The organism is Streptomyces sp. NBC_00670, from assembly GCF_036226765.1.
Lineage (GTDB): Bacteria > Actinomycetota > Actinomycetes > Streptomycetales > Streptomycetaceae > Streptomyces.
In genome coordinates this window covers 2717969-2772100 of record NZ_CP109017.1, presented here as the reverse complement: position 1 = coordinate 2772100, position 54132 = coordinate 2717969, and the positions used below count along the sequence as shown (strand labels likewise).

Genomic DNA, 54132 nt, shown 5'->3' with positions numbered 1-54132 from the left:
ACGCCGTCGTCGCCGTCGGCGGGGTCGGGACGCTTTCCGGCGCCGCCGCCGGGTCCGGTGCCTGCGCCGCCTCCGGGGTTGCCGGGGCCGCCACCGTGACCGGCGGCGCCGCCTCCGGCCGAGACGGCGCGGAGCTGCATGGTCTCGCCGGCGGGCGCGGCCGCGGCGGCGGAACCGGTTGCGGCCGCGGCCGCGGCGCCGAGGGTGGGGGCGCCGGGGCGACGGCGCCGGGTGCCGGGCCGGCCGCCGGTCTCGCCGGACGGGGACCCGCCGGACGAGGGTCTGGCGGGGGCGCCGGGCCAGTCGTCGGAGGCGGACGGTGTGCCGTCGGCACCGCTGGAGGCGTCGATGGCGCGGAGCTGCATGGTCTCGCCGGCGGGCGGGATGTCGGAGCGTTTCCCGCGACGGGCGGTGCGGTCGGACGATGCCTCGCCGTCACGGGACTCGGTGCCTGCCGCTTTTCGGCTGGAAATCGATTCCTGGGAGCCCTGCGGCGCGTTCGTCGCCGGGCGCCGGGTGGTGTCACCGCCCCGCCCCGGGCTGCCGGAACCGGGGCGCTCGGTTCCGCGTGCGCCGGGGGCGTCGGCGGCCGTGCCCGGGCCCGAGGCCTTCGGGCCGGCGGCCTTCGCGGCGGAGCCGCCCCGGGCGGCCGTACCCGCGCCGGGGGTCCTGTCGGGGCCCGGAGCCTTCGGGCTGCCGGTTCCCGGACGGGCACCCCGAGCACCCGGACCGTCGGCGCCATCGGCACCCGCACCGGAGCCGTCGCCGGTGGCCTTGCCGGCGCCTGCGGCGGGGCCGGATCCGCTACGGGAAGCCGCGCCGGAACCGGCAGCCGCACCCTTGGCGGAGCCGGAAGCCGCGCCGCCACCGGGCGCGGCACCCGCGCCCCTACCGGCACCCGAACCCGCACCCGAACCCGCACCCGGACCCGAACCCGGACCCGAACCCGGACCCGAACCCGCACGCTCGCCGGAGCCGGAGCCGGAGCCGGAGCCGGAGCCGGAGCCGGAGCCGGAGCCGGAGCCGGAGCCGGAGCCGGAGCCGGGGCTTGGCGCTTCCGGCTCGGGGGGCTTCGGCTGGGCCGTCGGCCGTGGGGACGTGGGCCGGTCGGGCCGCTGTGACGTGGGGCCCGGAGCGGGCGGCTCCGGCTTCCCGGGCGGTTCGCCCTGGGCGCTCTGCTGCCGCTGCGACTCGTCGCTCATCTGTGTGCCGGACTCCTGTTTCGCGTCGTACGTTCCCGTACGCCCTCTAACGCCTTCTGCGCCCCCACTCGGTGAAGACTTTCGCACCGGGCGTTCCGTTCCCGTCTCCGGGGGTGCGTTCCCTCACGGGGAACGTGGGCGCCGCGCGTGACCCGGGGCCGGGCTGCCGCTCCGGCCGGGAGTGCGTCTGCCGAGGGAGTATCTCCAAGTATTCCGTGTCCGCGACGGGAGTGGTCACCGACACAGTCGCCGCATTGATCTTGGCACACACCCGAGGGGCCGCGCGGGACGAGCGCCCGCATCCGGGTGGCCGGGAAACAACGGTCGGCGGAGGGATGGGCGGCAGACGGACGGGCGGGGAGCCGGACGGCTGGGGACGGGTGTCAGGGACATTCCCGCCCGTTCCTCGTAGGCTGCGGGCATGACCGATGAACTCCCGGAACTGCGTGCCTCCGACGCCGATCGTGAGCGGGTCGCCGAACGTCTGCGGGACGCGCTCGCGGAGGGCCGGCTCGACATGGCCGAGTTCGAGGAGCGGCTGGACGCCACCTACCAGGCCCGTACCTATGGGGAGTTGGCGCCGATCACCGTCGACCTGCCGGCGCCGGGCGGCCCGGCCGCCGCCGTCGACATGACCAAACGCCCGCTTGGCGACGGCAGTTGGGAAGACCGGATCGTCGGCGGCGAGGACGGCACCTCGCAGTGGGGCGTCGCCGTGATGTCCGGGTTCCAGCGCAAGGGCCGCTGGACCGTCCCCCGGCGGTTCAACTCGTTCGCCTTCTGGGGCGGCGGCGAGATCGACCTCCGCGAGGCCTACTTCGCCGACCGCGAGGTCGTCGTCAACTGCGTGGCGATCATGGGCGGCGTCAACATCGTCGTACCGCCGGGCGTCGAGGTCGTCGTGCGCGGCATCGGAGTGATGGGCGGCTTCGACCACCGCGAGGAGGGCGCCCCGGCGCAGCCCGGCGCCCCGCGCGTGATCGTGACCGGCTTCGCCTTCTGGGGCGGCGTCGGCGTGGAGCGCAAGCTCACCAAGGCGGAGCGGCAGCGGGTGCGGGAGGAGCGGCGGAGGGAACGCCTGGAGCGCCGGGAGGCCAGGCGGGAGCTGCGGAAGGGGGAGTGACCCCCGAGCGGGAGTGACCCCCGAGCGGGAGTGACCCCCGAGCGGGAGTGACCCCCAACTACAGCGACGCCCGTGCCGCGCCCTTCAGGAGCCCGAGGTCGAAGGCCTCGGCCATCCGCCGGTAGCCCGCGTCGCTGGGGTGCAGATGGTCCCCGGAGTCGTACGCGGGCCGCAGCCGCCGCGGCGCTGCCGGGTCCCGCAGGGCCGCGTCGAAGTCGACGTACGCGTCGTAGACCCGTCCCGCCCGCACCTCCGCGTTGACCGACTGCCGTATCGCCTCCCGCGCCGCCGAGTCGCCCCGGTGGCCGCCGAACGGCATCAGCGTCGCCCCGACCACCCTCAGCCCCCGCGCGTGCGCCTGCGCCACCAGTTGCCGCAGTCCCGCGACGATCTCCGTCGCGGTCGTCGGTTCCGGCGCGTGCAGGATGTCGTTGACGCCGAGGTCGACGACGACGGCCTTGACGTTCGTCCGGCCCAGCGCGTCCCGCGCGAACCGGTTCAGCCCGCTGGGGTTCTCGGCGGGCCGGCCGAGCCCGTCCGTCAGCACCCGGTTGCCGCTGATGCCCTCGTTGACGACGCTGTAGCGCGGCACGTCGCGCCCGGCCGCGATCGCCGTGTGCAGCCGCTCGGCGAGGACGTCCGTCCAGCGCCGGTCGGCGCCCACGGTGGAGGTCAGCCCGTCGGTGAGCGAGTCGCCGAGCACGACGACCGTGCCGTCGGACTCGTTGCTCATCACGTCCAGCGCGGTGACGTAGCGCCAGTACGGCGTCTGCTCGGTGTACGCCGTCGCCGCCACGTCCTCCGTACGGTCCCCGTCGGCGGCGTACGAGATCTGCCGGGCGCGGGGGTGGTAGGTGACCGGCCCGGAGGCGGTGGGGGAGTACGTGGTGACCAGCAGGTCGGCGTCGCGCGGCACGGTGAGCCGTACGGCGTCGCTGACCGTCTGCCGGCCGGGCGGAATGACCACGGTGGGGGCGCCGCCGAAGGTGAGCCGGCGCATGGTGCCGGGCCGGGCGGCGGCGCCGTCCGCGGTGCCGGCGACGGCGAGCGTGGCGTGGGTGAGGGTGAGCGGCTCCTGGCCGTAGAGGTTGGAGAGCGTGATGCGGGCGCTCGTGCCGCCGACGGAGGTGTGGATGACGTTGCGGACCGAGCGGCCGGCCAGGCCCGTCGTCTCGGTGCCGGGCTCGCCCCCGGCCGGGGCCGCCGACCAGGCGCCGACCCAGGTCCCGGCGGACGCGGGGGCGGCGGAGTTGTGCGGGGCGGGTCCGTCGGCGACGGTGGTCGTGGGCCGGCCGTCGCCGGGGCCGGTGAGCAGGTGGACGGCCGCCGATACGGCGACGACCGCCGCGACGAGCGCGGCGAGCAGGGCACAACCGTGACGCCTGGTCATGCGGTGCGGGTCTCCTCGGGCGACGGGAGCCCGAGGCTCCGAACGGGATCACCCCATGATGCGTCATGGGTGAGCGGGGCGTCCGGCGGCTCTTGACACGCACCTGTCGCCCGGACAGACAGACGCCGGGAACCGCCGATCCGTTCCCCATGTCGGTCAGGAAGGGACAATTGTGTGAGGGATCACCGCAGGGGTGGCACCGGACGGGCGGAAGTGGTGGAGCGGGTGGAGCAGGAAGCACAGAGGGAAGCGGCGGACGCGCCCCCCGGCCGCGCGGGCCGTGCGACGGGCGCGCCCCCCGGCCGGGCCATGAACGTCTTCAGCGCCGCCGACGAGGAGAAGCGGCGCGGCGTACGGCGGATGAAGGCCAACGCGACCGGGCTGCTGCTGCTCGTCGCACTGGTGTACGTCCTCACCACCTGGGCGGGGCACACGGGCGCCGGCGCCTGGGCCGACTACGTGGCCGCCGCGGCGGAGGCCGGCATGGTGGGCGCGCTCGCCGACTGGTTCGCCGTCACCGCGCTGTTCCGGCACCCGCTCGGCCTGCCGGTCCCGCACACCGCGATCATCCCCACCAAGAAGGACCAGCTCGGCGTCTCGCTGGGCGAGTTCGTGGGGGAGAACTTCCTCTCCGAGGACGTCGTACGGGGCCGGCTGCGCGCCGTCGGCATCGGCAGCCGGCTGGGCGCGTGGCTCGCCGTGCCCGAGCACGCCGACCGGGTCACCGCCGAGCTCGCCACGGCACTGCGCGGGGCGCTGACCGTGCTGCGCGACTCCGACGTGCAGGCGGTGGTGGGGGAGGCGATCACCCGGCGGGCGAACGCGCAGGAGATCGCGCCGGGGATGGGCAAGATGCTGGAGCGGATCGTCGCCGACGGGGGGCACCGGCGCAGCGTCGACGTGATCGTCTCGCGTGCGCACGACTGGCTCGTGCTGCACGGGGACTCCGTGATGGACGCGGTGCAGGGGGGTGCGCCCGGGTGGACGCCGCGGTTCGTGGACCGCAAGGTCGGCGAGCGCGTCTACAAGGAGCTGCTGCGCTTCGTCACCGAGATGCGGGACATGCCGGCGCATCCCGCGCGCGGCGCGCTCGACCGGTTCCTCACGGACTTCGCGTCCGACCTGCAGTCCGACACGGAGACGCGGGCACGGGTGGAGCGGCTGAAGGGGGAGGTGCTGGGGCGGGGCGAGGTGCAGGACCTGATCGCCTCCGCGTGGACGGCGGTACGGGCGATGATCGTCTCGGCGGCGGAGGACGAGCGCAGCGAGCTGCGGTTGCGGGTGCAGGCGTCGTTGCTGTCGCTGGGGGAGCGGATGGCGGGCGAGGCGAAGGTGCGGGAGAAGGTCGACGGGTGGGTGGAGGGGGCGGCGGTGTACGTCGTGACGACGTACCGCCGGGAGATCACCTCGCTGATCACGGACACGGTGGCGGGGTGGGACGCGGAGCACACGACGCGGAAGATCGAGGCCCACATCGGCCGCGATCTGCAGTTCATCCGCATCAACGGCACGGTGGTGGGCTCCCTGGCGGGGCTCCTCATCTTCACGGTGTCGCGAGCCCTTGGGGCATAGCCGCACCGAACCGCGGGCCCGCCCGCGCCGCTGCGCTGCGCTGCGCTGCGGGCCCGCCCGCCCCGCCTCGCTGCGCTGCGGGCAGCCGCGCCGCCCGGCCTCGCTGCGGGCACCCCGCCCCGCCTCACCCCGCCTCGCTGCGGGCAGTCGTGCCGCTGGGCGGCACGGGTGGGCGCAGCGGCACCCGGTTAGCGCCGGGTCGCGAAGCTTCCGTGACGGTTACCCCGGGGTGCGGTGCGTTGTGGGCTGACGGTCACAGTTGCCTCGCCCCCGCCGCCCCTACCCTTCCCGTCCTCCAGGGGCTCCGCCCCTTCGACCCCGGGGCGCGGAGCGCCCAAGAGCTCGGGGGGTGGGGGTTGTGGGGCGGGTGCGGGTGCGTTGGGGCTGGTCGCGCAGTTCCTCGCGCCCCTGATGGGGTGGGGGTACGTTGCTCGCGCCCCCGTGGCGGAGCCGCGCAGACGACACAGCCCCGCGCCCCTGATGGGGTGGGGGTACGTTGCTCGCGCCCTCGCGGCGGAGCCGCGCAGACGACACAGCCCCGCGCCCCTGATGGGGTGGGGGTACGTTGCTCGCGCCCCCGTGGTGGAGCCGCGCAGACGACACAGCCCCGCGCCGCGGAGCCGCGTGAAGGCACAGGTCCGCGCGCCTTACGGGGCGGACCGTGACGTGCGTGTGGCCGCCCACGTTGTCCTCCCCGGAGGGGCACGCGTGGTGCTTCTTCCGCAGGGCACACGGGAAGCGTCAGCCGACGGAGAGGGAGCCATGTCCGGAGAAGAGTCGTCCGCGTCGTCACCGTCCTCCGTGCCCGCCACCACCGGCACCGTCACCACGTCCGTCCCGTCCCGCCTGGACCGCCTCCCCTGGTCCCGCTGGCACTGGATGATCGTGATCGGCCTGGGCACCGTATGGATCCTGGACGGCCTCGAGGTCACGATCGTCGGCAACATCGCGAGCCGCCTCTCCGAGGACGGCAGCGGTCTCGACATCAGCTCCTCCCAGGTCACCGGCCTCGCCGCCGCGCTCTACGTGGCCGGCGCCTGCGTCGGCGCCCTCGTCTTCGGCTGGCTCACCGACCGCTTCGGCCGCAAGAAACTGTTCATGGTGACGCTCGTCGTCTACCTCGCCGCCACCGCGCTCACCGCGATCTCGTTCAGCCCCTGGTGGTTCTTCGTCTTCCGCTTCCTCACCGGCTTCGGCATCGGCGGCGAGTACGCCGCCATCAACAGCGCGATCGACGAGCTGATCCCCTCCAAGTACCGCGGCCGCGTGGACCTCATCATCAACGGCAGCTACTGGGTCGGCGCGATCGGCGGCGCCCTGCTCTCCATCGTCGCGCTGGACACGTCGATCTTCGCCAAGGACGTCGGCTGGCGGCTCACCTTCGCCCTCGGCGTCGTCCTCGGCCTGGTCATCCTGCTGGTGCGCCGGCACGTGCCGGAGAGCCCCCGGTGGCAGTTCATCCACGGCCACGGCGAGGAGGCCGAGGAGCTCGTCACCGACGTCGAGCACCAGGTCGAGGCGGAGAAGGGCGAGCAACTCCCGCCTCCGCGGAGCGAGATCACCATCCACCAGCGCAAGAGCATCGGCTTCGCCACCATCGCCAAGACCGTCTTCGGCCGCTACCCCCGCCGCGCCACCCTCGGCCTCGCCCTCTTCATCGGCCAGGCGTTCCTCTACAACGCCATCACCTTCGGCTTCGGGGCCATCCTCACCACGTTCTTCGACGTGCCCTCCGGCAGCACCGGCTACTACTTCGCCGTCATCGCGGCCGGCAACTTCCTCGGCCCGCTGCTGCTCGGCAAGCTGTTCGACACGGTCGGCCGGCGCATCATGATCTCCTCGACGTACCTCCTCTCCGGCCTCCTCCTCTTCGGCACCGCCTGGCTGTTCGACAGCGGCTCGCTCAGCGCGACGACCCTGACGGCCTGCTGGTGCGTCGTCCTGTTCTTCGCCTCGGCCGGCGCCTCCAGCGCGTATCTGACGGTCTCCGAGATCTTCCCGATGGAGACGCGGGCGATGGCGATCGCCTTCTTCTACGCCGTCGGAACGGCCGCCGGCGGCATCACCGGACCGCTCGTCTTCGCCGACCTCACCGAGTCGGGACACGTCGGCGACACGGTCCTCGCCTTCCAGATCGGCGCGTCCCTGATGTGCGCCGCGGGACTCGTCGCCGCGTTCCTCGCGGTCAAGGCGGAGGGCCGCTCCCTGGAGGACATCGCCACCCCGCTGTCGGCGGCGTCGCCCGACGCCGGCTGAGTAGCCGTACCCCTACGGCACCGCCCACCTGAGTACCCGTACTCTGTCGGCCCCCGCGCCCCCGCGGGCACTCTCGTACGCATGACCGAGAAGCCGCTGACCGAGAAGCTGCTGTCCCCGCTGCGGAACCGCCCCGCGCCCGAGCGCCTGCTGACCCGGCTGCTGGGGGCCGGCGTCGCCGCGGCGGCCTATCTGCTCTGCCTGCCCTGGGACCTGCGCAACCGCGCGGAGTCCCCGGGCTCGATCACGGAGACGACCCCGGTGACCGTCGCCGGGGTCGCCGCCCTCGTCGTCGTCCTGGCCGCGCTCGCCGCGTACTTCGGCCGCAGGGACGGCCTCGGCTGGACCGTACCCGTGGTGGCGGCCCCGCCCGCCGCCCTGATGCTCGTCTCGTTCCTCACCCACCCCGAGCCCGACGCCTCCGCATGGCCGCTGGCCTGGGGGTTCTTCACGGTGCTCGGCGTGGTGGGCACCCTGGTGACCGGGGCGGTGGCACGCAGCTTTCGCCCCGAGCGACCGGAGGAGTGGCTGCTGAGCGCCCGCTGACCGGGGTCAGGCGCCCGTGGTGGACCCGGGCCGCACGATCATCAGCACGGTCACCGCGGCCCACAGCAGATTGAAGACCCCGGTGACCATCGCGAGCCGCACGGCCGCCCGCTCGGCCACGGTGCCGGCGCCGTCGAACCCGTCGAGGATCGCCTCCTGCCGAGGCAGCACCAGCGCACCGAGCACACCGGCCGCGACCACCGTCAGCACGATCGACACGATCAGCCACGTGTCCCCGAGCACCCCCATGCCGCTCGCCGTGGCGATCCCGAACACGGGCACGGCCACGGCGACCACCGCGTACACCCGACAGATCCGATGCAACAACCGCAGGGTGCCCACCTCACCCCCCGCCCCGGCGAGCGCACGACGGACAACGGGCGGAAACATGCTCGCGGCAACGGTGATGGGCCCAATGGCCACGATCGCCACGATCACATGCACGGCAAGCAGAAACTTGTTCACCCGCAGAAGCCAAGCGGGTATGTGGATCATGCAACAGCGGCAAGATTGCCACACCTCAACGGATTCCAGCCGGGGCGAGGCGCCGCGCTTTCAAGGGGCGCGGGGAACTGCGCGACCAGCCCCCACCCACCCGCACCCGAAATCGAACCCACGGGGTTCAAGGGGCAAAGCCCCTTGAAGGGACGGGAAGGGTAGGGGCGGCGGGGGCGAAAAACCCCACCCGCACCCACCCCCTGGCGAGAATGACCCCCCCCACCCACATCCGGCCACACCCCCGCTACCCTCCCCCCATGCACACCCTCGCCGTCCTCGCCCTGGACCAGGTGATCCCCTTCGACCTCGCCTCCCCCCTGGAGGTCTTCACCCGCACCCGCCTCCCCTCCACCCACCCCGCCTACCGCGTCAAGGTCTGCGCCCCCACCCCCGAGGTGAACGCCGGCGCGTTCACCCTCCGCGCCCACCACGGCCTGGAGGCCCTCGCCGACGCCGACACGATCCTGCTCCCCGGCCAGGCCGACCCCACCCTCCCCCTCCCGCCCGCCGTCCGCGAAGCGCTCCGCACCGCAGCCGCCCACGGCACCCGCATCGCCTCCTTCTGCGTCGGCGCCTTCGTCCTCGCGGCGACCGGCCTCCTCGACGGCCGCCGCGCCACCACGCACTGGGCCGCCGCCGCGGCCCTCGCCGAACGCCACCCGGCCGTCACCGTCGACCCGGACGTCCTCTACGTCGACGAGGGCCAGTTCCTCACCTCCGCCGGCGCGGCCGCCGCCCTCGACCTCTGCCTGCACATGATCCGCAAGGACTACGGCTCGGCCGTCGCCGCCGATGCCGCCCGCCTCTCCGTCATGCCGCTCGAACGCGAGGGCGGCCAGGCCCAGTTCATCGTCCACCCCCGCCCCCCGGTCCCGGCCGGGGCGATGATGGAGCCGCTGCTGACCTGGCTGGAGGAGCACGCCGACCAGGACCTCACCCTGGACGACATCGCCGCCAGGGCAGGCACCAGCACCCGTACGCTCAACCGGCGCTTCCGGGAGCAGACGGGCACGACACCGCTCCAGTGGCTGCACCGGGCGCGCATCCGCCGCGCCCAGTACCTGCTGGAGAACACCACCCACCCGGTCGAACGCATCGCCCACCAGGCGGGCTTCGGAAGCCCGACGGCGTTCCGCGACCGCTTCAAGCGGGTCGTCGGCACCAGCCCGTACGCCTACCGCAGAGCGTTCCAGGGCGGCACCCCGCACGACCCGGCGCGGGACACGCACAACGCGACGCCCCCGCCCGTCCCGGCCGGAAGCGCCGCGCACTGAAATCCGCCGGAGGCGGCCCACCTGTCCGCCGAGGGCGGCCCCGCTCAGGCCGCCTTGCGGTCGGCCACCGCCCACGACGCCAGCGCGACCGCACCCGCGACCCCGAAGACGGCCGGCCAGGCGCCGACCTTCTTCGCCAGTGGATGCGACCCGGCGAACGCGGCGACGTACGCGGCGCTCAACGCGCCCGCCGCCCTGCCCCCGGCCTGCCGCCGCCACTGCTCCGCCGCCGCGGCCCCCGCGACGGCGAGCACGGCCCCGCCGAGCGGCCGCTTCTTCGTCCACCGCGCCACGGCGTACCCACCGACGAGCCCGCTCGCGGCAACCGCCGCGGCCGGAACCTTCACCACCACTGCCTCCCAAGTCCGTCAACCCCCTGAGGCTAACCCCCGACACGGACGCGCCACCGGGCGGCCCCGGACGTCCCCCGGACGTTCCCGGAACGTTTTCGGACGCCCTCGAAAAGGCAGGTGAGCGCGTAGCCATGACGCAAGTTGAGCCGGAGGTTGTCAAACTTCCTCCTCTCCGCTATATAAGAAGTCGTAGGGCATCGCACCCAGGAAGCTGAGAAAAGGAGTGACCCGTGATGCTCATGCGCACCGACCCCTTCCGTGACTTCGACCGCCTCGCGGAGCAGGTCTTCGGCACCGCAGGACGTCCCGCGGGAATGCGGATGGACGCCTACCGGACCGGTCACGACGTGATCGTCCACTTCGACCTGCCGGGCATCGACCCCGAGACCGTCGAGCTGGACATCGAACGCAACGTCCTGAGCGTCCGTGCCGAGCGCCGGTCCCCCGCGCCGAAGGACGCCGAGGTCATCGCCGCCGAGCGGCCCACCGGCACCTTCACCCGGCAGCTCTTCCTCGGCGACACCCTCGACACCGAGCGCATCGACGCCTCGTACGACAGCGGCGTCCTCACGCTCCGCATCCCGATCGCCGAGCAGGCCAAGCCCCGCCGGATCCAGATCGCGGGCGGCCCGCGCAAGCAGCTCGACGCCTGAGAGCGCCCCCGGCCCGCGGCCCGACCCCCTGGGGCCGCGGGCCGTGGGCCGCCCCACGTCACATCCGGCCGCACTCATGTCCGAGCGAGACCGGGGCACAAGTGCACCGACAACCGAACACGGAGGAGAACCCGCAGCATGACCACGCCGACCACGCTGACCACCGTCCCCGCGCAGCCCGCCGTCCGCCCGGAGCCCGCCCCGTCGGCCCCCGCCCGGACGACGGCGGACCGCACCTGGGAGCAACTGATCGACGCGGTACGGGAGTCCGGCCAGTACGCCACCGCGAAGGAGGCGGAGCGGATCACCCGCACCGTGCTCTCCGCGTTCGGCGGCCATGTGACCGGTGAGGAGAGGGTCGTCCTCGCCCGGAGCCTCCCCGAGCGGGCGGCCCGGCTGATCGCCGCGCAGATCCCGGTGACCCGTCCGCTGACGGCCGCCGAGTTCGTGGACTACGTCGCGGCCCGCCTCGAGGGCGCGACCCCGGCCACGGCCCGCTGGGACGTCAGCTCCGTCCTGGGCGTCCTGCCGCAGGTGGTGGGCGAGGAGATCGTCGATGACGTCCTGGCCGGGCTTCCCTCGGGCTACGCGCTGCTGTTCGGCCGCCCCCAGCTGCTGCGGGCGGCCTGAACCAACCACCGGCCGGAGGCGTCCGTACGGGCATGTACGAGCGGACCAACCCTGCCGACGACACCGACACCGACACCGACACCGACACCGACACCGGCGTGTACGCAGACGCAGACACCGGGCAGGCCGGGCGGGCCGGACGGGCCGGGCCGGACGCCTCCGGCTCGGCCACCGGCCCCGACACCGACACCGGACCCGACTTCGCCGGCTGCGTGCTCGCGTTGGCCGCCGGCGCCACCGGCTTCTTCACCTGGCTCCACGGTGCCGGTCCCGGCGTGAGCGGTGCCTTCGAAGGGGAGCGGGATCTCAGCCTGCTCTACCTGGAGCTGCCGCTGCTCCTCTTCGGCTTCCCCGTGGTCGCGCTCGCCGCCTGGGGCGCCACCCGGGCCGTACTGCGCCGCACCGGCGGTACCGGGAAACGGGCCGTGCGGAACGCCGTGCCGGTCCTGGCCGCGACGGTCACCCTCGCGCTGCTGACCTGGGCGGCCCTGCTCTGGCTGGACTCCCGGGTCGCCCCCTTCGTACACCCCCACTGGTGACGCACCGGGGGTCCGCCGTACGGGCGTGGTACGGCCTGCTGTACCCGCACTCCGGGCCCGCGCGGGAGTGATCCGGAAGGGCGCCGCTGGTGTGCTTGAGGCATCGCCCCAGCCACCCCCGAAGGGACCTCGCGGTGACCACCTCAGCCCCCCACCACAGCCCAGGCACCCACGCGGCACGGACCCCCCAGCCCCGCGGCCCCCACCAGCCCCGCGAGCCCCAAGGCCTCCGCGGCCTCCGCGGCCTCCGCGGCAGCATCCGCCGCCGCCCCATGACCTGGTTCTTCACCCTCGCGTTCGCACTGAGCTGGGTGGCCTGGACGCCGTACATCCTCTCCGAGAACGGCCTCGGCGTCTGGCACTACTCGTTCCCGTCCGCCCTCGGCACCACCCAGCTCCTGGGCGTCCTGCCGGGCGCCTACCTCGGCCCCATCCTGTCGGCGTTCGTCGTCACCGCGGTCGCGGACGGCCGGCCCGGACTGCGCCTCTGGCTGGGCCGGTTCGCCAAGTGGCGGATGAGCCGGCGCTGGTACGCGGGGATCATCGTGGCCGTCCCGGCCGCGCTGACCGTCACCTCCGCCGCCCTCGGCGACCGGGGCCCCGTCATGCCGTCCGCCACGGTCCTGGCCGCGTACCTCCCCGGCCTTATCCTGCAGATGGTCACCACCGGCCTCGCCGAGGAGCCCGGCTGGCGCGACTTCGCCACCCCTCGCCTGCAACGCCGGCACGGTCCGCTGGTCGGCACCCTGATCCTCGGCCCGCTGTGGGGCGCCTGGCACCTGCCGCTGTTCCTGAGCGACTGGGGCGGCTGGCCGGACGTGACCTGGACCGAACCGCTGGAGTTCATGGTCACCACGCTCACCTTCAGCATCGTGATGACCTGGGTCTTCAACCGCACCCACGAGAGCCTGCCGCTGGCGATGCTGCTGCACACCGGCGTCAACAACTACTTCTCGATCGCCTGGTCCGACATGTTCCCGCGGCTGCACTCCACGACCCACGTGTTCCTCATCGCCTCGACCGTCGTCGCGGTCGTCCTGCTGGCCGCGACGAGGGGCCGCCTGGGCTACGACCCGAAGCGCGCGGAACCCGCCGCGGCACTGCGAACCTGACCGCCTCCACCGCCGCCACGGGCCCCGCCCGCACGGCTAGTACGAGCCCTCCGCACCACCGCCGATACGAGCCCCCGCACCACCGACCCGCACCCGCGGGTCGCCCGCCCGCAGCGTCACCGTCAGCTCGCCGGGCCGGCCAAGGTCCTCGCCCTGCCGCAGGGTGAGGACCGCGTCGTCCGGCACCAGGCCGAACTCACGCGCGTACGCCCCGAACGCGGCCGCCGCGGCCCCGGTCGCCGGGTCCTCGACGACGCCGCCGACGGGGAACGGATCGCGGACGTGGAAGACGGTGGCCGACTCCCGCCACACCAACTGGACGGTGGTCAGGTCGAGTCGGTGCATCAGCGTTTCGAGGCGCGCGAAGTCGTAGTCGAGGTCGGCCAGACGCGCCCGGGTCGCCGCCGCGAGCACGAGGTGACGGGCACCGGCGAACGCGATGCGAGGCGGGAAGGCCGGGTCGAGATCACCGGCCGGCCAGTCCAGCGCGGCCAGCGCCTCGGCGAGATCGGCCCCGTCGACCTCCTCGACGTACGGCTCGACGCTGGTGAGCGTGGCCCTGACCTCCCCGTCCGCCCCGGCCGCCCGCACCTCCACCGGTACGTCACCGGCGGGCGTCGCGAACACCACCTCGCCGGGGCCGATCCGCTCGGCGAGCGCGAGGGCCGCCGCCACGGTGGCGTGCCCGCAGAACGACACCTCGGCCTTCGGACTGAAGTACCGGATACGGTAAGCCCGTTCGCCCTGCCCCGGGGTCAGGAACGCCGACTCCGAGTACCCGAGCCGCGCGGCGACGGCGAGCATGGCCTCGTCGTCCATCCCGCCGGCATCGAGCACGACACCGGCGGGATTCCCCCCGCCGGGATCACTGGAGAACGCGGTATACCGCAACACCTCGGGCCCCACCGCACGCGTCGTCATGCGAGCACCAACACGGGGCCGGGGCGCGGCTATTCCTGGCCGCCTTGCGTCGGCACCGGCACGGCACACGCCGACGACCGGTCCGACTACGGCCGTCCGGGCCGAGCCCTTCGAGGTAGAAGGGTTCGGCGGCGGCGAGTCACCGCGAGGGCCGGGCAAGCCGGACACGGACGGTGTGGTCGATCAGGTCGTCGACGTTTCCAGGACAGAGCGCCAGACGGGGCTGTCGACGTAGTGGTTGTCGAACCGTTCCGCCGATTCGGCGATCTCCTTCGCGTCCGACTCGCCGCGCATCACCCGGCCGAGCAGGCGCAGGTAGTCGAACCGGCCCAGGCCCGGAGTGAAGACGAACAGGACGTCGGCTTCACAGCCGAGTGCCGCGGTGAAGGCGTGCGGGGTGTGCGGGGGCACTGCCAGGAAGTCACCCGCTTCCAGGACGGTGACCTCCTCGCCCACCAGTACTTGCAGGGTTCCGCTGATGACGAAGAACAGCTCGGTCGCCTTGGTGTGGAAGTGCGCGGGTGCCCCCATGGCTCCCTTGGCGAAAGTGGACCGGTAGCTGGTGAAGCCGTCGGCCGTGGCGTCCGAGTCGGCGAGCAGCGTCATCACACTGCTGGGGTCGGCGCAGGTCTCGGCTTCCGCGTGGCGCGTCAACAGCGGTGGGAACGGCGCGGCGGGCGGCGCCTCGGCAGGCATGTGGTCGACGTGCAGGTCCCCGGTGGGCGCCTCGGACGCGCCGGCCATTGCTTCGGACGGGCCATGGCCGCTGTGCGGGTCCACGGCGGCGGGGCGGGCGTGCGGCTGCGTCCGGTGCCCGGCCGCCGTCGGTGGCCGGCCGGTTCCGCGGCCGGTGCGGCCCGTTCCGCCGATGTCGGAGTGCTTCATGTCGTGTCCTTCTTCCGTGGTGCTGCGGGGCCGGTGTTCGTGTGCTGTGGGGCCGGTGTTCATGTGCTGTGGGGCCGTGTCCCGCACGGGTCGGGACGCCGGCGACCTGCTGCGGTCAGGCGCCGAAGATCGCGAGCGGGTCGCCGGTGAGCCAGGTGTTCGCGATGTGCAGCCGGCGGATGAGCCACCGGCCGTCGTCGCGGACCAGGTCGACGGTGTAGGGGTTCTTCAGCAGCGCGTGTGTGTCCGGGGCGCCGATGAGCACGTGCTGGGCCTCGACCAGCGCGGTGAGGCGGGCGGCGTCCCCATCGATGCTGACGCGCACGTTGGTGACCTGGTGAGTGGTGTCCACCCTTCCCGTGAACATGGCCAGGATCGTGCTGACGATGGTGTCCCGGCCGCTCATCACGGGCGGCTTGCCACCCCAACGCGCCGCGGCCGGGCGGAAGTCCAGCTCCGCGTCGGCGGTGAACGCCGAGGCGAACAGGTCTCTGTCCTTCAGGTCCTGCCCCGCAGCGAACCGGTGGAGAGCATCAGCGATCTCGGCGCGGTCGCGCAGTTCGGCGACAACGGCGGCGGTGTCGCCAAGGGGTGCGGCCAGAGCGAAGGTGGTACCGGCGTCCATGTCATCCTCCACTTGCCGGGCGACGTCGTGTTCGACGTCACCCACTCTGCTGCCGCGGCGGCCGGCAACCAACGCCCGTCTGCGCAATGATCGTGAACTCAGGCTTAACGATGGAGGAGTGCGTGATCGAGCGGCACGAGGTGGAAGCGTTCCTGACACTCGCGGAGGAGCTGCACTTCGGCCGCACCGCCGCGAAGTTGCGCATATCCACCGCCCGCGTCAGCCAGACCGTCCGGAAGCTGGAGCGGAGGGTGGGCGTACCGCTGTTCCACCGAACCAGCCGTCGTGTCTCGCTCACCACGGTGGGGCGGCAGCTGTACGACGAGCTCCTGCCCGCCTGGGACGGCTTGAGGGCCGCGGTGCAGCGCGCGATCGAGACGGGGCGCGGCCTGTCAGGAGCCCTGCATGTCGCCTTCGCCAGTGCCGCCGCCGCGCAGCTCCTGACCGGCGTGACGCAGATTTTCCGCGAGCGGGCGCCCGACTGCGAGGTGCGCATCCGGGAACTGCAGGCCGACCAGATGCTGAGACGGATCCGCTCGGGAGAGGTGGACCTCGGGCTGACCACCCTGCCCGTCGACGATCCCGACCTGACCCACGGTCCGGTCCTGGTACGGGAGGCGCAAGTGCTCGCGGTGCCCGTCGGCCACCCCTTCGCCCGCCGCGAGAGCGTCCTGGCCGCCGACTTGACGCGTGTTCCCTTGGTACGACTTCCGGGTCACACCGCGATTCCGCCCCGGCCGGCCGACGCCCCTCCTGCCCGCGCAGATCCGACGGCCGGGACGTTCCAGGAGGCACTCACCCTCGTGGGCGCCGGACAGGGCACCCTCCCCGCCGGCGCCCACGCCCGCCGCTACTACGCGCGCCCCGACATCATCTACCTCCCCATCAGCGACGCACCCGCCCTGGAATGGGTCCTGGTCTGGCCGACTGACCGTCACACCGCGCGCGTCCGCGCCTTCGCGGAGGCAGCCGACACGTTGATCCACGGCCGTGGGACAACACGGCAGCCGCCGCGGTGAATGCCGGATTCAGTACGCCGGCAGCGTTCCGTGTCCTGAGCTGCGTTCTCGGTAGTGGCAGCGGCGGGTGACGGCCTGGCGGTGTCGGCATGATCCGCTGCTGGAGTACTAAGCCGGCCAACCGCCGTAGGGCACGGTGATGAGCTCCATGGCGTGCCCCGCCGGATCCATGAAGTACACCCCGCGCCCACCGTCGTTGCGGTTGATCGCGCCGGGCTGCCGCCGGTGCGGATCGGCGTAGTGCTCGATGCCACGCTCCCTGATCTGCGCGTAGGCCAGGTCGAACTCCTCCTCGGAGACGAGGAACGCGTAGTGCTGGGGTGCGATGTCGTCCCCGGGAACGGTGGCGAAGTCCAGGGTGACACCGTTGCTCAACGCGACGGCGACGAACGGCCCCCACTCACCACTGATTTCGAGCCCCAGCAGCCCCGCGAAGAACTCGGCGGACTCCCGGTTGTCCCGGGCGTGAACGATCGTGTGATTCAACTCGACGGCCAAAGAATGCCTCCACAGGCATCTCCCGGCACCTCCATGCCTCACCCGACCGATGACCGGCACGCGATGCCACGCCCCATCGTAGTGACTCGAGGGCGCGGGACGACGAGCGATCCGGGGGCTCGGTCACGGCGCCACGGAAAAAATCCCCAGCCACCCCGAACGCACGTAGTGGATCACCCGTCTTACCTCCCGCAGACCTCACAGGAGCCGGTGACCGGCGGCCGGTTCGGTGCCGTTCGGTGCGGCACCGTTCGTAAGGGAGAGACGTATGAAGTCGTGGCGATCCCGTATCGCTGCCGCCGCCATGGTGGTCGGTGCCGCCGCAGCCGTTGTACCGCTGAGCGCCGGCTCGGCGGCCGCCGACTCGCCGCCCGCCAACTGGGGTTACTACGTGGTCGGGGGGACCACGGACTACCGCGAGTGCGAGAGGGACGGACTGGAGTACCTCGCGAACGGCTACCAGAACTACTTCTGCTGGTACAACGACGGGTTATGGGAGCTGTGGGTCCTCGACATCAAGGACCAGGCACCCACGCACCCGTAACCGGCACGGTTCGGCACAGTCCGGTCCGGCGCCCGCCGTCGGATGCCTGACGCCGGACATCACCGAGGGCCGCACCCCCCGCAGCGGAGGTGCGGCCCTCGGCGCGCGTGGACCCTACTTCGTGGTGTGGGTGGGGTAGAGCTTGACGTTGGTGTAGGCGCCGACGTTGATCCGGCCCTCGGTCCCGTCGGGCGAGGCGTTCGCGGCGCTGATGGCCAGGTTCGCCGTCTTCATGGTGTCCCCCTGGACGAGTGCTGAGCGGTGCTGCGCTGAGCGCGGTGCGTGCGGTGCGTGCGGTGCGTGCGGTCTGCGACATTTCTATCTCCGGCCGGGTCACAGCCGATCCCTCACGAGGTCTTGGTCCTGTCACAGCCGTCCGGAGCCTTTGGGGAAAACCCGTTGGCGCCCCCGCGCCGCCCCCTGCTAGCTTCTCCGCCGAGGCCGTGCCGAAGAACGAGGAGGTGGTACCCGTGAACGTTTCGACATGGGTGCTCCCCTCCGGGGTCACGGTCGGGCGATAGGTCGTCGCCCGGGAGCGCCGTACACGCGCACTCCCGAAAGGGCACGACCATGCACTTCACCTCCGAACGCCGCCTCGACGACGGCAACAGCCACGGAAACGGCGACAGCAACGGCAGCGCCACCGACGTCCTCGAGCGCGAGTTCACCCTCGACGGCATCCCCGGCATCCTGTGGACGCCCGCCGCCGCAACCGCCTCCGCACCGGTCCCGCTGATCCTGCTCGGCCACCCCACCCTCGGACTGAACCGGATGTACCCCCGCCTGGCGGCCCGGGCCCGGCACGCCGCGGCGGACGGCTTCGCCTCGGCCACCATCGAACTCCCCGGCTGCGGCGAGCGGCCCCGTTGGCCCGCCGCCGAGCAGGCCCGCGCCGAGCTGCGCCGGGTCATGCAGGCCGGTGAGCCGGTCGCCGACGAGATCATCGACGCGCTCGTCCTCCCGCTCGTCGAGAAGGCCGTCCCGGAATGGCAGGCCCTGCTGGACGCCGCGCTGTCGCTGCCCGGGATCGGCGGCCCGGTCGGCTACTCGGGCGGAGTGATCTCCCTCGGGATCCGGCTGGCGGTGGTCGAGCCGCGCATCGTGGCCGCCGGCCTCTTCGCCGGAAGCCTCGTGCCGCGCGTCATGTTCGACGAGGCGCGGCGGGTCACCATCCCGCTGCACGTCCTGCTCCAGTGGGACGACGAGGGCAACGACCGCCAGGCCGCCCTGGACCTCTTCGACGCCTTCGGCTCCAAGGAGAAGTCACTGCACGCCAACATGGGCGGCCACACGGGCGTCCCGCAGTTCGCGGGGGAGGGGGCGGCCCACTTCTTCACCCGCCACCTGAAGTAGTCCGAACCCGCCATCTGAAGTAGCCCAAGGACCCGTCCCCCGGCCTGCCGGATCCGGGGGACGGGACCCGTCTCAGATGCCCACGTAGTTCTCGGCGAAATGATCCTGGTGGCTGCGCCGGTCCCGCAGGCTCAGCAGCCGCGCACGCTGGAGCCGGCGCAGGAAGACGGCGTCCTCGCCGTCCCCCGCCGGACCGTGCAGCAGGTCGATCATCCAGTGCGAGAACTCCTGTGCGTGCCAGATGCGCGGCAGACACGCGTCGGAGTACCCGACGAGCCCGCGCTCGTCGTCCCTGGTCAGCGCGTCGGTCAGGGCCGCGGCCAGCGTCCGCGCCGTCATGATGGCGAGGTTGGCGCCCTTGGCGGCCGACGGGCTGATCAGTCCGGCGGAGTCACCCGCCAGGAACAGCCGCCCGTACTGCATGGGGACGCTGACCGCCGAACTCAGGTCCACGGTCGTCCGTTCCAGGATCGGCCCCTCGCGCAGTGGCCCGTACTCCTCGGTGCGCATCCTGGTCCCCAGCTCGTCCCAGATCCGCGCGTCGCTCCACTCCCCGGGGTCCTCCCCGCGGGGCACCTGGAGGTAGAACCGGGTGACCGTGGCGGTGCGCGCCATGTGGCCCGCGAACCCGCGGTCGTGCACCGCGTAGGTCACCGCCTCCATGCTCGGCGGCGCCTGCGCCAGCAGCGCCAGCCACGTCACGCCGTGATAGCGGCGGAAGGACCGGGCCGCCCCGTCCGGCAACGCCCGCAGCGCGGCCCCGCGTTGGCCGTCGCACCCGGCCACGTACGCCCCGGAGAGCCGGTACGCGTCCCCGTCGGGGCCCAGGCAGTCGACGGACGGGCTGTCGCCGTCGAGGCCGTGCATCCCGGTGACCGTCGTGCCGAACCGGATGTCCCCGCCCCGGTCCAGGAACTCGGCGATCAGGTCGGTCACCAGGAACTGCTGCGGGTACACGGTGTGGACCTCCCGCTGCCCCAGCTCGCCGTAGTTCAGCTCGAACTGCCCGTGCTCGCCGCGGAACGCGCACGTCCCGTGGGACTGCCCCTTCGCGAGCAGCCCGCCGGCCAGCCCGTGCTCGTCGAGGACACGGACGCCGGCCGGTGCGAGGAACCCCGCCCGGCCGCGCTGCTCCACGTGGACGCGGGCCTGCCGCTCCAGGATCACGCAGCCGACGTCCGCGGCCCGCAACACGTTCCCGAGCACCAGACCGGCCGGCCCGGCTCCGACGATCACTACCTGAGTCCGCTGGGACCGCTGGGACAGCTGGGATAACGGCACCGTGAATCCCCCCCCATACGCAAAAGGTCATACCAATCACTGTCACCGTAGCCGCGGTGCGGCGAGGGTCAAGCAGGAACGGGACAACCGCTGCGGATATGTGAAACGTCTGACGGCGTCGTCACACGAGGGCGCTCTCGACCAGGGCGACGGCCGCGCGGGGGTCGTCGACCTGGAGCACGAGGCGCGCGTACCGCTCGTCGGCGAGTTCGATCACGACGGCCTTCGCCGGGTCCCTGACGTCCCAGAAGACCTTCTCGCCGTCCTGGTGGAACGTGCCGGCGGTGATCACCCCGGGCAGGTGGGAGCCCGGGGCGCGGAGTCCCTTGGGCTCGGTGGCGATACCGGGATCGGCGGTCGCCCCGCGGACGTTGGCCAGCGGGATGGTCAGACTGCTCTTGAAGGACCAGAGCTTGTCGAGACCCTCGATCATGACGATCAGGTCGTCGCCGTCGATGCGTATCAGTGCCATGTCGTTGTCCCTCTCAGGGGAGTGGGTCGAGGTGCCGGGTCAGTGCGGTGACGGCGCTGTCGGGGTTGCCGCGCAGGAGGATGCCCAGCGCGGCGGCGGTGAGGGCGGCGGCCAGGTCGGCGGGGATGCCGAGGGCGTCGGCGATCGCCCGGTCGACGGCGGCCAGCGCGGCCGTCACCTCGGCGGCGACCTCCTCGTCGACCGGTGCGCGTTCGACCGCCGCGAGCAGCAGCAGCCGGAGGTCGGCCGACGTGACGAGCCGCAGCGCGCCCGCGGCGTCCGACGCACCGGCAAGAGCGTCGACCAACGGCCTTACGTCATCGGCGAGATGACGCCGCAACGCGATCAGATACAGACCGCGCTTGCTGCCGAACGTCTTGTACAGGCTGTTGCGGTGCACGCCGAGGTGGGTGACGAGATCGTCGACGGACACACCGTCATACGCACGCCCACCGAAAAGCCCCACGGCGGCACGCACGGCCTCATCCTCGTCAAACGCTCTCGGCCTGCCCATGCCACCACGGTAGCCAGTTAAGGAACGATCAGTCAAGAACAATCGTTCCTCAATCCCGGGCCCTCCACCGGGAACGGCCCCGCACCGACCGGAACCCACCCCCGGCGAACCCCGTTGTAGCCCCCGAACCCCCGCCCCTAAAGTCCCCCTCATGTCCCTACGCCTCCGTATGCGCCAGGCCCTCCCCGAAGCGATGCGCGCCCGCGACAAGGCCGCGGTGAGCGCCCTCCGGTCGACACTCGCCGCACTGGACAACGCGGAAGCGGTCCTCGTGGACGCAACCGCCACCCACGGCCCGGCCATCGAACAGTCCCCGACCGGCGCCGGCGCCACCGAGGCACCACGCCGCGAACTGACCGAGGACGAGACGGCGCGCATCGTCCGGTCCGAAGCCACCGAACGCCTCGAAGCCGCCGCCCAACTCACGTCCCCCACCCACACCGACCGAGCGACCCGCCTCCGCACGGAGGCGGAGGTGCTGCTCCGCCTCCTGCAAGAGCAGAACGCCACCAAGCCCCACTGACCGACACCCTCGCACCCGGCGACGATGAAGGGCCACGCACCCACAGCCCCGCCACCCCACACCCCCGCACCCGGCAACGGCGAGCACCACCCGCGAGGCATCCCCGCCGCCTCCCTTCGGGCCGCCCGGCCATACGGCTCTCCGCGGTGGAGGGGCGAGAGTCAAGAGTGCAGCGCAGCGAAATCGGCGCAGCCGACGCCCGAAGGGCGCTCTTGACGCTCGTCCCGCAACCGCCATCATCCAAGCCCCGGGCGGCCCCGGTGCCCTGTAACCCGGCGCTCAGTGCACGCACGGCACGGAGCCGCAACCCACGAAAGCCCGCCACGACGCCGGGTGCGCCGAACGACCACCCGCCACGTGTGCCTCGCTCAGCCCCGGACCGGCATCAGCCACGCCATCTCGTAGACGACGAGCACCCCGCACGACCGGGGAGCTGATCACGGCGGCCCGCCAGATGCCCCAGGGGCAGAGGTACGGCGGGCCCCTTTGCTTATCAAGACGGAGGACGGCGGCCGGCCCTCTGACGTGCGAGAACGCGGCGCCGTCGATACGCATCCGCATAATCTCATTCATAACTGAATGAATGCGCTACTCTATCCAGCACTGGATCGAAAACGTCAGCGCTGGCACATCTCAGTCAGCGCTGCATGCTCCTCATTCACCCTTGGGGGTACCCTGTGCGGGCGGCGCGGCGAATGACCCGGATCGAGACCGTGAACAAGAAGACGGGTGAGGTGAACGACTTCACCGTTCACTCGTCGGTCTCAGCCGCGCACACCCTCTGGTTCAGGGGAGGAGGCTTCACCACGATGGGATACGCCGCACACAACGCCCTCGCCGACGCCGATCTCAGCGCCAGCGCGTACCGGCTGTTCCACAAGATGTGCGCCCTGCAGAACCGCAAGGACCACGGCCTCGTCCTCGTCGAGAGCCAGACGAAGTTCGCGGAGCAGGTGGGCATGTCGCAGGCGTCGGTCTCGCGCAGCCTGAAGCAGCTCGCCTCGCAGGGCTTCATCTACCCCGAGGGCCGGAACTGGCGCATCCGCCCCGACTTCGTCTTCAACGGCAACGGGGCGGCGCAGGGTCAGGCCGTCCAGAACATCCCCGCCGGCACGCCGGACCCGTACGCCGGTCCGCGCACGGACCTGACGGTCATCGACGGCGGGAACGACGAGAAGGCCGACGAGGCTGACGGGTCCGACGACGGGGCCTGAGACCCGGGAGGACCCCGCCGAATCCCGGGCTCAGACGCTGCGCCGTCGTCCGCGCGAAGGGCTTCGGCGCTTACAGATCGCTGACACTTGCCAGCTTGCTTCCGGAGATTGATGCCAAGAAGTTGGCCCAAGCCTTCTGCTGGACCCCGATGACAAGCTCGTCTCCAACTTTCGAGTCGCGTATACGCATGCCGTCGTTGGCGGGCGCACACTCCACGCACTCCGTGGTGTTGCCGCCGCTGTACGACGACTTGAACCATGTGAGTTCGTGAGGGGCGGGAGAAGGGCCGGGCATCTACAACTCCTTGCGCGCGCGGTGGATCAGGGCGGAGGAGGCCTCCATGTCCAACGCTTGTGCGCGGAGGTACTCGAACGCAAGTCTGTATCGCTCCAGTTCCTCGTCCGTCTCCATGAAGAGCGAGCCGGTGTGGAAGTCGACGTAGACGACATCGAGGGTTGGCTCGGTGCCGCCGAGGGTTACGAAGCTGCCGAGGGCGGCGGAGTGGGCTCCCTTGGCGAACGGCAGTACCTGGAGCGTGATGTGAGGGGACTCGTTCGCTTCGAGGAGCCGGTCGAGCTGTTCCCTCATCGTCTCCGGTGATCCGACGACCCGGCGGATCACGGACTCATCGAGGATCGCCCACAGGCGAGGCGGCTTTGGCCGGGTAAGGATTTCCTGCCGTTTCATGCGGATGTCCACCAGCCGTTCGATCTCGGCCGGCTCCAGCGGGACCTCGTTCGCCTTCTGAAGGGCGGTACTGTACGCGCGGGTCTGGAGCAGGCCGGGAACGTAGACACAGGAGAAGTGATCCTCGCGGACTGCCTCGTCCTCCAGTGTGAGCAGCGCGTTCATGCTCTCCGGGATCGAGTCGGCGAACGAACTCCACCACCCCTGCTGCTTGGCGTCCTTGGCCATGCGCACAACCGCCTCACGTTCGGCGTCCGTCGCCCCGTACTCACGGCACAGCGCATCGACGACGATCCACTTCACCGGCCCCGCCTGCGTCTCGTACCGGCTGACCGTCGCCTTCGACACCCCGACCAGCGCGCCGGCTTCTTCGAGCGTCATGCCCTTGCGGGCACGCAACTTGCGCAGCACCGCTCCGAGTTGACGACGACGTGTGGTGGTCCTTACGGACATGAGGCTCCTCCAGCGCATAACCCGGGCAGCCGCTCGGGGCCTGAACAGGCTAGGCAGCGCGGCAGCCCGCTCACTACGGGATTCACTCGATAGAGGCTCGTGAGAAGTTACACAGCGAGACTTCTCTGTGTCATTCTCCTTGGCAGGCAGCTACGCAACGCAGCCGTATGGATACGGCGGGCGCAGCGGGTGCGTGGCGCGGGAGGGAGAGTCGTTCATGCCCGGTATCGACACCAGGGACCGTCAGCACCGCTGTGTTCTGCCCTTCGAGGCCCTGCCGGAACAGGTGAGCCTGCTGCGGCACGCCGCCTCCGCACAGCTCGGGCAGTGGGGTGTGCCGTCGGGAGGTGACGAGACACAGCTCGTCGTCACGGAATTGGCAACGAACGTCATCAAGCACGTCGGAGAGGGAACGCCGGCCACCCTGATCCTGGAGTGGAAGCGCGAGAGGCTGCGCGTCGAGATGCACGACAAGAGCCAGTCGTTGCCCGCTCTGCGTACCGCGGACTGCAACGCGGAGTGCGGTCGAGGTCTGCACATGCTCGCCGCGATGGCGGTGGACTGGGGGACCGTTGTCACGGCTCTCGGCAAGGCGGTGTGGTGCGAAATCGAGCTGGGCTCCGAGACCGCGTGCCTGCGCGTGAAGCGCGCCGTCGAGGCGCTGGAGTCCTATCAGGAACGCATCGGGGCCACGCTGCTCGGGCGACGGGGCGAAGTGGTCCTGGAGGAGTCAGCCGTGGAGCTGATCGCCGACCTGTTGCACTGGACATCCGCACGCGGCCTGGACCCGGATGACGTGCTGGACCGGGCCCAGATGCATTACGAGGCCGAGACGGAGGCAGCCTGATCGGGGATGACGGCATCACCGCCTCCCGCTGGCCGGCCGTGTGCCCGCCAGACAGCGAGTGTCCCGTCGGCTCAGTGGAACTCGTGCACCAACTGGATCTCACCCACGATGTGAGCGTTGAACTCCGCAAGCTCCTCAGCAGGTACCCACAGCTCAAGGATGGTCTTCCCGCCTGCCTGCTGGACTGGGTACCTGCGCAGGAAGTCGGACTCGACGTCGAACCGGGTGACGAAGCCGGCACCGTCGTGCTTGACGTTCCAGTCTCGCGCGATCTTCACGGCGTAGTCCTCGTTGAGAACTGGGTAGAAAATCGGCTGCTCGGGGAGCCGGGGCGGCCAAGCGCGCCAGTTCAGCTCGCGCACCAGCTGCAGCTCCTTGGGGCCCGTGGGACGCCACAGTGTCGTTGTCGCTTGCTGACTGGTCACGGGATCGCTCTCTAGACGCGACGGCCGCCGGTGCGGCCATCCGATTGACCGACCGTACCGGCGGCCTGCGCACGGTGACCATCGTGATTCGTCCTTGGCCTCGCTGCCGGCGTTCAGTCCAGTGCCGCGTGCAGTACCGCGCCGGCGTCGTCAGGCGCCCCCTGCTCGTGCAGGGAGAGCGCCACGTTCAGTACGTCTTCGCGGCCCTGGTCGCGACCATAGACGTGGATCAAGTTCTCGGCGAGGTCGTTGTGCTGCTGCTGGCGAAGCAGCAGCAGCAGTCCCGCTGTCTCCAGGGGATTGAGGACCTCATCGGCGGAGCGGCGTAGCAGCCTGAGCGCGGCTTCCGCCCGGCCGCCCGCGTCGAGCTCTGCGGCCCGGACGGCAAGGTTGCGTACGGCGGCAATGTCCCGCCGCATCCGCTGCCGGTCCCCCCTGCGGCGGGGGACCGGCAGCGGACCCGGCGCCGTCTGCGCCGCCAGACGCGCTCGCAAGCCGGCTTCGCTGGCCTTGAGTTCCTCAACCGCCGTCTTCAGCCCCGCTACCTCCTTGCGGAGAGCCGTGCGCTCGGCGTCCACTGCCTTGAGCTGTTCGGCCATGGCATCGACCTCGGCGGCCAGTTCTTCATCTCCGAGACGGTGCCGTTCCGCTTCCGCTTCCTTGTGCAGCAGTGTCAGCGCATCGAGGGTCGTCTCCACGCGGTGCTCCCCGCCAGCATCGCGACTGGCTTCCAGGTAGAGCTTCTCGATTATCTGCAGGTGTGGCATGGATTGTCCGCTCAGATACCTGGACAAAGAACTCTCGCAGCAGTGGATGCGTTCGGCGGCTTTCGCTTGAGTGAGCCGCCGACCGGTGCGCTTTCCTGTGCCGGACTGACGTGCAACCAGGTGTCGACAGAGCAGTTGCAAGGCCTCGGCGAGGTTCCGCATGTGCGGGCGCACGTCGCTGCGGAACGTCTTGTCTGCCCAGGTAACCCGGCCTGCCGTGGATCCGCTGCGCGCCATGCTGCTCCCCGTTTCGGCTGCCGATGCACCGTCAGCCTGCTTGTGTGATGCCGCCATTGTGCCCGTGGTTGCGGGCGCTGTTCTTGCTAATTCCAGAGCAAGCGTTCTAGGGCTGGACGCGCATTCGGGTCGTAGTGGAAGACTGGAGATCGTTGGAACCGCCAGCCAGTGGGGGGCGTATTCCACTTGCATGCCGTTTGTTCTTGATGTGCGCATTCAAGGCGGTATGCGATGCGAGCGATCTGGAGGGCGCTAATGACGCTGCCGTCGTGGCAGAAGAAGACGGATGGGAACCGGAAGGTGGGAAGCATGGTGCGTGCAGCACTGTGGCTCCTCACCGAGGTGAAGGAAGACGGCATCTTCACGAAGGCCGATCTGCGCACCGCCTTCCCGGACGTTGCACAGATCGACCGGCGGATCAGGGATCTGCGCGACCGCGGCTGGCGTATCGACACGAGCCGTGACGACCCGTCGCTCAAGCAGGATGAGCAGCGGTTCGTCTCCCGTGGTGCGGAAGTCTGGATCCCCGGCCAGGCGAAGGGGCCTAAGCACAAGAACGGCCTTACGGCGGCGCAGCGGCAGAAGACGTTCGAGGGCGACAGCTACCTCTGCCGGTCCTGCGGCATCGCGGCCGGTGAGGCGTACGGGGACGACGACCTCACGCAGGCCGTACTCAACATCGCCCGCCGCAAGGTGCTGTTGGCCGACGGGTCGGAGGAGTATCAGCTCGTCACCGAGTGCAAGCGCTGTGGTTCGGGCAGCACCGACCGTGAGGTGGACCTGGGGGCGCTGCTTGAGCTCGTAGAGGACCTGTCCTCGATGGAGCGGCGGATCCTGGCCGGCTGGATCGCGGCTGACCAGCGGACGCCGGAGCCGATCGACAAGCTGTGGGGCCTTTACCGGACCCTGCCTGAAGAAGCCCGCAAGGCCGTCGCCGGTGCGCTCGACGATGCCGATGCACCCAGTGACGCGGACAGCTGAGCAGAAACAGCGAAGACGAACGACCAACACGAACGCAGAGGGACGGGGAAGTAATGCTGCGGGAGTTCCCGCCGCCGCCGCGCGCGGCCGAGTTCAGCGAAACGATCAAGAAGAAGGTCGAGGAGGCCAAGGCCGCCGGCGGGACGAGGGAGACCGTCAGGGTCGACTGGAACGGGCAAAACGCCAACGTGGAAGTGATCGACCTTCCGCTTGATGGGCTGTACCTCAACCCGGGGACGCACCGGATCCGCGCTCAGCGCAGTCACAACGCGGACTCCGACGAGGCGCTCGACAAGGACCCCTGGAGCAGGGACAGCCAGGACTACCTCACGTTTCTCCTTCAGGCGTCGCCCACCGATCCCAACCTGCGTGACCCTGACTTCGACAAGCTCAAGGACAGCCTGGAGCAGTTCGGGCAGAACGATCCGGGCCTCGTCACGCACCAGGGCGTGCTGGTGAACGGCAACACGCGTGCCGTCGCGCTGCGGGAGCTCCGCGAGCAGACGATGCGCGTGGGTGTGCTCCCCGAGTCGTTCACCTGGGCGGAAATCAACGCGGTCGAGTTGTCGCTCCAGCTGCGTATGGATCACCGCCGCGACTACACCTACATCAACCGGCTGCTCGCCATGGAGGAGCAGGCGTCGCTGGGCAGGACGCCTGAGCAGATCGCCAAGGCATTCCGGATCCAGGTGAAGACGTATCACCAGGAGCGGTGGATCCTCAGCACGATCAAGGAGCTGATCGACCGCAGCAAGAGCGGCGGGGGCGTAGCGCTGAGGCTGGTCGACTGGGAGGGAGCGCAGGAGCGGCTGAAGGAGCTTCACCGGCTGTACGTGAAGCTGGAGAGCGTCGACCGGGACCAGGCGGACGTTCTCAAGGAATGGCGGCTGGCGGCGATCCTTCTCGATTTCTCCAAGACGGACGTCCGGCACATCGACGAGGACTTCCTGAAGGAGGACTACCTGGCTCACACGCTCCCTGCCCCGCTCAGGACTGAGGCGTCCGGCACGGGGGTCGAGGACGCCGTGTCCATTCCCGGGCTGGGACTGACGGTCCCGGGTGCCTCCTCGGCCGTCTCGGCGGCCCGGGCGCTCAACGATCAGCTTCTGAGGGCTGCCGCTGCCGTGCGCAGTAAGGGAGGGGGTCTGGCCGACAGTGACAAGGAGAAGGAGCAGACCGTCCTCGATGACGCCAAGAAGGCGTTCGACGAGGCGATCGAGTCCGCAGGGCGCAGCGCACGGCTGCGCAAGCGCAAGCAGCTCGCGCCGGCGCGCCTTGCGGAGGCGAGCGCGAGCATCGACCAGTGCGTGATGGACCTGGTGCAGGCCCGTACCTCCCGGAGCCTGGATGAAGAGGCCTTCGACGAAGCGGTGCTGAAGCTGCGGGCGAGCATGCGCAAGCTCGCGCAGCAGGCCGGCCGGGGGCTGCCCAGCCCCGGTGACGGGGTGACCTGGCTGCTCAGGGCAGTGTCCTCGGAGGACTCGCAGTGACGGACTCGACCGGAACCTCCCTGCGTCTCGGATTCGACGAGACGCGGACCCAGGTCATCCTGAGGACCACTGACGAATACAGTCAGGACCTCGTCCAGTTGGCCGCCCGGTTCCGCACGGGTGGCCAACTGGGCCCCCTCAGTGTCTCGGTCGCTCTCGATGAGCTGCTGGCCAACCTGGGGGCTCTCAGCGCATGGCCGCATCACTCCGGAGTCGAATGGGCACCGGAACTGCGCGACCTCGTGGCCGGCGTCGTCCAGGACGCCAACACCGTCAAGGCGCGGCTCGCCGGTGCCGACTCGCACGGGGAGGTGGCTCCGGAGCAGGTGCCGCATCTGCTGGGGGACACCTGGCAGGCAGAACTCAGCGAGTTCCAGCGACGTGACATCGCCAAGCTCCTTTCGCTCCAGCACGGAGCGAACTTCAGCGTGCCGGGCGCGGGGAAGACCCGAGTGGGTCTGGCGGTGTACGCGGCCCAGAAGGAACAGGGCAAGGTGAGCCGCCTCCTGGTGGTCTGCCCGAAGTCAGCCTACGAGTCCTGGCGTTACGAGACGGCGGTGTGCCTCCGATACCCGCTGCGCACGCACGTCCTCGATGGGTCGATGGACCAGTGGGCCGAGGTGCTGATCGTCAACTACGAGCGGCTGGACCGTTCGCTTCCCAGGCTTGCCAACTGGCTGAAGGCCGCACCTTCCATGATCCTCCTCGATGAGGCGCACAGGATGAAGCTCGGCGCCCGGGGCACGTACGGTGCCGCCTGCATGGCACTGGGGCCCCTCGCGACACGGCGGATGATTCTTACCGGAACGCCGGCCCCGAACGGTTCCAAGGACCTGGAGAACCTGCTGGGCTTCGTGTGGCCCGGTCACGGGCAGCGCACGGTGGTCCAGGCCGTGGCCGGAGGGGACCTGGCTTATGCCAGTTCCGTGCTGCGTCCATTGTTCACGAGGACCACCAAGCAGGAGCTGGGCCTGCCGCCCATGCAACTGCGGATGCGTTACGTCGACCTGCCGCCACTGCACAAGGAGATCTACGCCTCACTGGTCGGCGGTATGAACAACGGCACGGCGAGGGACGACCTCAGTGCGCTTGGAAAGACGGCGCTCCGGCTGTTGATGGCGGCCACGAGTCCGGCCCTGCTCCTTGAGGGTGGCAGCCGGTATGAGCCCCTGGCGTACCAGCTCCCGCCGCTCGATATCCCGCAGGGCAGCTCCCTGTACTCGCTGATGCAGGACCTGCCGGATTACGAGCTGTCGCCGAAGTACAAAGAGGCGGTGACGATCGTTGCCGAGAACGCTGCCCAGGGCCGCAAGACGCTGGTTTGGACGACGTTCGTCCGAAGCCTGACGACCTTGGAACGGATGCTGGAGAAGTACGGTCCTGCCGTCGTCTACGGGGGCACGGTGGACCGTGAGGAGCAGCTGCGCCGCTTCCGCGAGGATCCGAGCTGCATGGTGCTGATCTCCAACCCCGCCACGCTCGGCGAGGGGATCAGCCTCCATCACGTCTGTCACGATGCCGTCTACGTTGATCGCGACTTCATGGCAGGGCGCTTCCTGCAGAGTTTGGACCGGATTCATCGCCTTGGCCTGGCACCGGGCACGGACACGAGGGTGACGGTTCTCGCGGCGCGGGACACCGTGGACCAGGTGGTGGAGGTACGTCTCGACCAGAAGCTAGAGTTCATGGGCCGCATCCTGGACGACCCCACTGTGCAGCAGCTTGCCGATCTTGAAGAGGAACCGTCTGTCGCTGCGGGGCTGGCACCGAGCGACATCGAGGTCTTGCTCCGGCACATGGGCACTAGGTAGGTTCTGTGTTTTGGTCTCCCGGCTCAGCTTGATCTGGCTGGGCCGGGTTTCGGCTGGGCCCGCTCACCGTTGCCGCCGCGACGATGCGGAAATGGGAGACTCTTGGTGTCAAGAGACCGCTGACTACCTACGGTCGCTTGATGGAACCACACCGTGAGTGATACCAGGAGGAGCGCCATGCGCGCCAACGGCCGGAAGCGCCCGCAGTTCGCCTCGCCACTGACCTCGATCGAGATCTGCGCGGGGGCCGGCGGGCAAGCCGTTGGGCTCCACAACGCCGGCTTTGACCACCTCTCCCTCGTTGAGTGGGAGCCAAGCGCTGTTGAGACGTTGAGCGCGAATGTGGCTGGATGGCCCGGCTGGAATGCCAGGCGCGCCAACGATCTTCGCCCGATGGATGTCAAGGAATTCCTGAAATCGGACGAGTATCGGAATCTGAAGTTGAACCCGGGTGATCTCGATCTGCTCGCGGGGGGCGTTCCGTGCCCTCCGTTCTCCTTGGCGGGTAAGCAACTCGGAAAAGACGATGAGCGTGACCTCTTCCCTGCCGCCCTGGAAATCATCAGGGAACTCCGCCCCAAGGCGGTGATGATTGAGAACGTGCGAGGAATCCTGGAGCCTCCAGAGGTTTTCATCAAATACCGCGAGGAGATTCTGGAGGGCCTGAGGGAACTTGGTTACTCTGTTCCTCAGATGAGGCCGGGGTGGACGCCTGCGCGTCAGGATGTGGAGATGCGGAAGGTCTGGCGCCGGCTGGATGCCAAAGACTTCGGCGTTCCGCAACTGCGTCCCAGGGCGATTCTTGTAGCGATTCATGAAGACTACCTTTCCGGTGACGGTTCGGAATTCTCATGGCCTGTCCGCCTGGATGAAGAAGAGGCCACTGTGGCGCGGGTGCTTGAGAAGACCATGAAGGAGCGCTGCCGGGACTTCTGGGACAAGAACAAGTGGGGCGAGCCCGCCGGGCCGGGGGACCGGACCGGCAAGAACGTCTTCGATGACTGGCTGGAGGACGCGGAGAAGGCAGCAGCAGCTGGGCGGGGAGTCGCGCCGACCTTGGTAGGCGGCTCACGGAAGCATGGCGGAGCTGACCTCGGACCTACGCGGGCCAAGCGGGCGTGGGGGGCTTTGGGCGTCAACGCTATGGGGGTCGCCAACGACCGGGGAGAGTGCGATCCGGAACGGGATCTCTTCCGGGATGCCGGACCGATGCTGACCGTCGAGCAGGCCGCCATCATTCAGGGATTCCCGCGCGGCTGGAAATTCCAGGGCAAGAAGACCGCGCGCTACCGGCAGGTGGGAAACGCGTTCCCGCCGCCGGTAGCCGAGGCCGTTGGCCGGGCGATCGCGGCCATTCTGCGCCCTGAGCACCGTGAGGAACTTTTGAAGGACTACATCATGGATTCTGACCTGGGGGCCCCGCAGCTTGACTCAGTCGGACAGTTGGAAATTCCCGTTTCGCGGAGCGGCCAGGCTGGCACGCCGCGAAAGAACGGTGTCAGCGATCTTCTGAGCGCATGAGTCAGACGGCTCGTGCTCCCAGAAACGGAGCACGAGCCAACCGGCCTCGGCCAGTTTGCGGTCGGTGTCCCGGTCGCGCTCGACATTGCGCAGAACCTTGTCCGACCAGTAACCGGAGTTCGTCTTCGGGGGCACGTAATGCTCCGGGCATCCGTGCCAGTAGCAGCCGTCTATGAAGACGGCGACCTTTGTCGGACGGAAAACTAGGTCCGCCGTCCGACGCAGATCTCCGAGAGGGCGGGCAGCGACGCGGTAACGCAGACCCTTGGCGTGCACCAGGCGCCGGATCAGCCGCTCGGGCTTCGTGTCCCGGCTGCGGATCGCCTGCATGTTGCGGCGCCGGGCCGCGGATGAGGCCCAGGACCCCTCTGGCGCTTCCCACGCGAGATCTTCTGGCACACCGCAGAGGGTAGTCCTGCGGTTGGCTGGCAGGCACATGCTTGGGAAGCCGACTAGCTCACTCCTTGCCCGCCGAGGAGCGCTGCCTAGCACGCGCTGCGTGAGGTCATTCCATATCCCCAGTACGCTCCGTGCTCGTTCTCACATCGCGAATGCTCTACCGTCGGCTCTCGCTTCCGCGCAACGACGACAGCACCAGCCGCCCGTACCGCGTAGTCAGCACGCCAGCCGTCGCAGCAACTGACAGGGCCAGGGCTGCCAGAAGGTGGGACATCGAGTGGTCGTCCAGGACTTGGAGGATGCCCAGGGCTGTGCCCAGGGGAAGGCCCAGGATGGTCAGGACGCCCAGGGCGCCACTGATCTGCTGGCTCTCCTGGGTCTGGACCAGGCGGCTGTAGTCGGCGGCCTCGGCGAGGATCTCTGTGAAGCGGGCCGGCAGGCGGTGCTGGTTCTGGAAGGCGAGAAGGAGCTCGTTCGCGGGGCCGTGCGCGGTGAGGTGCTGGCGCCAGTAGCCGCTGCGGAAGAGCGCGATGTTGCGTTCCATCGCGGCGACGCGGCGGGCCAGGCGGCGTGGAGAGGTGAACACGTCCGAGAGTTCGTCGGTGAGTTCGTCGATGTGGTCGCGCTGAAGGGATCCCAGTAGCAGCGCGTCGAGGTAGACCGTGCGGGAGTGCAGTGCGCCGAACTCATAGAAGTCGCCCTCGCCGGTGTCGGGGCGATGGCCGAGGAAGGCGGCGCCCTGCCGTAGCACCAGAGCGCTCCAGTCGGCAGAGATCCTCAGGGCATCCCTGAGTTGGACAGCGGCGGTCTCCGGGGCCAGGGGAAAGTCTTGAGGGGTGGAGCGGGAAGCCAGTTGCCACAGCCAGTTGTCGGCCGTGGCAGGCAGCTCTCCTTGGAGGCCGTCGCGCAAGGTGGACGTGTGTTCCGCCGTCGGCGTCAGGAAGGCGATGGTGTACGGGTGAGTGAGGGCGAAGGGCGGGGTGGGGTCTTGGACGTCGGCGATACCGGCGAGCAGCTCGGCGGGGTCGAAGGGGCCGGTCAGCCCGGGTGGTGGAACGGCTTCGTGGACCGGCCGCCGTTCACCTATGGCACGCAGTACCGGCAGGAGTGGCCGCTCCACAGTGAAGTGCAGGACGGCCAGAGCGTGTCTGGGGTCCCGAGCGGTGGCTGCGCGGAGCAGCTCAAGACCCAGTAGGCGCAGCCCGTCGTGTTTGACGTCGAGCGGCAGATGCCAGCGGCGAGGCTGCCCGGGCGCGCCGTAGAGGACACGTGCGGAGGCGGGTGCGAAGTAGGTGGACCTGGTTGATGCGTTCGTACGGCGGTTCCCGAGTTCGAACGGGAACGGGCCCTCGGGCCAGTCGGGAGCATGGAGCAGCCGGGCGGGCAGCACGACAGTCAGTTCCTGCCGAGCGCCCGTCACGTCGATGAGGGGCGGTGCTGGGTCGGGTCCGGTCACCGGTAGAACTCGGCCGGGTCGGGCTGGTCGAGACGGATGACGAACTCGGCCCGGTCGGGACTCTGCGCGCTGATGTGGAAGCGGACGCGTTCGCCGGTACGGATAGTGCGGAATCCCTCGGTCACGATCTGCCGGTAGTCGAAGCTGTAGTACCGCTCTTCCTCGGCGTCCCGGACCACGTAGGTACCGAGCGCGCCGCTCGTTCCGCCGCCGCTCGGCCGCCGGTCAACGATGGTCCCGTGGCGCGGTCCGCTGCCGAAGCCGGGGCCGCCACTGTTGTCGTTGTTCATGCTGTCGTCCCCTCCGCGAGGGCGGTAGCGGTCCCTGCCCGTGCCGTAGTGGACGCGTCCGCCGGGTCGATGTCCTGCACACAGCGGAATCCCACCGCGTTGCTTCCACCGCGCTTGCGGTAGACGCCCTTGGTGCTGGTCTGCACCGCGCGCATCGGATTGTCGTAGCTGCCACCGCAGATCACCGCCTCCGCGGAGTCGTCCAGGGTGGTGGAGCTCCACTCCCAGCAATTCCCCACCATGTCCAGGACACCGAACGGGGAGCGGTTGCCGGGGCGTTCATCGGCCGGTGTGGCGCCGGCTCGCCGGACGGCGTCGCCTGCGAAGTCCTCGTACCACGCCTGATATGTCACAACGGGATGGCCGACCCATGCGTCGGCACAGTTGATGCGGCCGCTGTCCGGGACATCGCCCCAGGGGAAGAGCCGCCCGTCGGCGCCGCGTGCGGCCGCCTCCCATTCGAGGGAGGTCGGCAGCCGCTTCCCCTCGAACGCGGCGAAGGCGTAGGCGCTCCACCAGTTGACGCAGACCGCGGGATGGTCGTCGTAAAACGGGTTCTCGTAGTAATCGGGATGGCGAAGCCGGTCCGTCCAAGGGCGGTGAGTGACATTGGCCGGCTGGTCCGGGTGGTCCCACCGGGAGGTGCCGTCCGCCTCCAGCGCGTTCAGGAAGCGCCGGTAGCGGGCGACGGTCACTGCTCGGCGGTCGAAACGGACGGGACGCTCGATGCGGCGGATCAGCAGCCGCTCGGCCGGACCGACAAGGTACGCGCCAGTGGGCAGTACGCAGTCGTCACGCACCAAGCCGCCGTCCTCGTCGTCGTCTCTTCCGGCGCCGGATGGGCTGGCGAGGAAGGCGCGTACTTGCTCTGTCAGGAAGACGTCGTCGGAGAGATTCGCCGTAGCGGCAAGGTGGGCTGGGTCGGAGAGATACCGGGCGGCCAGCAACTCCTGGTACGCGCTGTGCACGAACGCGACGTGGTCCGGTCCCGCTGGGCGCAGCAGCGGAGCGAGGACACAGGCTGCCGGGTCCAGGCGCCCCTCGGTGAAGGCCTCCGCGCCCAGCTCGCGGTGGAGGTCGAGCAGGGAGAAGACGGTGCGGTCCGCGAGGAACGCCCGCCCGAGTGTGGCGGGAAGCTGCTGCTCCAGCTCCGGACGCCCCTGTTCGGTCAGTGTGCGCGTGAGGTGGGTGCCGAGGATGTCTGCAAGGGGTTGCCCCGGCGGCAGACCGAGTTCCGCGGTGAGGCGCCTTTCCAGCGGGGTGGCGGCGGGCTCGGCGAGGCGTACGACGTGGAAGTGCGGCACACGGGACGGATCCACGCCGTTCGCGTACATCTGCTCGACGAGCTGTTCGGAACGGCCGGCGCCGCTGTCGAGAAGCTGCCGTACCTGAGGAGAGTCCGCCAGGAAGGAGACCCGGGAACTCATGACCACTGCTGACTCCGCCGACAGCACGGCCGAGAGATCGGTGAACAGGCGCAGGAAGCCCGTAGGGCTCGGTTCCGGCACGCCCTCGTCGACTGCGTCCAGCACGCAAAGCGCGGTTCCGGAGCGGATCAGATACAGGAAGAGGTCGTATGCGCGGGAGCGGTCCGATGCCATTGCTGGTGCCAGGAGACGGGCCGCGTACTCGGAGAAGGGTTCGTCCTTCGGCTTGAGTCCAAGGTCGAAGTAGAACCGGAAGCGGCGGATAGCTGGGTCGGCGGCCAAGGCCCACAGCAGCGTGCTCTTTCCGCTGCCTGGTCGGCCGGTGACCAGGACGTTGGCGCTACCGCGTGCCAGGTCGGCCACTAATCCCGCCGCGTCACCGGAGTCCGTGACAGCAGCTTCACCGGTATGAGGGTCAGTGGTGAGGACAGTCGCGACAACGGGTGTGCGCGGCGCGGGTGTCGTGTCTGGGGCGGTGCTGTCGGCGAGCCCGGCGAGATGGGTGTCGAGGTTGACGATGGTGTCGAGGAAGCCGTCGTAGCGCACGATCCTGAAGTCTGTGCCCAGCAGTTGATGCAAGGCACCAGGGGTGCCCCCGTCGTCGTCCACCACGACGAACCGGGTGAGCTTGGGCAACCTCGTGCGCAGCAGTTCACCGCCGTGAGAGGTGAGGACGGTCCCGAGGTCGTCGGCGTCACGCGAAAGCATCAGCTCCACGTACTCCAGCCGCATCCCCGACTCGCGGCAGAACAAGAGGTAGACGGTGTCCGGGCTGAGTACGAAGCGTTTGGCCTGACGGTAGCCGAGGGTGACATGGAGTCCGGCAAGGAATTCGCAGCGGCCCGCCACCTCGGGGGCTACGTCGGGTTCGCCCCCGAGTAGCGCTGCGCTTCCTGTGTCGGTGAACCAGACCAGTACGTCGACGAGTCGGCGGACCGCGAGCAGTCCGTCCTCGTCACTGATGTCATAACCGTCGTGTGTGGAGCGGTTGCGCAGACGCCGGATGTCGTCGAGCGCATCCAGCACTGTGCTGCTGCGGATGTACGGGCGACAGCGCTTTACCAGGTCGTTCAGTGCTTTGGTGGAGGGATCGCCCTCCACACCATGGTGCCGCCACAGCTCCTTGAGCAGCTTCTCGGTCAGCTTCCCCACCAGCGCGACCGCGTTCTCGGGGTAACCGTCATTCAGGGACCGTAACGGGCGTTCCAGGTCCAGTCCGAGTCGATCGGCGATCCGGGTGTGATCATCGAGTTCCCGCCTCAGACGCTTCAGCCGTTCATCGACGACAGTGCTCATGCGCTCGCCTCCACTCGTCGGCCCAGGACGAATGCGAAGCGGTCGGGGAAGACCAGGACGGGCTCTGGATGGGCGGCTCGCATCTCTTCGATGCCTTCCTCGATCTCGCGGTCACTGAAAGTGGAGAGCAGGGACATGTAGCGGGCGCGGACCATGCCGAGGTACCTCTCCCGGTCGATGCGGAGTTCGTGCTCGACGTGATCGAGCCGGGTGACGAGTCCGGCCCGATGAAGGTGTTCCTGGATGTCGGCCGGGTCCGGCTGCAGTTCCTCAAAGCGGTCGAGGGCCGCCTTGAACAAGGGGTACTGAATGGTGGCCGGGAGCATGACCACGAGCAGCCGACCGCCGGGAGCGAGCCGGTCGGCGAGGCCACGCAGGGTGCGCGCCTGGTCGGCCACATGGTGCACCGACTCCTTCAGCCACATGGCGTCGAGTGCCTCGTACGGCAGCCGAATACGGCCTTCGGTGATGTCCTCGGCAGAGGCGACGACTGGTGTCAGTTCTGGTGGCGGAGGTGTGCCAAGTCCTTCGAGCATTGCTTCGGAGGGCTCGACGCACAGGACGGGGTGTTGAGGCCGTAGCTGCCGCGCCAACTCCCTGGCGAACAGGCCCGTGCCGGAGCCGATGTCGGCGATCAGGTCGGCAGGCTTGAGCTGCAATGCCTTGGCGATCTGGCCGGACATCCATGGGACGTATTCCGGGCCGTAAACCCAGTGTTCGTCGTACTCGGCTGCGAGCTGGTCGTAGTGCCTTTGTACGTCGCGCCGTCCCACGGTCCCCCTCGCACATCGCCTCACTGTGCCGCCAACGGCCCTCACCACCATGCAGGTTATCGCGCGTACCAGAGTGGCGACACCGTGTTACGAGACAAGCGGCATGGGGTCTGGGGCGAGGGCGAGCCGGTGACGTATTCGTGTATGAAGTCGCTGCGGGCGCCGCCGGGTTGCGAGGCACCGGGGCCGCCCGGGGTTTGCAGGGTGGCGGTTGCGGGGTGAGCGTCAAGAGCGCCCTTCGGGCGTCGGCTGCGCCGATTTCGCTGCGCTGCACTCTTGACTCTCGCCCCTCCACCGCGAGGAGCCGTATGGCCGGGCGGCCCTCAAGCGGGGCGGCCGGGGGACGTGTCTCGGTGGGGCTCGCCGTTGCCGGGTGCGGGTGGGGTGCCTTCGGACGGCAACGGGCGGTTTTGGTGGGGGTGTTGACGGCGTTCGTATGGTGGAAGGGAAACGCATCCATGCCCGTACCCGGTTGTGAGTCGGGTGGGCTGAGTGGGGGAAGAAAGGTGCGTGCCCGATGTGGGTCGGGCTCCTCTCCACGATTGCTGCCGTGTTCTACGGGTGCACGGTTTCTGTTCTTGCTCTGACTGCGACCTTCGCTCGGCGCCGCACGCTGCGGCGTGAAGCGCGCAGCACTCTTGCCGTGATGATGCCGGGCAGGGGAGTGGGGGTGCGGCAGGTAGATCGTGAGCAGTAGGTCCCCGAGTGTGGCGGCGGGCGTGTGTTTCTTGGCGCTCGCCGTTGCCGGGGGGCGGGTGCGTGGGCAGGCCACTTGAACGGGGGCAACGCAACTTCGACAGGGGCTCTGGAGGCGGCTACCTTCGGCTCGCCGTTGGCCGCCCGGGAGGAACGTATGCCTCAGCTTGCTCTGTACACATTCGGTGTTCTGAAGTTGCCGCTCGCCGATTGCGGGGCTCTCACGCGGGAGTTCTATGAGGTGGGTGAGGGCGTTTATCGGGAGATCAGCGGGCGGCCCGGGTACGTCGGTCATGCCGAGGCGGTGGGCGGGGGGCGGGGGTCGCACTTCGACGTGGATTGGGGTGTGTGGGGGGAGTTCGTCGTGCCGGGGTGGTACGGGAAGGGGCGGGCGGCGGAGAGCGTGGCCCTGGCCGCGACGCTCTCGGTCTGGAGTGGGGTGCGTTCTGCTTTTGACGCCGTCTACTCCGGGCTGCACCGGGCGGCGTTGAGCAGGCGGCACGACTGGTTCGAGAGGTCGGGGGAGCCGAGTCATGTGTGTTGGTGGGTGTCGGATGGGGCGATACCCACCTGGCGGGACGGGGTGGCCAGGTTGGAGCGCCTTGATGCGTGTGGTGCCGCGCCGTGCGCCTTCACCTTTTACGACTCGTTCGGGCCGGACGGGCTCAGGGGATGAGGACGAGTGTGCCCGGGGCGTGGCCCGTGAGGCCGGTGGTGTGGGCCTTCGCGGCCTCGGTGAGGGGGAAGACGGTGTCGACGCCGACGCGCAGGGTGCCGGCGGCCGCCCGGGGGGCGGGCACATCGGTGGCGGTGAGGACGTCGGAGCTGCCGTAGGTGGTCGGGCGTACAGGTCGCCGCCGACTCCGAGCTGGGCCGTCCGGCCGCTCACCTCGCGGTGACGGGGGCGGGGTGGTTGGTGTGTGGGGCTTCGCGGAGTGGTGAAGCGGGCGAGGGCTGTCCGACGGGCGTGACGGGTGGCAAGATCGCACAGGTGAGCGAACAGGTGGAGTTGGTGTTGCGGTGGGAAGGCACGGCCGCGCGCTGGTGGACCGCGGGGACGCTGCTGTTCGCGGTCGTGGCGGGGTGCGCGGCGGGATGGGGCGTCGAGCCGGTCCTGGACTGGGCGGTCCTTGCCGTGCTGGCGGGCGGGGCGGCCCTCGGTTGCGCCGCCGGACTGCTCAGGCGGCGGCTGGAGGCCGGTCCGGACGGGCTGCGGTTCCGCATGGTGGTGCGGTGGCGGCGGCTGGGGTGGGGTGAGATCGTCCGCTTCGAGGATCTGCGGGTGTCCTCCGCCCACGCCCGCGTCAGGACCCCGGCCATGCGGGTCGCGGCCCTGTTGCGGGACGGCTCCCTGGTGATGCTGCCGGTGCCGCTGACCGGCGCCGCCGACGCGCACGTCTTCGAGAAGCAGCTGTCCCGGCTGCGTGCCCTGCACGCCCGCCACCGGTCCGGCGCGTTGGGGGCGTGAGCGGGGCGGCGGTCCGCTGCCCTCACTCGATCCAACGGGCGGCGGCCTCGTAGGTGTTGGCCGGCGTGCTGTTGAACGCGATGGCCGCGTCGGGGGCGTGCCGCCGGATCAGGTTGATCACCTGCTCGAGGAGTTCGAGCTGATCGTCCGAGTGCCGCAGGCCACCGCCGACGGTGACGCACTCCCACGGATGGGCGCGCAGCGCGTTCCCGACGACCGCTTCCACGTCGTCACTCCCGTCAAGACCGATGAGGCAGGTCTCGACGCCCACCCCATGTTCGGCGAACTCGACCAGCCCCGCCTCGATCGCCCTGGCCACCGGCTCGGGGTCCCACGGCCCGGGCACCCGGTACGGATCGAGCCCGATGACGAGGACGCGGGGCGACGCGGCGGTGTCCATGTGCGGACGATACGCGTGTTCGGGCGATACGCGTCGGACTAGAAGAGGCGGGCGCGGGTGTCCGGCGTGAGGTTGTCCAGGGCTGCGAGCAGCCAGGGGCTGCGGGCTGCCGGCAGGCGGGTGACGGTGCGTTCGAAGACTTCCCAGTCGGGGCGGAACAGGTGGCCGGGGTGTGGTGGGGGTGGGTCGTCGCGGCGGACTTCGGCGGGGAGGACGCCTGACGCCGGGGTGGGCAGGTGTGGCCGGGGGGAGGCCAGCCACCGCCAGATTCCGAACGGCAGGGGTACCAGGTGGGTTGTTGAGGGGGCTGGGGTGGTGGGGGCCCAGGGGGCGCCTGTTTGGGGGTGGGTCGGTACCAGGAGGATGCCGGCGGTCGGGGCGGGGGCCGGGTGGGCCGGTCCTGCCAGGGTGGCGTGCCGGGGTGGTGGGCCCGGGGGCAGCAGGGTGTCGAGGGCGCGTCGGAAGAGGTGCGCGGTCAGGCCGTCGGGGACGGTTGTCGGGTGGCCCTCCGAGGCCGCCAGCAGGTGGGCGAGTGCCTGGCCGACCGCCGCTTCCCACTGCGGGCTCCATGACCAGTAGTGGTCGAGCCCACGCCCACCGCCCCATGTGGCGATCGGCTGGAGCGGGGGCGTGCTCTCTTTCCGCGCCGTCAGTTCCGCCCAGGTGAGCGGTACGGCGTCGGTGTCGTCGACGGGGTGACGGTGTACGGCGTCCGGGGTGAGCCGTACCGCCTGCCAGTGCGAGCAGTCGTCGACTCTGGTCGCGACGCGCAGGCCGCAGGTCGCGCAGGCCGTGTTGGGGCCGTCGGCTCCGGTGAGGCCGCAGCACGCGTTCCCGCTCCGCTCCGGGACCAGTACGGTGCCGCGGGTATCGGCGGGGGCGATGACGATCGTGCCGGGTGCGCCGCAGGAGACGGAGTGGACCGGTGCGTAGACGCCGTGGGCCGCCGCCTCCTTCGGGCCGATCTCCTCCCACCTCCGCCACGGCGGCCCCCACGGGTCCGGGTCCACGGCGAACGTTCCCCGCTCCATGAGTGCGGGGAGCTGCGTGGCGTTCCCGTGTCTCTGGTGGGCGTGGGGCGGCAGGGCGACCTGGGACAGCGGGGTGGTCAGGCCGGCGCCGCAGCCTGCGCATACGAAAACGAACAAGCGTCCTCCGGTGGGGAAACGCAGGCATCGTCGCAGGTCGGGGGCGGGCGGCCAACCGGATATGCACGTCCGGCGGGGGCGTTGGGCCTGGCCCGTCAGTCGCGGGCCGTCAGGCCGGTGAGGAGGAGGGTGCAGACGGACTGGAGGGCGGGTTCTGTTTCGGGGGACTGCCAGTCGGGGGCGTGGGCGGGGTGGTGGTAGGCCATGGTGGCGTTGAAGAGGGTTCTGGCCGTTGCTGTGGGGTCGGTGGGGGCGAAGTCGCCGGTGCGGATGCCGTCGGTGATGATGCCGCTCAGTTGTCCGAGGAGGTCGGCCACGTGGTCGGTGGCGGCCGTTCTGTGTTCGGCCACCAGGATGCTGTAGGTGGCGAAGAGTTCCGGGTCCTCGTACGTCATGTTCCGTTTGCACGTGAAGAGTGCGGTGAGCCAGGCGCGCAGGCGGTCGGGGGGTGCCAGGCGGGTGTCCCCGGCCAGGGGGCCCAGGCTCTCGTGGGCGCGGGCGATGAAGCGCCGGGTGACGGCCTCCCGCAGCGCGGCCTTCGACGGGAAGTGCCGGTAGACGCTGGCGTGGCTGACACCGAGGGCCCGGGCGACGTCCCGCACCGTGGCCTTTTCGGGGCCGTGGCGGCGCAGCACGGCCTCGGTGGCGGTCAGGATGGCCTCGGCGTCCAGTGGCCGTGCGGTGGTCATCGGTGCTCGCCGCCGCCGTCCGGGGGGATGTTCGACGTCCTCATGAGGTTCAGATTCTCATGGTGTCCGGTCCGGTCCGGACGCCGAGGCCGGACGCCGAGGCCGGGGGTCGAGGCCGGGGGGCGAGGGTGCGGTGCGGTGCTCAGAAGACCGCGAGCGGGTTCACCGGGACGCCGGTCAGGCCGTGGACGCGGGGCGGGGCGACCGTGAGGAGGAAGGCGTAGCGGTTCAACTCCGCGCAGGTGGAGGCGAGTTCGTCGACCCTGGCGGCGTCGATCAGCGGCATGCCCAGCAGGGGCAGGCCGACTCCGTGCAGCGGGGCGGGGCAGGCGGGGTCGAGCGGGGGGTGCGCGTCGCCCATGTCGCCGACGTAGAGGGAGGCTCCGCGGGCGTGCATCCACCGCACGGCGTCCAGGCTCATGCCCGGCATCGGGCGGGTGGGGTCGGGGGTCATGGGCCAGCCGAGGCGCACCACCAGGGCGTCGCCCGACTCCAGCCTGACGCCCTCGCGCTCCTCGGCCGCCTCCAGATCGCGGGCGGTGACGGCGTGGCCGCTGGGCAGCGGGCCGTCGACGGCCAGGTCGAGCAGGACGCCACGGGTGGCGAACCCGTCGGCGAACGCGGTCGTGGAGCCGTGCCGGGCACCGGCCGGCGTCACGCTCTCGTCCAGGGGACGGCCGGGGTAGACCTGCCCCTCGCGCGGCATGTGCGCCAGGGCGTCGAGGTGCGTGGAGCGCGGGTGGTGGTTGGTGACGATCATGACTTCGGCCGTCGCGATCGCCGGGGAGCCGGTGTACACCAGCACCTGCTGGACCGGTGAGGTGTCCTGGGTGGTGGGGGCGAAGGGGCCGCTGAGGAGCGGCGTCGGCTCGATCGGCAGCGCGAGCGAGACCGTGCGGCCCGAGCGGACCTCGGCGGCGCCCCTGGCCCGGGCTTCGTCGGTGATCAGATTGAGGGTGCCGCGCTCGTCGTCCTCGCCCCAGCGGCCCCGGTTGCTGGGCAGTTCGTGGGCGTCGCCGGTCGCGGGTGCCTTCGTGTCTCGTGTGTCCACGCCGACGACCGTATGGGGTGCGGGGTACGGATCACATAAAGCGTAACCCGTCAGTGGGTGTGGCGTGTTCCGTCGTGGAGGGGCGTGGCCGGTGGCGAGATCGCACAGGTGAGCGAAAGCGGGGACTCGATGTCAGTGGGCGGGCCTAGGGTGTGCGCGTGATCTTCAAGAGGAAGTCGAAGGACTCGGATCTCGGTGCCGTCCTGTCCGAGCTGGAGCAGGCGGTCGAGGCGCGGGACGGCGGGCGGACCGAGCGGGCGTTCGGGACCGTGCTGAACGGACTGCCGCAGGCGTCGGAGGCCGAGCGGGTCATGGCGGGGCCCCGGCTGGCCGCGCTGATACCGGGGTTCCCGCCCACCGGACCGCGGGTGCTGCTGGCGACGGCGGCCGGGTTCTGCGTCGAGGGCGGCGCGGATCCGGTGCGGTGTGCGGAGCCGATACTCGCCGGGGTGCGGCAGGATCTCGCGGACGCGATGGAGTTCGTGCGGCGGTGGCGTGCGGGTGGGGGCGCCGGGGAGGAACTGCCGGAGGCCGACGGGAAGATCATCGACGACGCGTTGCTGACCCGCCTCGGCGATGACGAGTACGAGGCGACGCGGCTGGCGCTGGCCTGGTGCACGGTGGCGGAGTGGCAGCCGCCCGCGCTCGCGGTGTTGTGCCGGAGCGCGGAGGTGCGGCGCGGGTACGGGGACGGACTCCTGCCCGCCTGCCGCGAACTGGCGGCGCTGGAGCGGCACGACCTCAAGTGTCTGGAGTACGCGCTGGCGATCCTGGACGACGAGCCCCTGGTGGTCCTGCACCGGCCCACCGGCCGCGGGTTCGAGGTGCGTATCGGCGGCATCGGGGACAACTTCCAGCTGCACACGCTCCTCGCCCACGTCCTCGTCGGCAGCGGCCACGTGCCCGGTACGGCCCCCACGGCCGAGAGCGTCCGGCTGGCCACGGACCCGGAGCCGGCGCGCGGGCGCAGTGACGCCGTGGCCGTCGGCACGTTCGAACTCCTCGCCCCGGACGGCGAGCGGATCTGGAACGAGGGGCTGCCCGACGACATACCCGTGGTGGAGGGCCGCCGTCTGCTCGTCCTGGACGAACCGCTGTACCCGCGCAGTTGGAACGCCGACCGCTTCTTCCCCCACCTCCCGGGCACGGCCGAACTGCTGCGTGCGCTGCCGGAGGAGGAGACACGAACCTGGTTCGCCCGTACGTCGTTGCCGGTCACGGAAGCCTGACCGGGTTACCTGCACCGTTACTCGCTGGGGCGCGTGTGGCAGCCGGGCGTGGGCCGCCCGTCCCACTCACTTCCGGCTGGCCGCGGCCTGTTGGTCCTCGCAGTGCGGTTTCGCTCGTGCAATGTGGTTCCTGCTTCTTCCTGTTGGTTTCCCCGCGTCGTAACCTTTGGGCCTGTCGCGCCGCGAATCGGTGTATGCCGGGCCGCTTCTGCTGCGGCTTCTGACGTGAGCTGTGCTCGCGGCACCGGGGAAACCGGGGGGTCATGCGCAATCTGTTCAGACTGCTCTTCGTCGGCGCCGTCTTCTTCGTTTACTGGAAGTTCGAGAACACGACCTTTGCGCAAGGCAGCTTCGTGGTTGCTGTCGCCGGTCTCCTCGTCGAGCACTGGGTCACGGAACAGTTCCTGCGCAGAACACCCCGGCGGCGGCAGGCTGTCCCTCCGGTCCCCGGCGGGCGACCGGAGGCCGGCCGGGGCGCGGGGACGCCGGGTGTCGTCGGAGACACGGTGACCGCCGTTCTCGTGGCACTGGCCCTGGCTGTCATGGCCGATGCCTTCTTCTTCACGACGTGGCTCGAACTGCCCGACGCATCGGGAGCTTCGGGGTCCGAGGGCCTGGCGGCGGCGATCAAGGGAGTCGCATCGGTGCTGGCTCTTGTCGTCGCATTCCTCGCTCCTGTGGTAGTGGGCGTTTTCGTCTACATCTGCTGCACCGAACTGCTGGATTCCCGGTCCACCGAACAAGGAACCTCCGGCGGATGCGTATCCCTTCTTCCTGCGGCTGCCGCGGTTTTCGTCTTCTACGGACACTTCTACGTCGCTTACCGTTTTTACGAGTCGATCGGGGCCCTGCGTCCGCGCTGAAGGTCCCGGGGTCCCCCTCGCCGGGGCGGACCGCGAGGTACTGACGATCAGAACCGCTGCGCCGACCATGCGCGTTTCTGTCAGGCGGTGCCCAGGACCGCTCGTAGGAGTACGAGTGTTCCCGCGGCCGCCCCGAAGGCCGTGAACGTCGCGCACCACACCAGGTTCGTCGTGGGGGAGTACGCCTTCGCCGTGCGGACGACCACCGCGCGGGCGGGGTCTCGTGGGTCGTAGCGGAGGTGTACGGGGGTGCCGCGGTGCAGGGCGTGGGGGGAGTCGTGGTTGAGGGGGACCTCGCGGTAGGTGTGGGTGGCGGGGGCGTGTGGGCGTCCCGATGGTGGTGCCTGGTAGCGGATTTGGGGCGCGTGGTACGACGACCCCACCCGGCGGGCGGCGTTGGCCACCTCGCCCTGCGTGCGGACGCCGGGAACGCCCAGCAGTCGCAGGGAGCGGCGGGCGCGCAGGGCCGCTCGGGTGCCGTGTGCGCCGATCGTCGTCCACAGTGCGGTGGCGAGGAGGACGACGGGGAACCAGGGGTGATTCATGTCAGGTTCTGTCCACACCGAGACGGGAGGGGTGGTGAGCGTCGTGCGGCTGACCATGCGGCAGGCGGACGCGCCGCCCCAGCACAGTCACAGCCGGGAGGACGAGAGCTGGGTGATCCTCTCCGGCCGGGTCCGGTTCTGGGTCGGCTCGGCCTCGCTCGACGCGTGCGACGTCCACGACGCCGAGGCGGGCGCCTACGTCTTCGGCCCCCGGCTCGTTCCGCACACCTTCCAGCCGCTCACCGAGACGGCGGAGGTGCTGGTCATCAACAACCCCGGAGCCGTCGAGGAGTACTTCCGCGCGGTCGGTGCCGCCGCCGACGGGCGTCATGACGACGATCATGCGGACCTGCTGACCCGGTACGGGATGACGTTGCTGGACGGGCCGCCGCGCGGGCGGAGCGGCGACCGGCTCTGAGGCTGCTCGGAGGCTCCTTGTCGTCCTCGCTCACGCCTCCGTTCCGTGGCACGTCTCGTACGGGGTGCCCGACGTGCACCAGCAGGCCGTGCCGCGCTGCGGGGGCCACGGGGTGGCGCGGCCGCGGGCCGCCAGGGTGGTGGCGTACTGGGGGAGGAGGGCCGGGTCCGACGGGGACGTCGCCTCGGAGGCGGCGAAGGCCTCGTAGGACGGGACCGTGCCGGTGACGATGCCCAGGTTGGGGGTGCCGGAGGCGGACAGTTCGCGCAGCGAGCGTTCCGTCGTCGCCAGGTGTTCCTCGTGCGAGGGGTACTCCGTCTCCAGCGTCGGGTACGCCGCCAGCAGTTCCGTCAGCTCCTCCTTCGGCCAGTGCAGCACCGCCACCGGGAACGGGCGGGACAGCTCCTGGCGGTACGCGCCCAGCTCCGCGCGCAGGCGGGAGATCTCCGCCTCCAGCTCCGCCGGGTTGTCCGAGCCGAGGGACCAGATCCGCTTGGGGTCGTGCAGCTCGTCCAGGGAGACGGGGAGGTCGTGCAGGGTGTCGGCCAGCAGGTCCCACTCGTCGTGCGCCGCGCCCAGCATGCGGCGCACCCGGTGACGGCCGAAGAGGAGCGGGTGCGCGGACCGCGGCGGCTCCGCCTCCCCGGCGATCAGCAGCGTGGCGCCCTCGGTGAACGTCTCCTGCGCCGCCTGGAGTTCGTCGTGCTGCTCCAGGGACTCCGCGACGATCACCCACGGTGCCGGGTCGCGCGGGGCGGCCGCGCGGACGCCGTCGATGATCGCGCGGGCCTCGGCCTCGTGGCCGTACTCCCACAGGTTCGACGCCTTCAGGGCGCGGACGAGGTGGGGGTTCTCCAAGGGGTGGGAGGAGGCGAGCAGGCGGTCGTAGAGCGCGGTGGCGGCGGGGCGGTCGCCGGACAGTTCGCGGTGGGCGGCGGCCTGGAGGAGCAGGGCCTCGGCGTCCTCCGGGTAGAGGCCGGCGGTCCGCTCCAGGCGGGCCGCCTCCGTGGGGTGGTCGACGTTTTCGGCAGGCGTGTCGGGGCGCATGGGCACACGGTACGCCCGGGGGGTGACATTGGTGAGGGGGGTGGGGTGCCCCCTCTCCTTGTCGTACAGGGGGCTCCGCCCCTTCGACCCCGGTGTCCTTCGGGCGGGGGCGCCTTCCAGGTCGGGGGGTTGTTGTTCGTGGGGGGCGCCCCCCTACGCGCGCCCCCACGTGCGCCCTACTTCAGCGTCGCCACGGTTGCCGCGCCCGCGCCCGCCAGGGCCACCGACACCAGCATCGCCACGTTCGCGCCGTGGGAGAGGGAGCCGGAGGAGGTGACCAGGGCTATCGTCAGGGCGACGCCCGCGCAGGAGCCGATGTAGCGGAAGGTCTGCTGGGCGCCGGAGCCCATGGCCGCGCGGTCCGGGGGGACCGAGTCGACCGAGACCAGGGGGAGCGCGGCGTTGAGCAGGCCGCTGCCCACGCCGCTCACCACCAGGCCGGGCAGTAGCCGGGTCCATGAACCCGCGCCGAACGCGCCCAGCATGGTCAGGACGCCCACCGCGTGCAGGACGAAGCCCAGGGCCAGCTGGTGGCGCGCCGCGACCCGGCCCGCGAGCCGCTTCGCCTGGAGCGCGACCGCGAACGACAGCCCGGACCAGAGCAGGATCAGCCACGCCGAGTCCAGCACCGTCAGACCCATGCCCCGCTGGAGCAGCGCGGGCAGATAGCTGAACATGCCGATCACCGCGAGGCCCGTGAACAGTCCGGCCGCCGACGAGCCGAGGAAGCGCGGCCGGCGCAGCAGGGAGAGGTCGATCATCGGCGTGCGGGAGCGGTGTTCGACCAGTCCGAAGACGGCGAGCAGGACGACGGTCGCCGCCAGCAGCAGCCACACCGGGGTGCGCAGCCAGCCGTCGCGGCCCAGGGTGAGCGCGGCGACCAGGGAGACCAGGGCGAGGCTGAAGACGGCGGCGCCGGGCAGGTCGGGGCGGCCGCCGCGCGGGGCGCGGGACTCCGTGAGCGTCCGGGCGGAGAGCGCGGCGATCACCAGCGCGGCGGCGCCGAGGACGCCGTAGACGAGCCGCCAGCCGGGCAGGGCGCCGGCGAGCATCGGGCCGACCGCGATGCCGCCGCTGACGAACGCGCCCCACACGCCGGTCGCGTGCAGCCGTTCGCGCGGGGTCGGGAAGGCGTGGACGAGGAGGCCGAGGCTGCTGGCGAGCAGGGCCGCGCTCGCCGCGCCCTGGGCGACGCGGGCCAGCGTGAACAGCCAGGTGGAGCCGGCGAGGGCGCCCAGCGCGGTGGTGATGCCGAGGGCGAGGGTGCCGGCCAGGAAGACGCGGCGGCGGCCGTAGTCGTCGGCCAGGCTGCCCGCGACCAGCAGCAGTGCGGCGAGGCCGAGCGGGGTGCCGTTGAGCAGCCAGGCCTGGGCCGACAGGGAGGTGTGCAGGGCGGCGGCGGTGTCGGGCAGCGTCACCAGCGGCACGGTGTACGTCATCAGCGCGGTGGCGGTGGCGGCGCTGGTCAGGGCGAGGGTGGCGGCCGGGCGCGGGGTGGCGGGCGCGGTGGGGGAAGGGGGCGCGGCGGGGGTGGACGCCGGGTCCACCGTGCCGGACGCGGGGCGGTCCAACTGGGGCATGACGGCCTGTCCTTCGGTTGCGGGGCGGGCGTCGGGCGTCGGGCCCGAGGCGAGTGAGTTCAATGAACGAACCTTGGATGTCCGTGACCCTAGCACGGGTAGGTTCGGTCATCGAACCAAGGAGGGGAGAAGTGGTTACAGTAGAGGCATGGCACTGGGCAAGGACTACGCGTCGCAGGAGTGCTCGCTCGCCACGGCGCTCGAGGTCATCGGTGAGCGGTGGACGCTGCTCGTCGTGCGCGACGCGCTCTACGGCGTGCGGCGGTACAACGACTTCCTCACCCACCTCGGCATCCCGCGCGCCGTCCTCGCCACGCGGCTGCAGACGCTGATCGCCCACGGGATCCTCGAGAAGCGGCGGTACCAGCAGTCGCCGCCGCGCGACGAGTACGTGCTCACCGCGCGCGGCCTCGCACTGTGGCCCACGGTGCGGGCGCTGGGCCTGTGGGGGCGGCAGCACCTCGCGGGGCCGCAGCTCCGCGTCTTCCGGCACGCCACGTGCGGCACGGACCAGGAGCTCGGCCCGTACGGCGAATGCCCCGCCTGCGGCACGGTCGTGCCGGTCGAGGACATCGAGATGCTCCCCGGCCCGGGCCTCGACCCCCACCCCACCGACCCCATCGGCCGCGCCCTGCTCCACCCGAGGCGCCTATTGCAACCGTTCACGACGGAGCCTGAGGCGGCCGGTGGCCGTTGATCAGCGGTCGGCCGTGCCTGCCGGGGTCACCCAGCGGGTGCGCTGTCCGGTGATCGACGCGATGGTGTCGTAGTCACCGTCGTAGTGAAGGACGGTGACCTTGTGTCGTTCGGCCGTGGCGGCGATCAGCAGATCGGCCATCGACAGCGAGCGGTGGACGCCGCGGGCGAGCGCCTCGCGCTGGACGGCGAGCGCACGGTCCCAGACCTCGTCCGTGGTGGGCAGCAGATCGAAGCCGTACAGCAGGAGTCGGATCCGTTCGCCCTCGGCCTTGTTACGCGCGCTGCAGGTCAGCTCCCACTCGATCGGCGCGGAGATGGCAAGGAGGCCGCGCTCGTCGAGATCGTCCAGCACCGCGCCCACCACCGGCTGGTTCCAGCGGGCCAGAGCCGACTTGTCCGCCAGGAACCGCTCGGTCACGCGGCGGCTCCCGGCCCCGTGCGGTGAGTGGGGCCGGCGGAGTCGTCCGTCCCGGCGGCGTCGCGGGTCCCGGTGGCGGCCACGATCTCGCCGAAGTCCAGCTCTCCGCTGCGTACCGCCTCGGCGAACTCCCGGCGCAGATGACGCTTGACCGCATCCTCCATCGCCATCCGGACGGCCTTCGCCTTTATGGTCGTCCCGTAGATGCGCATGGCTTCGGAGACCATCTGATCGTCGAGATCAATCACGGTGCGCGACATGCCGGAACCTCCTGGACGACGATGTACACGATGAACGATATCGGATTGGGGTGGGGAAACGATATCTGTTCTCGGGGGAGCGATGGTGGCTACAGCCGGACCGTGATTTTCTCGTGGGCCGAGCGGTGGGCGGCCTCCAGGACGTCCAGGGCGGCGGCGGCCTGTAGGGCGGTGACCGGATTTTCGGCGGTGCCGCGGAGGGCGGCGCCGATCGCGGCGTAGTACGCCGGGTAGTCGCCGGGAAGCGTCGGCTCGGGACGGCCGCCGCCGGTCGCGGGGGACTCTCCGCTGCCGACGCGGCCCCACGCCTCCTCCGGTTCCGTGCCCCAGGGCTCGTCCGTCGCGCCGGGGCGGGCGCCCTCGCGCAGGGCCGCCTCCTGCGGGTCCAGGCCGTACTTGACGTAGCCCGCCTTCGAGCCGAGGACGCGGAAGCGGGGGCCGAGCTGGGGGGTGGTCGCCGAGACGTACAGGTGGGAGCGGACGCCGCTGGTGTGCGTGAGCGCGATGAACGTGTCGTCGTCCGCCTGCGCGCCCTCGCGGCGGACGTCCGACTCCGCGTAGACGGTCGCGGCGGGGCCGAAGAGTTGCAGCGCCTGGTCGACGACGTGGCTGCCGAGGTCGTACAGCAGGCCGCCGATCTCCGCGGGGTCGCCGGACTCGCGCCAGCCGCCCTTGAGCCGGGGGCGCCAGCGTTCGAAGCGGGACTCGAAGCGGGTGATGTCGCCGAGGGTGCCGTCGGCGAGGAGCTTGGTGAGGGTGAGGAAGTCGTTGTCCCAGCGGCGGTTCTGGAAGACGGAGAGGAGGAGGCCGCGGGTCTCCGCGAGGGCGGCGAGCGTGCGGGCTTCCGCGGCCGTGGCCGCGAGTGGTTTGTCCACCACTACGGGGAGGCCGGCCTCCAGGGCGGCTGTGGCGAGGGGGATGTGGGTGCGGTTGGGGGAGGCGATGACGACGAGGTCGAGCTCGTGGGCACGGGGCCAGAGGGTGTCGGGGGTGGGGGTGAGGTGGAGGTGGGGGCCGTGTTCGGTGCGGGCCTGGGCCTGGCGGTCGGGGTTGCCGGTGACCACCGTGTCGAGGGTGAGGCCTTCCGTGGCGGTGATGAGGGGGGCGTGGAAGACGGAGCCGGCGAGGCCGTAGCCGATGAGGGCGGTGCGGAGGGGTTCGTGGGTGTTGCGGGTCATGGGGTCACCTTGGCAGATGGGGGGCGGTGGGGTGTCTGTGGGTGCTCGTGGGGGGATTTCGCCCCCGCCGCCCCTACCCTTCCCGTCCTTTCAAGGGGCTCCGCCCCTTGGACCCCGTGGGCTCGTTGTCGGCTGAGCGCCGGTGGGGCTTCTCGCGCAGTTCCCCGCGCCCCTGCGGGGCGCTGCCCTCAACGGAGGGGGAATAGGTGATCGATACGCTGGGGGGACACGGTTGGGCTTATGGCGGGAGATGTGGACATGGCAGAGCGCAAGGCCATTGAGTCGTGGCTCACCGATATGGACGGGGTGCTCATTCATGAGGGGGTGCCGATTCCCGGGGCCGATGCCTTCGTGAAGAAGCTGCGGGAGTCCGGGCGGCCCTTCCTCGTGCTGACCAACAACTCCATCTACACCCCCCGTGACCTGCACGCCCGCCTGCGGCGCATGGGGCTCGACGTGCCGCTGGAGAACATCTGGACCTCCGCCCTGGCCACCGCCAAGTTCCTCGACGACCAGCGGCCCGGCGGCACGGCGTACGTCCTGGGCGAGGCGGGGCTGACCACCGCGCTGCACGACATCGGATACGTCCTCACCGACCACGAGCCCGACTACGTCGTCCTCGGCGAGACCCGCACGTACTCCTTCGAGGCCATGACCAAGGCCGTCCGGCTGATCAACGACGGCGCCCGTTTCATCTGCACCAACCCCGACGAGACCGGCCCCTCCACCGAGGGCCCGCTGCCCGCCACCGGCGCCGTGGCCGCGCTGATCACCAAGGCCACCGGGAAGAAGCCGTACTTCGCGGGCAAGCCCAACCCGCTCATGATGCGCACCGGACTCAACGCGATCGGCGCGCACTCCGAGACCAGCGCCATGATCGGCGACCGGATGGACACCGACGTCCTCGCCGGCATCGAGGCCGGGATGCAGACGTTCCTGGTGCTCACGGGGCTGACCCGGCCGCACCAGGTCGAGGACTATCCGTATCGGCCGTCGAAGATCGTGGACTCGATCGCGGATCTGGTGGACAGGATCTGACCGGCCCGCTGGTGCTGCCCAAACGTCGCGTCACTCGTTCGGCGTAGACCTTGCGGGCTCCGGATGCGGGGCGGGGGGCGGCGGGGGAATCTCCAGGTGTCTGGAGGTTCACGATGGGTTCGGTTTCGGTCGCTGTGCGTGCCGGGGTGTTTGTGGTCGGGGCGGTCGCCCTCGTGTCGGGGCCGGTGGTTCCGGCCGCGTACGGTGCGCCGGGTGGTGCGCCGAGTGGTGCGGGGAGCGGTGGCGGCCGGGTCGTCGCGTCCGCCGGCCGCTCGCCGGACCGGGCTCCGGTCTCCCCCGCTCCGGCCTCTTCCGCTCGGGCCTCCGCCGCTCCGGCCTCCCCCGTCGCGCCCGTTCCCGCCGGTGGCGGCTACGCGGCGCACGTCACCGGCTCCGGGTCCGCCCCGCGCGCCGGGGGCGGGGAGACCGGGCCCGGCCCCCGTCAGCTCGTCGCCGGTCTGCTGCTCGCCGGGGTCGCCGTGGTCTCGGCGGTGCTCGCGGCGCGGGTCCGCCGGCCCGGCAGGGGCTGAGTGCCATGAACGTACGCCGCGGACGCGCCCCGGGCACCGGCCGGGTGGTCACCGGGGTGACCTGGGCGCTGGTGCTGCTGGGACTGTGGCTGTGGGGGCAGGCCCTGACCGACCTCCGGCTCGGGGTGTCGGCGCCCACCACCGGTGACGTGGCCGCGGTCGGCCGGCCGGTCGACGTCGCCCTGCCGCCCGCCGCCCGCCCGCTCACCGCGGCGGCCCCGCGACGGCTCGACATCCCCGCGCTGGACATCCGCGCCCCCGTCGTACCGCGCGGCCTCGACGGACAGGGCGCGATCGTGCCGCCGTCGTTCGACAAGCCCGGCGTCGTCGGCTGGTACGAGGACGGGGTGCGACCCGGCGCCGTCGGGACCGCGCTGATCGTGGGACACGTCGACACCGAGACGCGGCCCGCCGTCTTCTACCGGCTGAGCACGCTGCGGCCCGGACAGCGGATCCGGGTCGTACGGGAGGACGACCGGGTCGCCGAGTTCACCGTCGAGGGCGTCCAGGTGCTGGCCCGCGACCACTTCGACGCCCGCGAGGCGTACGGGCCGCACAAGGCCGGCCGCGCCGAGCTGCGGCTGATCACGTGCGGCGGCACGTTCGACGAGGCGAGCCGGACGTACACGGCCAACGTGGTGGTGTCGGCGTACCTCACCGGGATCCTCACCTGAGACAGCGTGAGGCAGCGTGAGACGGCGGGATATGTCAGGATTGGTGCCAACTGCGCTACACCCGTGGGGGGTTGGATGTACCGGAGGGGGCGGACGGCCGTGGCCGTCGCCGTGGCGGGGGCCGGGATGCTGCTGGCGCCCGGGTGTTCCTCGTCCGACAGCGGGGACGGCGTCGAGGGGACCCGGGCGGTGGGCGCTCCGGTCGGGCAGCGGCCCGACGGCGACGGCGACCCGTTCTGGGTGAACCCGGACGGCACCGCGGCCCGCCAGGTCGCCGCGTACGAGAAGGCCGGGCGGACCGCCGAGGCCGCACGGCTCCGCAGGATCGCCGAGCAGCCGACGG

General features: G+C 70.8%; 60 protein-coding genes (2 of these 60 only partly in view). 29 read left to right on the top strand and 31 right to left on the bottom strand.

From position 1 onward, the window contains the following. On the bottom strand, positions 1-365 hold the start of the coding sequence (locus OIE12_RS12280) for a transglycosylase domain-containing protein (RefSeq protein ID WP_443053805.1). 2413 nt of this gene lie to the left of the window's left edge; only the first 365 of its 2778 coding nucleotides appear in the window; it begins with the start codon at positions 363-365; its stop codon lies off the left edge, out of view. 1258 nt (positions 366-1623) lie between these two features. On the opposite strand from OIE12_RS12280, the gene OIE12_RS12275 reads away from it, so the two are divergent. Next, entirely contained in the window at positions 1624-2325 is a 702-nt protein-coding gene (locus tag OIE12_RS12275) for a DUF1707 SHOCT-like domain-containing protein (protein WP_329134667.1), read from the top strand. 58 nt (positions 2326-2383) lie between these two features. On the opposite strand, the gene OIE12_RS12270 is transcribed toward OIE12_RS12275, so the two are convergent. Then, a complete protein-coding gene (locus OIE12_RS12270; RefSeq protein ID WP_329134665.1) occupies positions 2384-3715 on the bottom strand; it encodes an SGNH/GDSL hydrolase family protein in 1332 nt (443 codons plus the stop codon). Between the two features lie 309 nt (positions 3716-4024). On the opposite strand from OIE12_RS12270, the gene OIE12_RS12265 reads away from it, so the two are divergent. The 3 genes from OIE12_RS12265 to OIE12_RS12255 all read left to right on the top strand — a co-directional run bounded on the left by OIE12_RS12265 (position 4025) and on the right by OIE12_RS12255 (position 8089). After that, positions 4025-5287 carry a DUF445 domain-containing protein gene (locus OIE12_RS12265; RefSeq protein WP_329141885.1) on the top strand — a complete coding sequence of 421 codons (1263 nt, stop codon included), beginning with the start codon at positions 4025-4027 and terminating at the stop codon, positions 5285-5287. Between the two features lie 762 nt (positions 5288-6049). Next, positions 6050-7543: an MFS transporter gene (locus tag OIE12_RS12260; protein ID WP_329134664.1), complete on the top strand. Its 1494-nt coding sequence runs from the start codon at positions 6050-6052 to the stop codon at positions 7541-7543. Positions 7544-7624: 81 nt separating this feature from the next. Continuing rightward, positions 7625-8089, top strand: coding sequence for a hypothetical protein (locus tag OIE12_RS12255; RefSeq protein ID WP_329134662.1), 465 nt, complete (start codon positions 7625-7627; stop codon positions 8087-8089). A 6-nt stretch (positions 8090-8095) separates the two neighbouring features. Here the strand turns inward: OIE12_RS12255 and OIE12_RS12250 are convergent, their stop codons facing one another. Further along, positions 8096-8554: a hypothetical protein gene (locus OIE12_RS12250; RefSeq protein WP_329141883.1), complete on the bottom strand. Its 459-nt coding sequence runs from the start codon at positions 8552-8554 to the stop codon at positions 8096-8098. Positions 8555-8844: 290 nt separating this feature from the next. Here OIE12_RS12250 and OIE12_RS12245 point away from each other — a divergent pair, with 290 nt between their 5' ends. Further along, positions 8845-9861, top strand: coding sequence for a GlxA family transcriptional regulator (locus OIE12_RS12245; protein WP_329134659.1), 1017 nt, complete (start codon positions 8845-8847; stop codon positions 9859-9861). A 44-nt stretch (positions 9862-9905) separates the two neighbouring features. Here the strand turns inward: OIE12_RS12245 and OIE12_RS12240 are convergent, their stop codons facing one another. Beyond that, a complete protein-coding gene (locus OIE12_RS12240) occupies positions 9906-10211 on the bottom strand; it encodes a hypothetical protein (RefSeq protein ID WP_329134658.1) in 306 nt (101 codons plus the stop codon). A gap of 236 nt (positions 10212-10447) precedes the next feature. Between OIE12_RS12240 and OIE12_RS12235 the strand changes: the two genes are divergently transcribed. The 4 genes from OIE12_RS12235 to OIE12_RS12220 all read left to right on the top strand — a co-directional run bounded on the left by OIE12_RS12235 (position 10448) and on the right by OIE12_RS12220 (position 13148). Further along, positions 10448-10867: an Hsp20/alpha crystallin family protein gene (locus tag OIE12_RS12235; protein ID WP_329134656.1), complete on the top strand. Its 420-nt coding sequence runs from the start codon at positions 10448-10450 to the stop codon at positions 10865-10867. A 138-nt stretch (positions 10868-11005) separates the two neighbouring features. Continuing rightward, entirely contained in the window at positions 11006-11497 is a 492-nt protein-coding gene (locus OIE12_RS12230; RefSeq protein WP_329134654.1) for a DUF2267 domain-containing protein, read from the top strand. Positions 11498-11529: 32 nt separating this feature from the next. Then, positions 11530-12036 (top strand): hypothetical protein, encoded by a 507-nt coding sequence (locus tag OIE12_RS12225; protein ID WP_329134652.1) that lies wholly within the window; start codon positions 11530-11532, stop codon positions 12034-12036. 272 nt (positions 12037-12308) lie between these two features. Then, positions 12309-13148 (top strand): CPBP family intramembrane glutamic endopeptidase, encoded by an 840-nt coding sequence (locus tag OIE12_RS12220; RefSeq protein ID WP_329134650.1) that lies wholly within the window; start codon positions 12309-12311, stop codon positions 13146-13148. 36 nt (positions 13149-13184) lie between these two features. On the opposite strand, the gene OIE12_RS12215 is transcribed toward OIE12_RS12220, so the two are convergent. The 3 genes from OIE12_RS12215 to OIE12_RS12205 all read right to left on the bottom strand — a co-directional run bounded on the left by OIE12_RS12215 (position 13185) and on the right by OIE12_RS12205 (position 15579). Further along, positions 13185-14069, bottom strand: coding sequence for a PhzF family phenazine biosynthesis isomerase (locus OIE12_RS12215; protein WP_329134648.1), 885 nt, complete (start codon positions 14067-14069; stop codon positions 13185-13187). 183 nt (positions 14070-14252) lie between these two features. Continuing rightward, positions 14253-14765, bottom strand: coding sequence for a cupin domain-containing protein (locus OIE12_RS12210; protein ID WP_329141881.1), 513 nt, complete (start codon positions 14763-14765; stop codon positions 14253-14255). Positions 14766-15069: 304 nt separating this feature from the next. Further along, positions 15070-15579, bottom strand: a complete 510-nt coding sequence (locus OIE12_RS12205; protein ID WP_329134646.1) for a nuclear transport factor 2 family protein — start codon at positions 15577-15579, stop codon at positions 15070-15072. 122 nt (positions 15580-15701) lie between these two features. Here OIE12_RS12205 and OIE12_RS12200 point away from each other — a divergent pair, with 122 nt between their 5' ends. Beyond that, positions 15702-16598 carry a LysR family transcriptional regulator gene (locus tag OIE12_RS12200; RefSeq protein ID WP_329134644.1) on the top strand — a complete coding sequence of 299 codons (897 nt, stop codon included), beginning with the start codon at positions 15702-15704 and terminating at the stop codon, positions 16596-16598. 108 nt (positions 16599-16706) lie between these two features. On the opposite strand, the gene OIE12_RS12195 is transcribed toward OIE12_RS12200, so the two are convergent. Then, entirely contained in the window at positions 16707-17096 is a 390-nt protein-coding gene (locus tag OIE12_RS12195; RefSeq protein ID WP_329134642.1) for a VOC family protein, read from the bottom strand. A 268-nt stretch (positions 17097-17364) separates the two neighbouring features. On the opposite strand from OIE12_RS12195, the gene OIE12_RS12190 reads away from it, so the two are divergent. Both OIE12_RS12190 and OIE12_RS12185 read left to right on the top strand, forming a co-directional pair. Next, on the top strand, positions 17365-17640 hold the full coding sequence (locus OIE12_RS12190; protein WP_329134640.1) for a hypothetical protein: 276 nt from the start codon (positions 17365-17367) through the stop codon (positions 17638-17640). 570 nt (positions 17641-18210) lie between these two features. Then, the gene (locus tag OIE12_RS12185) at positions 18211-18993 is read left to right on the top strand and encodes an alpha/beta hydrolase (RefSeq protein WP_329134638.1); all 783 of its coding nucleotides are present in this window, start codon (positions 18211-18213) and stop codon (positions 18991-18993) included. A 72-nt stretch (positions 18994-19065) separates the two neighbouring features. On the opposite strand, the gene OIE12_RS12180 is transcribed toward OIE12_RS12185, so the two are convergent. The 3 genes from OIE12_RS12180 to OIE12_RS12170 all read right to left on the bottom strand — a co-directional run bounded on the left by OIE12_RS12180 (position 19066) and on the right by OIE12_RS12170 (position 21260). Then, entirely contained in the window at positions 19066-20229 is a 1164-nt protein-coding gene (locus OIE12_RS12180; RefSeq protein ID WP_329134636.1) for a 4-hydroxybenzoate 3-monooxygenase, read from the bottom strand. A gap of 166 nt (positions 20230-20395) precedes the next feature. After that, a complete protein-coding gene (locus OIE12_RS12175) occupies positions 20396-20746 on the bottom strand; it encodes a hypothetical protein (protein ID WP_329134635.1) in 351 nt (116 codons plus the stop codon). A gap of 13 nt (positions 20747-20759) precedes the next feature. Next, the gene (locus tag OIE12_RS12170) at positions 20760-21260 is read right to left on the bottom strand and encodes a TetR/AcrR family transcriptional regulator (protein WP_329134633.1); all 501 of its coding nucleotides are present in this window, start codon (positions 21258-21260) and stop codon (positions 20760-20762) included. A gap of 193 nt (positions 21261-21453) precedes the next feature. Here OIE12_RS12170 and OIE12_RS12165 point away from each other — a divergent pair, with 193 nt between their 5' ends. Together OIE12_RS12165 and OIE12_RS12160 are read left to right on the top strand one after the other, a co-directional pair. Beyond that, positions 21454-21783 carry a hypothetical protein gene (locus OIE12_RS12165; RefSeq protein ID WP_329141880.1) on the top strand — a complete coding sequence of 110 codons (330 nt, stop codon included), beginning with the start codon at positions 21454-21456 and terminating at the stop codon, positions 21781-21783. 809 nt (positions 21784-22592) lie between these two features. After that, on the top strand, positions 22593-22997 hold the full coding sequence (locus OIE12_RS12160; RefSeq protein WP_329134631.1) for a helix-turn-helix domain-containing protein: 405 nt from the start codon (positions 22593-22595) through the stop codon (positions 22995-22997). Between the two features lie 70 nt (positions 22998-23067). Here the strand turns inward: OIE12_RS12160 and OIE12_RS12155 are convergent, their stop codons facing one another. Next, positions 23068-23292, bottom strand: a complete 225-nt coding sequence (locus OIE12_RS12155; RefSeq protein ID WP_329134630.1) for a DUF397 domain-containing protein — start codon at positions 23290-23292, stop codon at positions 23068-23070. Further along, positions 23293-24138: a helix-turn-helix domain-containing protein gene (locus OIE12_RS12150; RefSeq protein WP_329134628.1), complete on the bottom strand. Its 846-nt coding sequence runs from the start codon at positions 24136-24138 to the stop codon at positions 23293-23295. Positions 24139-24355: 217 nt separating this feature from the next. Between OIE12_RS12150 and OIE12_RS12145 the strand changes: the two genes are divergently transcribed. Beyond that, the gene (locus OIE12_RS12145) at positions 24356-24985 is read left to right on the top strand and encodes an ATP-binding protein (protein ID WP_329134626.1); all 630 of its coding nucleotides are present in this window, start codon (positions 24356-24358) and stop codon (positions 24983-24985) included. A 71-nt stretch (positions 24986-25056) separates the two neighbouring features. Here the strand turns inward: OIE12_RS12145 and OIE12_RS12140 are convergent, their stop codons facing one another. Further along, entirely contained in the window at positions 25057-25410 is a 354-nt protein-coding gene (locus OIE12_RS12140; protein WP_329134624.1) for a hypothetical protein, read from the bottom strand. Positions 25411-25523: 113 nt separating this feature from the next. Further along, entirely contained in the window at positions 25524-26414 is an 891-nt protein-coding gene (locus OIE12_RS12135) for a helix-turn-helix domain-containing protein (protein ID WP_329134622.1), read from the bottom strand. A gap of 309 nt (positions 26415-26723) precedes the next feature. On the opposite strand from OIE12_RS12135, the gene OIE12_RS12130 reads away from it, so the two are divergent. The 4 genes from OIE12_RS12130 to OIE12_RS12115 all read left to right on the top strand — a co-directional run bounded on the left by OIE12_RS12130 (position 26724) and on the right by OIE12_RS12115 (position 32217). Further along, on the top strand, positions 26724-27395 hold the full coding sequence (locus tag OIE12_RS12130) for a hypothetical protein (RefSeq protein ID WP_329134620.1): 672 nt from the start codon (positions 26724-26726) through the stop codon (positions 27393-27395). Positions 27396-27448: 53 nt separating this feature from the next. After that, positions 27449-28885, top strand: a complete 1437-nt coding sequence (locus tag OIE12_RS12125) for a hypothetical protein (protein WP_329134618.1) — start codon at positions 27449-27451, stop codon at positions 28883-28885. Continuing rightward, positions 28882-30696 (top strand): DEAD/DEAH box helicase, encoded by a 1815-nt coding sequence (locus tag OIE12_RS12120; RefSeq protein WP_329134616.1) that lies wholly within the window; start codon positions 28882-28884, stop codon positions 30694-30696. Before OIE12_RS12125 ends, OIE12_RS12120 begins: the two co-directional genes overlap by 4 nt. Positions 30697-30873: 177 nt before the next feature. Beyond that, entirely contained in the window at positions 30874-32217 is a 1344-nt protein-coding gene (locus tag OIE12_RS12115) for a DNA cytosine methyltransferase (protein ID WP_329134614.1), read from the top strand. Here OIE12_RS12115 and OIE12_RS12110 read toward each other — a convergent pair. From OIE12_RS12110 to OIE12_RS12090, 5 genes are all read right to left on the bottom strand, one after another. Then, the gene (locus tag OIE12_RS12110; protein ID WP_329134612.1) at positions 32128-32655 is read right to left on the bottom strand and encodes a very short patch repair endonuclease; all 528 of its coding nucleotides are present in this window, start codon (positions 32653-32655) and stop codon (positions 32128-32130) included. The two genes, OIE12_RS12115 and OIE12_RS12110, sit on opposite strands and share 90 nt — an antisense overlap. A gap of 118 nt (positions 32656-32773) precedes the next feature. Continuing rightward, the gene (locus OIE12_RS12105) at positions 32774-34072 is read right to left on the bottom strand and encodes a hypothetical protein (protein ID WP_329134610.1); all 1299 of its coding nucleotides are present in this window, start codon (positions 34070-34072) and stop codon (positions 32774-32776) included. Next, entirely contained in the window at positions 34069-34362 is a 294-nt protein-coding gene (locus tag OIE12_RS12100) for a hypothetical protein (RefSeq protein ID WP_329134609.1), read from the bottom strand. The genes OIE12_RS12105 and OIE12_RS12100 overlap by 4 nt, the downstream gene beginning before the upstream one ends. Next, positions 34359-37085, bottom strand: a complete 2727-nt coding sequence (locus OIE12_RS12095) for an SUMF1/EgtB/PvdO family nonheme iron enzyme (RefSeq protein WP_329134608.1) — start codon at positions 37083-37085, stop codon at positions 34359-34361. The genes OIE12_RS12100 and OIE12_RS12095 overlap by 4 nt, the downstream gene beginning before the upstream one ends. Continuing rightward, positions 37082-37858: a class I SAM-dependent methyltransferase gene (locus OIE12_RS12090; protein WP_329134605.1), complete on the bottom strand. Its 777-nt coding sequence runs from the start codon at positions 37856-37858 to the stop codon at positions 37082-37084. Before OIE12_RS12090 ends, OIE12_RS12095 begins: the two co-directional genes overlap by 4 nt. Before the next feature lie 853 nt (positions 37859-38711). On the opposite strand from OIE12_RS12090, the gene OIE12_RS12085 reads away from it, so the two are divergent. Further along, on the top strand, positions 38712-39230 hold the full coding sequence (locus OIE12_RS12085) for a DUF3291 domain-containing protein (protein WP_329134603.1): 519 nt from the start codon (positions 38712-38714) through the stop codon (positions 39228-39230). On the opposite strand, the gene OIE12_RS12080 is transcribed toward OIE12_RS12085, so the two are convergent. Beyond that, positions 39220-39354: a zinc-binding dehydrogenase gene (locus tag OIE12_RS12080; RefSeq protein ID WP_329134601.1), complete on the bottom strand. Its 135-nt coding sequence runs from the start codon at positions 39352-39354 to the stop codon at positions 39220-39222. The genes OIE12_RS12085 and OIE12_RS12080 overlap by 11 nt on opposite strands. Positions 39355-39545: 191 nt before the next feature. Here OIE12_RS12080 and OIE12_RS12075 point away from each other — a divergent pair, with 191 nt between their 5' ends. After that, complete coding sequence (locus tag OIE12_RS12075) at positions 39546-40022, top strand: hypothetical protein (RefSeq protein ID WP_329134599.1); 477 nt, start codon at positions 39546-39548, stop codon at positions 40020-40022. Positions 40023-40044: 22 nt separating this feature from the next. Here OIE12_RS12075 and OIE12_RS12070 read toward each other — a convergent pair whose 3' ends face one another. The 4 genes from OIE12_RS12070 to OIE12_RS12055 all read right to left on the bottom strand — a co-directional run bounded on the left by OIE12_RS12070 (position 40045) and on the right by OIE12_RS12055 (position 43310). Beyond that, positions 40045-40422, bottom strand: a complete 378-nt coding sequence (locus tag OIE12_RS12070) for a hypothetical protein (protein WP_329134597.1) — start codon at positions 40420-40422, stop codon at positions 40045-40047. A gap of 38 nt (positions 40423-40460) precedes the next feature. Further along, entirely contained in the window at positions 40461-41570 is a 1110-nt protein-coding gene (locus tag OIE12_RS12065) for a hypothetical protein (protein WP_329134595.1), read from the bottom strand. A 95-nt stretch (positions 41571-41665) separates the two neighbouring features. After that, on the bottom strand, positions 41666-42259 hold the full coding sequence (locus OIE12_RS12060; RefSeq protein ID WP_329134593.1) for a TetR family transcriptional regulator: 594 nt from the start codon (positions 42257-42259) through the stop codon (positions 41666-41668). Between the two features lie 142 nt (positions 42260-42401). Beyond that, on the bottom strand, positions 42402-43310 hold the full coding sequence (locus OIE12_RS12055; RefSeq protein WP_329134591.1) for a cyclase family protein: 909 nt from the start codon (positions 43308-43310) through the stop codon (positions 42402-42404). Between the two features lie 158 nt (positions 43311-43468). Here OIE12_RS12055 and OIE12_RS12050 point away from each other — a divergent pair, with 158 nt between their 5' ends. Then, the gene (locus tag OIE12_RS12050) at positions 43469-44539 is read left to right on the top strand and encodes a hypothetical protein (protein WP_329134589.1); all 1071 of its coding nucleotides are present in this window, start codon (positions 43469-43471) and stop codon (positions 44537-44539) included. A gap of 263 nt (positions 44540-44802) precedes the next feature. Next, a complete protein-coding gene (locus OIE12_RS12045) occupies positions 44803-45402 on the top strand; it encodes a hypothetical protein (protein WP_329134587.1) in 600 nt (199 codons plus the stop codon). A gap of 80 nt (positions 45403-45482) precedes the next feature. On the opposite strand, the gene OIE12_RS12040 is transcribed toward OIE12_RS12045, so the two are convergent. Then, positions 45483-45947, bottom strand: coding sequence for a DUF3592 domain-containing protein (locus OIE12_RS12040; RefSeq protein ID WP_329134585.1), 465 nt, complete (start codon positions 45945-45947; stop codon positions 45483-45485). Here OIE12_RS12040 and OIE12_RS12035 point away from each other — a divergent pair. Next, a complete protein-coding gene (locus OIE12_RS12035; protein ID WP_329134584.1) occupies positions 45946-46365 on the top strand; it encodes a cupin domain-containing protein in 420 nt (139 codons plus the stop codon). The two genes, OIE12_RS12040 and OIE12_RS12035, sit on opposite strands and share 2 nt — an antisense overlap. 30 nt (positions 46366-46395) lie before the next feature. Here OIE12_RS12035 and OIE12_RS12030 read toward each other — a convergent pair whose 3' ends face one another. Both OIE12_RS12030 and OIE12_RS12025 read right to left on the bottom strand, forming a co-directional pair. After that, entirely contained in the window at positions 46396-47412 is a 1017-nt protein-coding gene (locus OIE12_RS12030) for a hypothetical protein (protein ID WP_329134582.1), read from the bottom strand. A 176-nt stretch (positions 47413-47588) separates the two neighbouring features. Beyond that, positions 47589-48992, bottom strand: a complete 1404-nt coding sequence (locus tag OIE12_RS12025) for an MFS transporter (protein WP_329134581.1) — start codon at positions 48990-48992, stop codon at positions 47589-47591. Positions 48993-49140: 148 nt separating this feature from the next. On the opposite strand from OIE12_RS12025, the gene OIE12_RS12020 reads away from it, so the two are divergent. Continuing rightward, positions 49141-49689, top strand: a complete 549-nt coding sequence (locus OIE12_RS12020; protein ID WP_329134579.1) for a winged helix-turn-helix transcriptional regulator — start codon at positions 49141-49143, stop codon at positions 49687-49689. Here the strand turns inward: OIE12_RS12020 and OIE12_RS12015 are convergent, their stop codons facing one another. From OIE12_RS12015 to OIE12_RS12005, 3 genes are all read right to left on the bottom strand, one after another. After that, positions 49690-50109: a PIN domain nuclease gene (locus tag OIE12_RS12015; RefSeq protein ID WP_329134576.1), complete on the bottom strand. Its 420-nt coding sequence runs from the start codon at positions 50107-50109 to the stop codon at positions 49690-49692. Next, positions 50106-50369, bottom strand: a complete 264-nt coding sequence (locus OIE12_RS12010) for a type II toxin-antitoxin system VapB family antitoxin (RefSeq protein ID WP_329134575.1) — start codon at positions 50367-50369, stop codon at positions 50106-50108. The genes OIE12_RS12015 and OIE12_RS12010 overlap by 4 nt, the downstream gene beginning before the upstream one ends. An 89-nt stretch (positions 50370-50458) precedes the next feature. Next, positions 50459-51547 (bottom strand): Gfo/Idh/MocA family protein, encoded by a 1089-nt coding sequence (locus OIE12_RS12005; protein WP_329134573.1) that lies wholly within the window; start codon positions 51545-51547, stop codon positions 50459-50461. Positions 51548-51805: 258 nt separating this feature from the next. Between OIE12_RS12005 and OIE12_RS12000 the strand changes: the two genes are divergently transcribed. The 4 genes from OIE12_RS12000 to OIE12_RS11985 form a co-directional block, all read left to right on the top strand. Then, complete coding sequence (locus OIE12_RS12000) at positions 51806-52585, top strand: HAD-IIA family hydrolase (protein WP_329134571.1); 780 nt, start codon at positions 51806-51808, stop codon at positions 52583-52585. Between the two features lie 113 nt (positions 52586-52698). Beyond that, the gene (locus tag OIE12_RS11995; RefSeq protein ID WP_329134569.1) at positions 52699-53115 is read left to right on the top strand and encodes a hypothetical protein; all 417 of its coding nucleotides are present in this window, start codon (positions 52699-52701) and stop codon (positions 53113-53115) included. Positions 53116-53120: 5 nt separating this feature from the next. Beyond that, on the top strand, positions 53121-53789 hold the full coding sequence (locus OIE12_RS11990) for a class F sortase (RefSeq protein ID WP_329134567.1): 669 nt from the start codon (positions 53121-53123) through the stop codon (positions 53787-53789). 75 nt (positions 53790-53864) lie between these two features. After that, positions 53865-54132, top strand: partial view of a glycoside hydrolase family 6 protein gene (locus OIE12_RS11985; protein WP_329134566.1) — the start only. 761 nt of this gene lie beyond the right edge of the window; only the first 268 of its 1029 coding nucleotides appear in the window; it begins with the start codon at positions 53865-53867; the stop codon falls past the right edge of the window.

Excerpts from the sequence above, each read along its gene's own strand:
- OIE12_RS12275 (WP_329134667.1), top strand. The coding sequence starts at position 1,624 with ATGACCGATGAACTCCCGGAACTGCGTGCCTCCGACGCCGATCGTGAG.
- OIE12_RS12270 (WP_329134665.1), bottom strand. The coding sequence starts at position 3,715 with ATGACCAGGCGTCACGGTTGTGCCCTGCTCGCCGCGCTCGTCGCGGCG.
- OIE12_RS12265 (WP_329141885.1), top strand. The coding sequence starts at position 4,025 with ATGAACGTCTTCAGCGCCGCCGACGAGGAGAAGCGGCGCGGCGTACGG.
- OIE12_RS12260 (WP_329134664.1), top strand. The coding sequence starts at position 6,050 with ATGTCCGGAGAAGAGTCGTCCGCGTCGTCACCGTCCTCCGTGCCCGCC.
- OIE12_RS12255 (WP_329134662.1), top strand. The coding sequence starts at position 7,625 with ATGACCGAGAAGCCGCTGACCGAGAAGCTGCTGTCCCCGCTGCGGAAC.
- OIE12_RS12245 (WP_329134659.1), top strand. The coding sequence starts at position 8,845 with ATGCACACCCTCGCCGTCCTCGCCCTGGACCAGGTGATCCCCTTCGAC.
- OIE12_RS12235 (WP_329134656.1), top strand. The coding sequence starts at position 10,448 with ATGCTCATGCGCACCGACCCCTTCCGTGACTTCGACCGCCTCGCGGAG.
- OIE12_RS12230 (WP_329134654.1), top strand. The coding sequence starts at position 11,006 with ATGACCACGCCGACCACGCTGACCACCGTCCCCGCGCAGCCCGCCGTC.
- OIE12_RS12225 (WP_329134652.1), top strand. The coding sequence starts at position 11,530 with ATGTACGAGCGGACCAACCCTGCCGACGACACCGACACCGACACCGAC.
- OIE12_RS12220 (WP_329134650.1), top strand. The coding sequence starts at position 12,309 with ATGACCTGGTTCTTCACCCTCGCGTTCGCACTGAGCTGGGTGGCCTGG.
- OIE12_RS12215 (WP_329134648.1), bottom strand. The coding sequence starts at position 14,069 with ATGACGACGCGTGCGGTGGGGCCCGAGGTGTTGCGGTATACCGCGTTC.
- OIE12_RS12210 (WP_329141881.1), bottom strand. The coding sequence starts at position 14,765 with ATGCCTGCCGAGGCGCCGCCCGCCGCGCCGTTCCCACCGCTGTTGACG.
- OIE12_RS12205 (WP_329134646.1), bottom strand. The coding sequence starts at position 15,579 with ATGGACGCCGGTACCACCTTCGCTCTGGCCGCACCCCTTGGCGACACC.
- OIE12_RS12190 (WP_329134640.1), top strand. The coding sequence starts at position 17,365 with ATGAAGTCGTGGCGATCCCGTATCGCTGCCGCCGCCATGGTGGTCGGT.
- OIE12_RS12185 (WP_329134638.1), top strand. The coding sequence starts at position 18,211 with ATGCACTTCACCTCCGAACGCCGCCTCGACGACGGCAACAGCCACGGA.
- OIE12_RS12175 (WP_329134635.1), bottom strand. The coding sequence starts at position 20,746 with ATGGCACTGATACGCATCGACGGCGACGACCTGATCGTCATGATCGAG.
- OIE12_RS12170 (WP_329134633.1), bottom strand. The coding sequence starts at position 21,260 with ATGGGCAGGCCGAGAGCGTTTGACGAGGATGAGGCCGTGCGTGCCGCC.
- OIE12_RS12165 (WP_329141880.1), top strand. The coding sequence starts at position 21,454 with ATGCGCGCCCGCGACAAGGCCGCGGTGAGCGCCCTCCGGTCGACACTC.
- OIE12_RS12160 (WP_329134631.1), top strand. The coding sequence starts at position 22,593 with ATGGGATACGCCGCACACAACGCCCTCGCCGACGCCGATCTCAGCGCC.
- OIE12_RS12155 (WP_329134630.1), bottom strand. The coding sequence starts at position 23,292 with ATGCCCGGCCCTTCTCCCGCCCCTCACGAACTCACATGGTTCAAGTCG.
- OIE12_RS12150 (WP_329134628.1), bottom strand. The coding sequence starts at position 24,138 with ATGTCCGTAAGGACCACCACACGTCGTCGTCAACTCGGAGCGGTGCTG.
- OIE12_RS12145 (WP_329134626.1), top strand. The coding sequence starts at position 24,356 with ATGCCCGGTATCGACACCAGGGACCGTCAGCACCGCTGTGTTCTGCCC.
- OIE12_RS12135 (WP_329134622.1), bottom strand. The coding sequence starts at position 26,414 with ATGGCGCGCAGCGGATCCACGGCAGGCCGGGTTACCTGGGCAGACAAG.
- OIE12_RS12130 (WP_329134620.1), top strand. The coding sequence starts at position 26,724 with ATGGTGCGTGCAGCACTGTGGCTCCTCACCGAGGTGAAGGAAGACGGC.
- OIE12_RS12125 (WP_329134618.1), top strand. The coding sequence starts at position 27,449 with ATGCTGCGGGAGTTCCCGCCGCCGCCGCGCGCGGCCGAGTTCAGCGAA.
- OIE12_RS12115 (WP_329134614.1), top strand. The coding sequence starts at position 30,874 with ATGCGCGCCAACGGCCGGAAGCGCCCGCAGTTCGCCTCGCCACTGACC.
- OIE12_RS12110 (WP_329134612.1), bottom strand. The coding sequence starts at position 32,655 with ATGTGCCTGCCAGCCAACCGCAGGACTACCCTCTGCGGTGTGCCAGAA.
- OIE12_RS12100 (WP_329134609.1), bottom strand. The coding sequence starts at position 34,362 with ATGAACAACGACAACAGTGGCGGCCCCGGCTTCGGCAGCGGACCGCGC.
- OIE12_RS12095 (WP_329134608.1), bottom strand. The coding sequence starts at position 37,085 with ATGAGCACTGTCGTCGATGAACGGCTGAAGCGTCTGAGGCGGGAACTC.
- OIE12_RS12085 (WP_329134603.1), top strand. The coding sequence starts at position 38,712 with ATGCCTCAGCTTGCTCTGTACACATTCGGTGTTCTGAAGTTGCCGCTC.
- OIE12_RS12070 (WP_329134597.1), bottom strand. The coding sequence starts at position 40,422 with ATGGACACCGCCGCGTCGCCCCGCGTCCTCGTCATCGGGCTCGATCCG.
- OIE12_RS12060 (WP_329134593.1), bottom strand. The coding sequence starts at position 42,259 with ATGACCACCGCACGGCCACTGGACGCCGAGGCCATCCTGACCGCCACC.
- OIE12_RS12045 (WP_329134587.1), top strand. The coding sequence starts at position 44,803 with ATGCGCAATCTGTTCAGACTGCTCTTCGTCGGCGCCGTCTTCTTCGTT.
- OIE12_RS12035 (WP_329134584.1), top strand. The coding sequence starts at position 45,946 with ATGTCAGGTTCTGTCCACACCGAGACGGGAGGGGTGGTGAGCGTCGTG.
- OIE12_RS12040 (WP_329134585.1), bottom strand. The coding sequence starts at position 45,947 with ATGAATCACCCCTGGTTCCCCGTCGTCCTCCTCGCCACCGCACTGTGG.
- OIE12_RS12030 (WP_329134582.1), bottom strand. The coding sequence starts at position 47,412 with ATGCGCCCCGACACGCCTGCCGAAAACGTCGACCACCCCACGGAGGCG.
- OIE12_RS12025 (WP_329134581.1), bottom strand. The coding sequence starts at position 48,992 with ATGCCCCAGTTGGACCGCCCCGCGTCCGGCACGGTGGACCCGGCGTCC.
- OIE12_RS12020 (WP_329134579.1), top strand. The coding sequence starts at position 49,141 with ATGGCACTGGGCAAGGACTACGCGTCGCAGGAGTGCTCGCTCGCCACG.
- OIE12_RS12010 (WP_329134575.1), bottom strand. The coding sequence starts at position 50,369 with ATGTCGCGCACCGTGATTGATCTCGACGATCAGATGGTCTCCGAAGCC.
- OIE12_RS12005 (WP_329134573.1), bottom strand. The coding sequence starts at position 51,547 with ATGACCCGCAACACCCACGAACCCCTCCGCACCGCCCTCATCGGCTAC.
- OIE12_RS12000 (WP_329134571.1), top strand. The coding sequence starts at position 51,806 with ATGGCAGAGCGCAAGGCCATTGAGTCGTGGCTCACCGATATGGACGGG.
- OIE12_RS11995 (WP_329134569.1), top strand. The coding sequence starts at position 52,699 with ATGGGTTCGGTTTCGGTCGCTGTGCGTGCCGGGGTGTTTGTGGTCGGG.
- OIE12_RS11990 (WP_329134567.1), top strand. The coding sequence starts at position 53,121 with ATGAACGTACGCCGCGGACGCGCCCCGGGCACCGGCCGGGTGGTCACC.